The sequence below is a fragment of the Pseudomonas sp. GW821-FHT11G12 genome (assembly GCF_058808055.1).
In genome coordinates, this window is the sequence record NZ_JBXARH010000007.1 from 229,629 (window position 1) to 287,299 (window position 57,671).

36 protein-coding genes (2 of these 36 cut by a window edge) are annotated in these 57,671 nt (G+C 61.9%); 26 read left to right on the top strand and 10 right to left on the bottom strand.

Annotation, left to right across the window (positions count from 1 at the left end; all coding sequences use genetic code 11):
• From AC1RR7_RS21065 to AC1RR7_RS21075, 3 genes are all read left to right on the top strand, one after another.
• On the top strand, nt 1-3,864 hold the 3' end of the coding sequence (locus AC1RR7_RS21065) for a non-ribosomal peptide synthase/polyketide synthase (RefSeq protein WP_493158348.1). 9,642 nt of this gene lie to the left of the window's left edge; the window shows 3,864 of its 13,506 coding nt (coding positions 9,643-13,506); its start codon lies beyond the left edge, outside the window; its stop codon occupies nt 3,862-3,864.
• Nucleotides 3,861-7,073, top strand: a complete 3,213-nt coding sequence (locus AC1RR7_RS21070; RefSeq protein WP_493158349.1) for a non-ribosomal peptide synthetase — start codon at nt 3,861-3,863, stop codon at nt 7,071-7,073. The genes AC1RR7_RS21065 and AC1RR7_RS21070 overlap by 4 nt, the downstream gene beginning before the upstream one ends.
• A 346-nt stretch (nt 7,074-7,419) precedes the next feature.
• Nucleotides 7,420-9,900 carry a TonB-dependent siderophore receptor gene (locus AC1RR7_RS21075; protein WP_493158351.1) on the top strand — a complete coding sequence of 827 codons (2,481 nt, stop codon included), beginning with the start codon at nt 7,420-7,422 and terminating at the stop codon, nt 9,898-9,900.
• A 165-nt stretch (nt 9,901-10,065) separates the two neighbouring features.
• Here AC1RR7_RS21075 and AC1RR7_RS21080 read toward each other — a convergent pair whose 3' ends face one another.
• The 5 genes from AC1RR7_RS21080 to pvdM form a co-directional block, all read right to left on the bottom strand.
• A complete protein-coding gene (locus tag AC1RR7_RS21080) occupies nt 10,066-14,217 on the bottom strand; it encodes an amino acid adenylation domain-containing protein (protein ID WP_493158352.1) in 4,152 nt (1,383 codons plus the stop codon).
• Nucleotides 14,218-14,253: 36 nt separating this feature from the next.
• A complete protein-coding gene (locus AC1RR7_RS21085; protein ID WP_085732444.1) occupies nt 14,254-15,912 on the bottom strand; it encodes a cyclic peptide export ABC transporter in 1,659 nt (552 codons plus the stop codon).
• 89 nt (nt 15,913-16,001) lie between these two features.
• Nucleotides 16,002-16,910, bottom strand: a complete 909-nt coding sequence (gene pvdO, locus AC1RR7_RS21090; RefSeq protein WP_096821156.1) for a dihydropyoverdine dehydrogenase — start codon at nt 16,908-16,910, stop codon at nt 16,002-16,004.
• A gap of 39 nt (nt 16,911-16,949) precedes the next feature.
• Nucleotides 16,950-18,245, bottom strand: coding sequence for a pyoverdine-tailoring periplasmic protein PvdN (gene pvdN / locus AC1RR7_RS21095; protein WP_493158354.1), 1,296 nt, complete (start codon nt 18,243-18,245; stop codon nt 16,950-16,952).
• The gene (pvdM, locus tag AC1RR7_RS21100) at nt 18,242-19,612 is read right to left on the bottom strand and encodes a pyoverdine-tailoring dipeptidase-like protein PvdM (protein WP_102621958.1); all 1,371 of its coding nucleotides are present in this window, start codon (nt 19,610-19,612) and stop codon (nt 18,242-18,244) included. The genes pvdN and pvdM overlap by 4 nt, the downstream gene beginning before the upstream one ends.
• A 184-nt stretch (nt 19,613-19,796) precedes the next feature.
• On the opposite strand from pvdM, the gene pvdP reads away from it, so the two are divergent.
• Nucleotides 19,797-21,407 carry a pyoverdine maturation tyrosinase PvdP gene (gene pvdP / locus AC1RR7_RS21105; protein ID WP_102621959.1) on the top strand — a complete coding sequence of 537 codons (1,611 nt, stop codon included), beginning with the start codon at nt 19,797-19,799 and terminating at the stop codon, nt 21,405-21,407.
• A 33-nt stretch (nt 21,408-21,440) separates the two neighbouring features.
• Here the strand turns inward: pvdP and AC1RR7_RS21110 are convergent, their stop codons facing one another.
• Genes AC1RR7_RS21110 through AC1RR7_RS21120 form a run of 3 tightly spaced genes read right to left on the bottom strand, consistent with a single transcriptional unit; the run spans nt 21,441 to nt 25,989 of the window.
• Nucleotides 21,441-22,835 (bottom strand): efflux transporter outer membrane subunit, encoded by a 1,395-nt coding sequence (locus tag AC1RR7_RS21110; RefSeq protein ID WP_493158356.1) that lies wholly within the window; start codon nt 22,833-22,835, stop codon nt 21,441-21,443.
• Between the two features lie 7 nt (nt 22,836-22,842).
• Nucleotides 22,843-24,816, bottom strand: coding sequence for a MacB family efflux pump subunit (locus tag AC1RR7_RS21115; RefSeq protein ID WP_096821161.1), 1,974 nt, complete (start codon nt 24,814-24,816; stop codon nt 22,843-22,845).
• Nucleotides 24,817-25,989 (bottom strand): efflux RND transporter periplasmic adaptor subunit, encoded by a 1,173-nt coding sequence (locus AC1RR7_RS21120; RefSeq protein ID WP_096821162.1) that lies wholly within the window; start codon nt 25,987-25,989, stop codon nt 24,817-24,819.
• Nucleotides 25,990-26,309: 320 nt separating this feature from the next.
• Between AC1RR7_RS21120 and AC1RR7_RS21125 the strand changes: the two genes are divergently transcribed.
• From AC1RR7_RS21125 to AC1RR7_RS21210, 18 genes are all read left to right on the top strand, one after another.
• Nucleotides 26,310-26,792: a sigma-70 family RNA polymerase sigma factor gene (locus tag AC1RR7_RS21125; RefSeq protein ID WP_096821163.1), complete on the top strand. Its 483-nt coding sequence runs from the start codon at nt 26,310-26,312 to the stop codon at nt 26,790-26,792.
• A 132-nt stretch (nt 26,793-26,924) separates the two neighbouring features.
• Nucleotides 26,925-28,262 carry a lysine N(6)-hydroxylase/L-ornithine N(5)-oxygenase family protein gene (locus AC1RR7_RS21130; protein WP_096821164.1) on the top strand — a complete coding sequence of 446 codons (1,338 nt, stop codon included), beginning with the start codon at nt 26,925-26,927 and terminating at the stop codon, nt 28,260-28,262.
• A gap of 493 nt (nt 28,263-28,755) precedes the next feature.
• A complete protein-coding gene (mgtA, locus tag AC1RR7_RS21135) occupies nt 28,756-31,455 on the top strand; it encodes a magnesium-translocating P-type ATPase (protein ID WP_493158357.1) in 2,700 nt (899 codons plus the stop codon).
• 54 nt (nt 31,456-31,509) lie between these two features.
• Nucleotides 31,510-32,226, top strand: coding sequence for an MgtC/SapB family protein (locus AC1RR7_RS21140; RefSeq protein WP_493158359.1), 717 nt, complete (start codon nt 31,510-31,512; stop codon nt 32,224-32,226).
• A gap of 111 nt (nt 32,227-32,337) precedes the next feature.
• On the top strand, nt 32,338-33,525 hold the full coding sequence (locus tag AC1RR7_RS21145; RefSeq protein ID WP_493158360.1) for an EAL domain-containing response regulator: 1,188 nt from the start codon (nt 32,338-32,340) through the stop codon (nt 33,523-33,525).
• A gap of 162 nt (nt 33,526-33,687) precedes the next feature.
• Nucleotides 33,688-34,314 (top strand): response regulator, encoded by a 627-nt coding sequence (locus AC1RR7_RS21150; protein ID WP_493158362.1) that lies wholly within the window; start codon nt 33,688-33,690, stop codon nt 34,312-34,314.
• 48 nt (nt 34,315-34,362) lie between these two features.
• The gene (locus AC1RR7_RS21155) at nt 34,363-37,953 is read left to right on the top strand and encodes a transporter substrate-binding domain-containing protein (protein WP_493158398.1); all 3,591 of its coding nucleotides are present in this window, start codon (nt 34,363-34,365) and stop codon (nt 37,951-37,953) included.
• 185 nt (nt 37,954-38,138) lie between these two features.
• Nucleotides 38,139-38,684, top strand: coding sequence for a fimbrial protein (locus tag AC1RR7_RS21160; RefSeq protein ID WP_493158363.1), 546 nt, complete (start codon nt 38,139-38,141; stop codon nt 38,682-38,684).
• Between the two features lie 67 nt (nt 38,685-38,751).
• Entirely contained in the window at nt 38,752-39,492 is a 741-nt protein-coding gene (locus AC1RR7_RS21165; protein ID WP_493158365.1) for a fimbria/pilus periplasmic chaperone, read from the top strand.
• Nucleotides 39,493-39,525: 33 nt separating this feature from the next.
• A complete protein-coding gene (locus AC1RR7_RS21170; protein ID WP_493158366.1) occupies nt 39,526-42,120 on the top strand; it encodes a fimbria/pilus outer membrane usher protein in 2,595 nt (864 codons plus the stop codon).
• Nucleotides 42,120-43,220, top strand: a complete 1,101-nt coding sequence (locus tag AC1RR7_RS21175) for a fimbrial protein (RefSeq protein WP_493158368.1) — start codon at nt 42,120-42,122, stop codon at nt 43,218-43,220. The genes AC1RR7_RS21170 and AC1RR7_RS21175 overlap by 1 nt, the downstream gene beginning before the upstream one ends.
• An 83-nt stretch (nt 43,221-43,303) precedes the next feature.
• Nucleotides 43,304-43,711, top strand: coding sequence for a DUF4398 domain-containing protein (locus tag AC1RR7_RS21180; RefSeq protein ID WP_493158369.1), 408 nt, complete (start codon nt 43,304-43,306; stop codon nt 43,709-43,711).
• Nucleotides 43,712-43,720: 9 nt separating this feature from the next.
• On the top strand, nt 43,721-44,494 hold the full coding sequence (locus tag AC1RR7_RS21185) for an OmpA family protein (RefSeq protein ID WP_493158371.1): 774 nt from the start codon (nt 43,721-43,723) through the stop codon (nt 44,492-44,494).
• Nucleotides 44,495-44,717: 223 nt separating this feature from the next.
• Nucleotides 44,718-46,811 (top strand): autotransporter outer membrane beta-barrel domain-containing protein, encoded by a 2,094-nt coding sequence (locus tag AC1RR7_RS21190; protein ID WP_493158372.1) that lies wholly within the window; start codon nt 44,718-44,720, stop codon nt 46,809-46,811.
• Between the two features lie 169 nt (nt 46,812-46,980).
• A complete protein-coding gene (locus AC1RR7_RS21195; RefSeq protein WP_493158373.1) occupies nt 46,981-48,189 on the top strand; it encodes an EAL domain-containing response regulator in 1,209 nt (402 codons plus the stop codon).
• 88 nt (nt 48,190-48,277) lie between these two features.
• A complete protein-coding gene (locus tag AC1RR7_RS21200; protein WP_102621964.1) occupies nt 48,278-48,709 on the top strand; it encodes a chemotaxis protein CheY in 432 nt (143 codons plus the stop codon).
• A 143-nt stretch (nt 48,710-48,852) separates the two neighbouring features.
• Nucleotides 48,853-49,479 carry a response regulator gene (locus AC1RR7_RS21205; protein WP_493158374.1) on the top strand — a complete coding sequence of 209 codons (627 nt, stop codon included), beginning with the start codon at nt 48,853-48,855 and terminating at the stop codon, nt 49,477-49,479.
• A 13-nt stretch (nt 49,480-49,492) separates the two neighbouring features.
• Nucleotides 49,493-52,711 (top strand): ATP-binding protein, encoded by a 3,219-nt coding sequence (locus AC1RR7_RS21210; protein WP_493158375.1) that lies wholly within the window; start codon nt 49,493-49,495, stop codon nt 52,709-52,711.
• A gap of 4 nt (nt 52,712-52,715) precedes the next feature.
• Here AC1RR7_RS21210 and dkgB read toward each other — a convergent pair whose 3' ends face one another.
• Nucleotides 52,716-53,519, bottom strand: a complete 804-nt coding sequence (gene dkgB / locus AC1RR7_RS21215; protein WP_102621967.1) for a 2,5-didehydrogluconate reductase DkgB — start codon at nt 53,517-53,519, stop codon at nt 52,716-52,718.
• Nucleotides 53,520-53,635: 116 nt separating this feature from the next.
• Nucleotides 53,636-54,544: a LysR substrate-binding domain-containing protein gene (locus AC1RR7_RS21220; RefSeq protein ID WP_102621968.1), complete on the bottom strand. Its 909-nt coding sequence runs from the start codon at nt 54,542-54,544 to the stop codon at nt 53,636-53,638.
• Between the two features lie 104 nt (nt 54,545-54,648).
• Here AC1RR7_RS21220 and AC1RR7_RS21225 point away from each other — a divergent pair, with 104 nt between their 5' ends.
• The 4 genes from AC1RR7_RS21225 to AC1RR7_RS21240 form a co-directional block, all read left to right on the top strand.
• Complete coding sequence (locus tag AC1RR7_RS21225; protein WP_493158376.1) at nt 54,649-55,515, top strand: pirin family protein; 867 nt, start codon at nt 54,649-54,651, stop codon at nt 55,513-55,515.
• A 93-nt stretch (nt 55,516-55,608) separates the two neighbouring features.
• Nucleotides 55,609-56,292, top strand: a complete 684-nt coding sequence (locus AC1RR7_RS21230) for an isochorismatase family protein (RefSeq protein ID WP_096821172.1) — start codon at nt 55,609-55,611, stop codon at nt 56,290-56,292.
• Nucleotides 56,293-56,343: 51 nt separating this feature from the next.
• Entirely contained in the window at nt 56,344-56,970 is a 627-nt protein-coding gene (ycaC, locus tag AC1RR7_RS21235) for an isochorismate family cysteine hydrolase YcaC (protein ID WP_493158377.1), read from the top strand.
• Nucleotides 56,971-57,120: 150 nt separating this feature from the next.
• Nucleotides 57,121-57,671, top strand: partial view of a mechanosensitive ion channel domain-containing protein gene (locus AC1RR7_RS21240; protein WP_493158378.1) — the start only. It continues 892 nt past the right edge of the window; only the first 551 of its 1,443 coding nucleotides appear in the window; the start codon lies at nt 57,121-57,123; its stop codon lies beyond the right edge, outside the window.

Here is a 57,671-nt window from a genome sequence, read left to right on the forward strand (position 1 = left end):
GGGCAAAGCCTGGCGTACGTGATGTTCACGTCCGGCTCGACCGGGCGCCCGAAAGGCGTGGGCATCAGCCACGCCACGCTGGCGCGACATACCCGTGTGTCCGAAGCCTACAAAGGCCTGTCGGCCAGTGATCGGGTGCTGCAATTTGCGACGTTCAACTTCGACAGTTTTGTCGAGCAGGTCTACCCGGCGCTGATCTGCGGCGCGGCGGTGGTGTTGCGCGGCAACGAGGTGTGGGACAGCGAAACCCTGTATCAGCAAATTATCGACTGGGACATCAGCATCGCCGACCTGACCACGGCCTACTGGAACGTGGTGGTGCAGGACTTTGCCGACCACGGCCCGCGCGACTACGGTCGTCTGCGCCAGATGGTGGTGGGCGGTGAAGCCATGCCGCCGCAAGGCATCGCGGCGTATCAGCGAGCAGGGCTTGAGCAGGTGCAACTGATCAACGCTTATGGTCCGACCGAAGCGACGGTCACCAGCACCGTGCTCGACTGCGTCGACTACGTGCAGGGCGGCCAGCCGCTGCCGGCGGCATTGCCGATCGGTCACGGTCTGGCAGGGCGCACGATTCATATCCTCGACAGCGCCGGGCTGCCGGTGCCGCAAGGTGTGGTGGGCGAATTGCTGATCGGTGGCGAGCTGTTGGCGCGGGGTTATTTCCAGCGTCCTGACCTGACGGCCGATCGCTTCCTGCCTGACCCGTTCAGCACGGTGGGCGGGCGGCTGTATCGCACCGGCGATCTGGCGCGGGTCAATGCTGACGGTTTGATCGAATACGTCGGGCGTCTCGATCATCAGGTCAAGGTGCGTGGTTTCCGCATTGAACTGGGCGAGATCGAAACGTGCTTGCTGCGTCAGGCCGGTGTGCGTCAGGCGCTGGTGCTGGCGCAGCCGGGGGCGGGTGGTCAGCAACTGGTGGCTTACGTCGTGCCGCACGACGAATCACTGGCCAGCAACGCTGATGCAGCGCTGCTTCAAACACTGCGCGACGGGCTGAAAAGCAGCCTGCCGGACTACATGCAGCCAAGCCATGTCCTGCTGCTGGCGCAATTACCAATCGGCCCGAGCGGCAAGCTGGATCGCAAGGCCTTGCCACTGCCGGACAGCCAGGTGTCGAGCGAAGATTTCGTCGCACTACAGGGCCAACTGGAGCAACAGATCGCTCAGGTCTGGCAGGACGTGCTGGAGCGCGAGCAGATCGGGCGCAACGCGCATTTCTTCGAGGCCGGCGGTCATTCGTTGCTGGCGACCCAGGCCGTCTCGCGCTTGCGCAAGGTCACCGGTCTGACGCTGAGCCTGCGCGATCTGTTCGGTGCGCCGGTGCTCAAGGATCTGGCGGCGGTCATGCAGGCCAATGTCGGGGCCGAGCTGGCGGCGTTCGATTCACGTCAGGTCGAGCTCAAGGCGCACGGCGCCAAGCGCAGCGCGCCGTTGTCGCTGGTGCAGCGCCGCTTGTGGATCGCCGAGCAATTGTCCGGTGACACGTCCGCCTATGGCATGCCGATGGCGTTGCGTTTGCGCGGTGACTTGTCGGTGCAGCGCCTGCTGGCGAGTTTTGCCGAGGTGGTGCGTCGCCATGAGGTGTTGCGCACGGCCTATGTGCAGGACGACGAAGGCGATCCGATTGCCGTGATCGTCGATGAGGTCGAGCTGGATTTCCCGCTGATCGATCTGTCCGGCCTGTCGCGCAGCGATCAGGAAGAACAGGTGGCGCAAGCCGTCCTCGACAACGCCAACACGCCGATCGACATGGAGCAGGCGCCGCTGTTGCGCGGACGCATCCTGCACCTGAGCCCGGGCGAGCACGTGTTGCTGTATTCGATGCACCACATCATTTCCGATGGTTGGTCGATGGGTGTGTTGATCAACGAGCTGGTGGAAATCTACGACCGCGCCAGCGCCGGCGAACCGCATGCCTTGCCGGCCCTCGCCGTGCAGTATTCGGACTTTGCCCTGTGGCAACAGGCGCTGGAACAACAGGGCGTGCTCGGGCAGCAGGCGACGTTCTGGAAAGAACAACTGGCGGGCTACAACGGCCAGCTCAATCTGCCGCTGGACAACCCGCGCGGTGCGACGCCGTCCTACGCTGGCGACGCGGTGCAGTTTGCCCTCGGTGCGCAGTTGAGCCGTGACGTCCGGGCGCTGGCCTCACGGGCCGGTGTCACGCTGTACAGCACGTTGCTGGCGTCGTTCCAGATATTGCTGCACCGGGTCAGCGAAGGCGCCGACGTGTTGGTCGGTGCCGACGTGGCCGGGCGTGAGCGGGCGGAGCTGGAGCGTCTGATCGGCTTCTTCGTCAACGTGTTGCCGCTGCGTTCGCGGTTTGCGAGTGAGGCCTCGTTCAGCGGCTTCCTGACGCAGACCCAGGACACGCTGCTGCAAGCGCTGGAGCATCAGGACCTGCCGTTCGACATGATCGTCGATGCGTCGGGCGTGCCCCGTCACAAGGGCATGAACCCGCTGGTGCAGGTGCTGTTCGTGATGAACAACCTGCCGGGCCGCACCCAGGCCATGGGCGGTTTGAACGTCGAAGCGCTGCCGTCGCTGGAGACCCATTCTAAATTCGACATGGCATTGTTCGTTGACGAAGAAGAAGGGCAATTGCTGGGTAATTGGCAATTCGCCACAAGCTTGTTCGGACATGAGCGCATTCAGTACCTGGTCAAGGCCTGGATAGCCCTGTTGGAACAGATCGTCGCTGATCAGGACATTCAATTGGGAGCTATCAGAATGCCAGTCGACAATTTAGCAGCGGCCACCCGGCCGTCTGCCCCCGGACCCAAGGCCGACAAGCTGGGCAAATTCCTCAAGCGCGGCGCCGCCCCGGTGGCCAAGGCACGCCCGGCGCCGGTGCGTGAATCGTTGATGGCGGCGCCACAACCGTTCCCGCTGCTGGTGGAACCGAACGAGCCGCAACTGGACCTGATCGAATGGATCAAGAACAACCGGCCGCTGATCGAGGCGAAGCTCGCCACCCACGCCGGCATCCTGTTTCGCGGTTTTGAGCTCGATGGCATTCAGGGCTTCGAAGCCTTCGCCGAAGCGATCCAGCCCGGCTTGTACGGCCAGTACGGCGATCTGCCGAAGAAAGAGGGCGGCAAGAACACCTACCGCTCCACGCCATACCCGGAACGCAAGATGATTCTGTTCCACAACGAGAGCTCCCATCAGGACCGCTGGCCGCGCAAGCAGATGTTCTATTGCGAAGTGGCGGCACCGGTTGGCGGCGCGACGCCGGTGGTGGATTGCCGTTTGATGTACGAAAAACTGCCGGCGGATCTGCGCGACAAGTTCGAGGAAAAGGGCCTGCTGTATGTGCGCACCTTCACCGACAAACTGGATGTTTCGTGGCAGCACTTCTTCAAGACCGAAGACCGCGCCGAAGTCGAGGCCCGTTGCCGGGCCGGCGGTATCGAATGGCGCTGGCTGGACAACGACGAACTGCAAACCCGCACCCCGGGCCCGGCGATCATTCGCCACCCGGTGACCGGTGCGAAATCGTTCTTCAACCAGGTGCAACTGCACCACATCTACTGGCTGGAGCCGGATGTGCGTGAAGACCTGTTGTCGATGTTCGGTCTGGAGCGCATGCCGCGCCACGTTTACTACGGGGATGGCACGCCGATCGAAGACGAAGTGATGCAGCGCATCGGTGAGCTCTACGAAGCCTGCGCCGTGCGGTTCGACTGGCAGAAGGGCGACGCCATTCTGCTCGACAACATGTTGGTGGCGCATGCCCGCGATCCGTTCGAAGGCCCGCGCAAGATTGTCGTGGCCATGGGTGACATGTTCGACCACAGCGACTTGCAAGGCGCCCGTGGCGAGCCGGTCCGCGCAACCGAAGGAACAGAGGCATGAACGAGGTGGTGATGGAACAACAGGACGTGGGGCAGGCGTTGACCCCCGAGCAACAGATGCTCTGCGATCAACTGCCTGGCGCTGCATGCTGGGCCGATGCCGCACGTTTCCTGCGCATCGATATTTCCGGCGAGCTCGACGTGGCGCGCCTGCAAGCGGCCTTCGACCAGGTGCTGGCACAGCAACCGATGTTGCTGGCCCGGCTGGCCAAGGCCCCGGGTTTTCATGGCCTGCGCCAGTTCACCGACGTCGCCGAGCGCTTTCCGCTGACGGTGCAAAACGCACCGGCCAGCGAAGCGGAGATTCAGGCGCAATTGACCGAATGGGCGCAGCGCGCCTTTGTGCCCGGCGAGTCAGTCGGTGTGCAAGCGGTGTTGTACGCGCTGCCCGAACAGCGTTGGACGCTGCTGCTGGGCGCGGCCCGTCACAGTCTGGACGACAACGCGCTGACGCTGGTCTATCAGCAGTTGCTGCGCGCGTATGAACAGCGTGAGTGGCCTGAAGACGAAGAGGCAGGCGAGTTCGGTCAGTACCTGGAATGGCGCAGCGAAGTGATCCTCGACGAGGATGCCGCGACCGCCCGGGCGTATTGGCAGGCACAACTCAATGGCGTCGATGCGACCCTGTCGACGCCTTGGCTGGCGGCGCGCGAATCCACGGTGTCGGGCGCTGATTCGGCGAGCCTCAGCAAGCCACTCGACGCTTCATTGGTCGCGGGGCTTGAACGTCTGGCGCAGACCGTTGCACAACCGGTTGCAGTGCTGATGCAAAGTGCCTGGTGGTTGCTGCTGGCGCGTTTGAGCGGTCGCGATGAAGTGCTGATGGGTTGGCGCCACGATGGTCGTGAAGACTATGAGTATTTCTCTGGCGCAATCGGCGTGTTCGAGAAAACCCTGCCGCTGAATCTGCCTGTGGATGCCGAACAGTCATTCACGCAATGGCTGCCGACAGTCGCCGCGCGCCTGGAAGAACATCGGCTCTGGCAGGAATACTGGGCCCCTGAACTGCAACCTGCGGCTGCGCGCCCGGCCTATGGTTTTGCGTTGCATCGTCAGGCACAGCCGGTGGCGATCGGCGCGACTCGCTGCACAGCGCAACGGGTGGAGACCGGGCGTGGTGGCGTGTTCGAGTTGCTGTTGCAAGTGCAGTTGAACGCGGAAAACGTGGCCAGCGCGGTGGCGCTGGAATATGCCGCGCAGCGCTACAGTGCGGCGTCGATGCAAGTGCTGCTGGATCAATACGTCACGCTGCTGGGCCAACTCGTGGCCGACGCACACGCGCCGCTGAATGCGATCAGCCTGCTGACCGAGGCCGAGCGTCAGCGCTTGCTGTCGATCAATCCGTCGGCGCATTCCTGGGCCGATACCCCGTTGCTGCCGCAACGCATCGCCGAATGGGCGCAGTCCACGCCAGAAGCGCTGGCACTGACCGATGAGACCGGCCGCCTGAATTACGCGCAGTTGCAGGCGCAGGTCGAACGACTGGCGGCGGGGTTGCATGCCGAGGGTGTGGGCCGTGATTCGATCGTCGCGCTGGCTTTGCCGCGTTCGGCGGCGCTGGTGGTGGCGATGCTCGCGATCTGGCGAGTCGGCGCGGCGTATCTGCCGCTGGATCGCCAATGGCCGCTGGCCCGTCAGCAACTGATGCTCGAACAAGCGCGTGCCGGCCTGTTGTTGACCGATGCCGCGCAGATCGCTGAATGGCACGACAGCGTGCTGCCGGTGCGTTCTATCGATCAATTGCTGGCAGCGGATGCAGTCCCGGTTCCGGCCCATGAAACACAAGGCAGCGATCTCGCTTACGTGCTGTTCACTTCGGGTTCTACCGGTACTCCGAAAGGCGTGTTGATCGAGCACCGTCATCTGCTCAATTACACCGCCAGTGTCAGCACGGCACTGGGGCTGGACGGTCACCGGCACTTCGGTCTGACCTCCACGGTGGCGGCGGATCTGGGCAACACCACGTTGTTCGGCGCGCTGTTCAACGGGGCGGCGCTGCACGTGGCCAGTGATGAATGCATGCAGGATGCACAGGCATTCGCCGGCTATCTGCAAGAGCATGCCGTCGACTGCCTGAAAATCGTGCCGTCGCATCTGGCTGCGCTGCTCGACAGCGACACGCCGCGTTTGCCGCGAACTCTGGTGCTGGGCGGGGAGGCGATTGCCGCACCGCTGATCCAGCGCATCGCGCAGGTGCGTGGCGATTGCCAGGTGTTCAACCACTACGGCCCGACCGAAACCACGGTCGGCGTGATGGTGCACAAGGTTGCGCCGGGGCAGGGCGCCGGTCTGCTGAGCCAGGTGCTCGACAACAATCAGGTGTACGTGCTCGACGCGCAGCTGCGATTGGCGCCGGTCGGTGTCGTCGGCGAGTTGTATGTCGGCGGTGCGCAGCTGTTTCGCGGCTACGTCAATGTCGAAGCCGAGGCGGGACTGTTGATCGACAACCCGTTCATCAACGGTGAACGCCTGTATCGCACCGGCGATCTTGCGCGCTACTCGCCTGAAGGCGCGATTGTCCTGCACGGGCGGCGCGATCATCAGATCAAGGTGCGCGGTTTCCGCATCGAGCTGACGGAAGTCGAGGCGCAATTGCTGCGCCAGCCATCCGTGCAGGAAGCGGTGGTGATTGCCGGGGACAGTTCTGAGCAAGGTTTGCAGGCGTTTGTCGTGGCCCGCGAATCCCTGGCGGCGGACAGTCTGCGTGAGCAACTGGCGCAGCAACTGCCGGCGGTGATGGTGCCGCAGCAGATTCGCTTCATCGAGCGCCTGCCACGGTTGGCCAACGGCAAGATCGATCGCAAGGCCTTGCAGCAACTGGCCGATCAAGGTGTCGACGACGATTACGTCGCGCCGCGTGATGCTCTCGAAACCTTGCTGGCCGGGCGCATGGCGCAGCTGCTCGGGCAGGATCGCCTGAGCATCGAACGCGACTTTTTCGCCGCCGGTGGTCATTCGTTGCTGGTGATCAAACTGGTTGCGGGTATTCGCAAGCTGTTGCAGTGCGAAATCCACCCGGGTGTGGTTTTCGACCATCCGACCGTGGCCGGGCTTGCGCAAGCGTTGCGTGGCCAGGAAGCGAGTCCCGGGCAACTGGACAAACTGGCTCAGGCGCGGGTGCGTCTTGAGTCCATGAGCCCCGAGGAAAAAGCCCTGCTGACCGAAAAGGCCCGGCAGTTGCAAGCCGCCAAGGTGGCCCAGGACGTTTAACTGTCCGCCCAGGAAAAACCGTCGCCTCAGTGCGACGGTTTTTTTTAATTTATTTCACAAATGATAAACAAACGCATTCCGGTTTTTCCGGTCTGCTCCGTCTTACTAACGTAAGCGCGTGAAATGACTCGAAAAAGGGCCTTTTCAGTCAGGTTTTCACGCGGCAACAAACGGATTTCTTACGCAACCCATGACCGGCTCGCGCCACTGCGCGGGCGACTGCTGCCCGGGGAGGGGCCAGTCGATCGATTCACATGATTGAACGATCCCGGCACGCGGGTGTGCATTTCGAGGGGCGCTCGGCGGCCCGCAGGCTTTTCCACTTCGACCAATAATAGAGAGCACAATGTCCGCAATTCACGAATTGAAACCCCTGTTCAAGGCCCTGGTGATTTCCCGAACGTTGCGCTCGCGCTCTGTACTGGCGGGGATGGGCATGGCGTGCCTGCTGCCGCTCAGTGCTCAGGTCCAGGCCGAAGACAAAGCCTTCAATATCGCGGCACAGTCCCTGCCACAGGCGCTGCAAGCGTTTGGCGAGCAGAGCAACATGCAGGTCATCTACAGCGCCGATGATCTGGCGGGCCTCAAGAGCTTTGCAGTCAAAGGCAACATGACCCCGGAGTCGGCCATCGGCCAGCTCCTGCGCGGCACCGATGTGCGTTTCACCGTGGAAGGCAACACCCTGATGCTGGTGCGCAGTGGCAGCGCCAAAGGTCTGGAACTGGGTGCCACCACGATCAACGCCACCGCGCTGGGCACCACCACCGAAGGCACCAATTCCTACACCACCGGTGCCGTGACCATCGGCAAGGGCCAGCAAAAACTCAAGGACATCCCGCAGTCGGTCAGCGTCCTGACTCGCAAGCGCATGGATGACCAGAACATCAGCAACCTGACCCAGGCCGTCGAAGCCACCACCGGCCTGACCGCGCTGAAGTCGCCAGGCCCGGGTATCTTCATTTACTCCCGTGGTTTCGACATCGAAGCGATCCAGTACGACGGCGTGCCGATCCCGCGCAACGTGTATGCGCTGGGCAGCTACATCACCGAAAACATGGCGATCTACGACCGCATGGAAGTGATCCGTGGCGCGGCCGGTCTGCTGCAAGGCGCGAACAGCCCGGGCGGCGCGATCAACATGGTGCGCAAACGTGGCCAGGCCGAACCGACCGTGACCCTCACCGCCAAGGCGGGCAGCTGGGATCGTTATGGCTCCCAGGCTGACGTCGGTGGCCCGTTGAACGATGCCGGCACCATCCGTGGTCGTGCAGTGGTCAACTATGAAAAAGACCACTCGTTTACCGACTACGCCTGGAACTGGGAACAGACCGTGTACGGCGCCCTGGATTTCGACCTGGACGAAGACACCGTGCTCGGCATCGGTTTCAGCAACAAGAAGAGCCACGGCCGTCCGTATCTGCTGGGCCTGCCGCGCTACGCCGACGCGAGCAACATCAACCTGCCGCGCTCGACCTACACCGGTGCAACCTGGAACCGTTCGATGAACGACCAGACCGCGGTGTACGCCGACCTTGAACACCACTTCAACGACAGCTGGAAAGTCAAAGCGTCGGCCATCGCCATGAACGAATCGAACGAGGCGACTTATCAGTTCGTTGCCGGCGTGGTTCCGGTGGGCGGCAGCACCGGCCCGCGTTTCTCCGATTACTCGACTGACTTCGCCAACAAGAACCGTGCGTTCGACATCTACCTCGACGGTCAGTTTGAAGGCTTCGGCTTCAAGCAAGGCCTGACCGTGGGTGCCAACTACTCCAAGTTCACCAGCGATGACAAATACGCTCGCCAGTTCACGCCGGGCGTAGACATTTTCGACATCGATCACAACCGTCCGCAGCAGTCGTTCGACATGATCGCCGACAACGCCAACCTGGCCGTGAGCACTTACGATGTTCGCCAGAAAGGCCTCTACGGCAGTTACAGGATCAACCTGACCGACCCGCTGACCCTGATCCTCGGTGCGCGTACCAGCTGGTATGACTTCTCCTTCGACCAGGACAACTACTTCGCCCGCGAACTGCAGGAAGGCGGCGAGAAGAACTCGATCAAGAGCACCGGCCGTGTAACGCCTTACGTCGGCATGGTGTATGCGCTGAACGAACAGTGGTCGGCCTACGGCAGCGTTGCCGAAGTGTTCATTCCGCAAACCCAGCTGACCAAAGAGAAGACCGCGCTCAAGCCGATCGAAGGCACCAACTACGAGCTGGGTATCAAGGGCGAGCTGATGGATGGCCGCTTCAACACGTCCCTGGCGTTGTTCCGCTACATCCAGAAAAACCGCGCCGTGTCTGACCTGACCACCGACATCGAAGGGCCGGAGGCCTGCAACGGCTGGTACTGCTCGACAGCGTCGGGCAAGGTTCGCAGCCAGGGTCTGGAAGCGGAAATCGCCGGCGAACTGTTCGATGGCATGCAGATTTCCAGCGGCTATACCTACAACACTACCAAGTTCCTCGAAGACTCCGACCTCAAGGGCAAGCGCTTCGCCACCGGTACGCCGATGCACATGTTCCGCCTGTGGGGCGACTACACCCTGCCGGGTGATTTCCACAAGGTCAGCGTCGGTGCCGGCGTGAATGCCCAGAGCAGCACGGTCAGCTTCGACCGCAGCTTCGATCTGCCGGGCTTTGCCATTTGGGGTTCGCGCGTTGCCTACCAGGCTACCGACGAGGTCAACCTGGCCGTCAACCTGAACAACATGTTCGACAAGCGCTACATCATTCCGGCCTTCGCCCAGATCAACAGCAACAGCTACTACGGCGATCCGCGTAACGTGATGTTCAGCGTGACGTACAAACCGCAGTTCTGATCCACCGGTAATACCCGAACCCGGTCTGTCATTGCAGGCCGGGTTTTTTATTGCCCGGAAGAAATCGACGGCGCCTGGTTTCTGCGGCAGATGAACGAAAGGCCCTCCAAAGAAAAACCCCGTCAATCAAGGATTGACGGGGTTTTTGGGGCTTGCGCGGAGGGCTTAGTGCACTCGACTGTTGCTCAGGAAAGTGTCGATCAGGGGTTCGAGCAATTCATCCTGGAAGATCATGCTGCGGTGTTCCAGTGGTGACAGCTGCGAGCAGTTCAGTTCGCCCGATTGGCTGTAGCGCTGGATCAGCGCCTGGCTGAAGGCCAGTTCCTCTGCGGTTTTTTCCGGCACCGCCCACCAGCAACTCGGTTTGACCCGAAGTGACTTGTAGGTGAAGGCCTCGAAGGCTTCCACCAGACGCTCGTGGACCGAGAACGCCTGGGCGTTCATGACTTCACTCTTGATGTTCTGCACGGTGGCCAGCAAGTCACCTTGCCCCGGCTCGACCTGACCGGCCGCCCAGTCATAGAAGTCTTTGACGCTGCCATGCGGCGACGTTTGCAGGTAGGCGGTGGTGCGCAGTGCCAGGGTCGGGAACAGCAGGTTGAAGTAGTGCACGGCGTCGAGCACTTCTTCCGAGGTGACGCCGAGCGCTTCGTCATCCGCTCGCTGGAAGCGTGGCAGGTCGGCAGGGAAGGCCGAAGCCGGCACGGTACCGTCGACCAGTCCCAGAAACGCCACTTCATGACCCTGAGACTCCAGTGTCGCGGCCACGTCCATGGCCAGTGGACCACCCAGCGACCAGCCCATCAGGTGATAAGGCCCCTGCGGCTGGGTGTCGACGATTTCACGGCTGTAGTCGGCGATCATCTCCGACCAGGTTTGCGCGTTGTTGTGTTGCTGCGAGAAGCCGCGATGCATCACGCCGTAGACTTTCGCCCGGTTGTTCAAGCGTTTGGCCAGTGGCTGATAGCAGAACACGATACCGCCGCTGGGGTGCAGGCAGAACAGTGCCGGTGCGTCGGCCGGTGCGTTGTTGAGTTCGACCACGCATTGCGCGGTTGCGAAATGCTGGCGGGCGACGAAAGCGGACAGTTCGGCGATGGTCGGGTGGGCCAGCAGCTCTTGCAGACGTACTTCGATGTCGAGCTGCGCCTTCAGTTGAGCGATCAACTGGATCGCAAGAATCGAATGGCCGCCCAACTCGAAAAAGTTGTCGGTCGTCCCCACGCGCTCGATGTTCAACGATTGCTGCCAAAGACTGGCCAGCGCTTCTTCCAGCGGATTGCCCGGCGCCACGTAGGTTCGTTGCCAGAGGCTGGCATCCGGTTCCGGCAGGGCCTTGCGGTCGAGTTTGCCGTTGGCGTTCAACGGGAAGCGCTCAAGGAACAACAGGTGCGCAGGCACCATGTAATCGGGCAATTGCGCCCGCAGAGCAGCGATCAGGGTGTCGCGCAGTTCCGTCGAATCCGGTGCGATGACGTAGGCCACCAATTGCAGACCGCTCGGGCCGTCGTGGGTGAGCACCGCGCAATCCTGCACCTGCGGCTGATCGAGCAGACGCGCTTCGATCTCGCCCAGTTCGATGCGGAAACCACGGATTTTTACTTGATGGTCGATCCGTCCGACGTATTCGATGCTGCCGTCGTTGCAGTATTTCGCCAGGTCGCCGGTACGGTACAGACGCCCACCCGGAACGCTGTCGAACGGGTCGGGGATGAAACGCGTGGCGGTCAGGTCGGTGCGGTTCAGGTAACCCCGGGCCAGCCCGGCACGACCGATGTACAACTCGCCGGTGCAGCCTTTGGCGACCGGGTTGAGGCCTTCATCCAGCAGGTACCAGGACAGGTCGGCAATCGGCACGCCGATGGGGCTGGCAGACTCGATATTCAGGTCGCCCAGCGACAGCGGCCGGTAGGTGACGTGAACCGTGGTTTCGGTGATGCCGTACATGTTGATCAGTTGCGGGGCCTGATCGCCGAAGCGTTCGAACCAGGGGCGCAGGCTTTTCACCTCGATCGCCTCACCGCCGAAAATCACGTAGCGCAGCTGCTGGGTCAACGGCTGGTCGGCTTCGCAGGCGACTTTCATCAGTTGTTTGAACGCCGACGGCGTCTGGTTCAGCACGCTGACTTTTTCCTCGCAGAGCAGCGTGTAGACGTCTTGCGGCGAACGGCTGACGGCGTGGGGCACGATTACCAGGCGACCGCCGTACAGCAGCGCGCCAAAGATCTCCCAGACCGAGAAGTCGAAGGCATAGGAATGGAACAGGCTCCAGACATCGTTCTGATCGAAGCCGAACCAACCGCTGGTGGCTTCGAACAGGCGCACCACGTTGTGATGCGCGAGCAGGGCGCCCTTGGGTTTGCCGGTTGAGCCGGAGGTATAGATCACGTACGCCAGATTGTCCGGCTGCACGGCCACGTCGGGGTTGTGCTCGGCGGCGTCGCTCAGGTTCGTGGCGTCGTCGAGCAGCACGCAGCGCACGTGGGCCGGCAATGGCAATTGTTCACGCAGATGGGACTGGGTCAGCACCCAGTCGATGCGGCTGTCTTCGATCATGTAGGCCAGGCGATCAGCCGGGTAGGCCGGGTCCAGTGGCACATAGGCGCCACCGGCCTTGAGAATCGCCAGCAGGCCGATCAGCATCTGCGGCGAGCGCTCGGCGGCGATGCCCACCAGCACGTCCGGGCCGACACCGTTGGCGATCAAACGGTGGGCCAGACGGTTGGCCTGGCGGTTGAGCTCGGCGTAACTGACCTGTTGTTCGCCGAAGGTCAGGGCGATGGCGGTGCCATTGCGCGCGACCTGCGCTTCGATCAACTGGTGCAGGCACAGCGACGGGGCGATTCGGGTCTGCTGCGGGTTCCATTCGGCGAGGGTCTGCCGATGCTCTTCGGCATCAAGCAACTGCAACTCGTCCAGGCGCAAATCGGGGCGGGCGATCAGTTGCAGCAGCAATTGCTGCCAGTGCCGGGCCAAGCGCTCGATGGTGGCGGGGGTGTAGAGGTCGCGGCTGTATTCGAACGTGGCTTGCAGGTTCTGCGGGCTGAAGTCGATGTCCAGCGACAGGTCGAACTTGGCCTGGCTTTCGCCGGCATCGAGAAATTGCAGGTTCAGCCCGCCCCATTCCACGGCCGCCGGCTCGCCGCCGCCCGTGCGCCAGTTGAACAACACCTGGAACAGCGGATTGAGCGAGGTCGCACTGCCGCGTTGCAGTTGATCGAACAGCAACTCCAGCGGGTAATCGGCGTGTTCCAGTGTCGCCAGCGAGTGCGCGCGCAAGGCTTGGAGAAAATCCCGCGCTGGTTGCTGACCGTCGAGCGTCGCCTTATACACCTGGCTGCTGACAAAAAAGCCCACCAGTTCCTGGCTGTCACTGCGGTTGCGGCTGGCATTGGGCACGCCGACGGTGAATTCGCGCTGCTGGCTGTAACGGCCGAGCAGCAGTTGCCACGCGCCCATCGCCAGCACGAACGGGGTCAGGCCCTCGTGCTGGCAGAAACGGTTGAGGGCTTGCAGCGCTGTGGGCGCAAGGCTCAGGGAATGACGCCCGGCCAGGTGTTGCTGGCCTTCGGCGCGGGCATGATCGACCGGCAGCTCAAGCACCGGCAGTTCTCGACCCAGGTACTGGCGCCAGTAATGGTCGGCGCGCTTGCAGGCCACGCCGTCGAGGTACTCGCTGCGTTGCCACTGCGCGTAGTCGCTGTACTGGATCGGCAACTCGCTCAGTACCGGGCTGAGGCCGGCGCTGGCCTGCGCGTAGGCGCGCGCCAGATCCTGCATGAGGATTGCGTTGGACCAAGCGTCGGACACGATGTGGTGCATGTTCAGCAGCAACACATGTTCACGCTCGGCGGTCTTGACCAGGGTGGTGCGGATCAGCGGTGCGCGGCTCAGGTCGAACGGTTGCAGGGCCTGGGTTTGCAAGCGTTGTTCCAGGTGCAGGCGACGGGTGTCCTCATCCAGCGAGGAAAGGTCCTGGCGCTTGAGGTTCAGGCGTGTCTGGCGCTCGACCACCTGGGTCGGCACGCCGTCGATTTCGCGAAACGCACTGCGCAGGATGTCGTGGCGATCGATCACCGCGTTGAGCGCGGTTTCCAGCGCCTGCGGATCGAGGTCACCGTCCAGGCGCAGGGCGCGCGGCAAGTTGTAGGCGGCATTCGCCGGTGCCTGTTGCTGCACCAGCCACAGGCGCTGCTGGGCGTACGACAGCGGCGCCCGGTCCAGGCGCGCGCGGCGGGTGGCGACCGGGTCTGGCTCGACGGCGTCGGCATCGGCCAACAGCAGCGCCAGCAGGTCATCATCAAGAAGTTCGTTCATGGCTTTCTCTTAACACTCGACAGGGGCGGGCCCGGCTCAGCAGACGGCTGCCGGGGCTTTTTCGCTGATGACCTGGCCGCCTTGCATGCGCACCAGTTGGTCGGCGACGTCGAAATAACGGTCGTCGTGGGAGATCACGATGATGGTCTTGCCCAGGTATTTGAGTTCCGGCAGCAGCTCGGTGTAGAAAATCCGCCGGAACACCGGGTCCTGATCCGCTGCCCATTCGTCGAACACCAGCACCGGACGTTCCTCCAGCCAGGCGTTGAGCAGGGCCAGACGCTTGCGCTGGCCGGTGGACAGGTCGGTGGTGCTGAACGCGCCATCGCGAATGCTGACCTTGTGCGAAATCTCCAGGCGTTCGAGGTAGCGGTTGGCGTCCTCGGGCACTTGTTGATCGCCTTGCACCAGTTCGTCGAACAGGTAGTAGTCGGCAAAAATCGTGGTGAACAACTGACGGTAATCGTCACGGTTCTCGGCCACCACAGGCGCACCGTTGAGCAGGATTTCCCCGCCCTTTGGCGCATACAGCCCCAACAGCAATTTGATCAGGGTGGTTTTACCGCCGCCGTTCTCGCCGACGATGAACACGATTTCACCCTGACGGATCGACAGATTGACCGGGCCGAGGGTGAATGGTTTGTTGTTGTCCACGGCGGCAAAGGCGTAGTGAACGTCACGCAGTTCCAGATGCTCGACCACCGGTTTGGCGCTGGCGGTGTCGCTCAGCAGCAGGTGGGGTTCCGGGGAGGAAAACTGTTCCGCCAGATCGGCAATGCGTTTGAAGGCGATGTTGGCGCGACTGACCACCGGCAGGGTGGTCACCAGGTATTCCAGCGGGCCTTTCATGTACAGCAGCACCAGCACGAAACCGCTGAGCACCGCTTTGTCGGTGCCCAGCCAGAAGGATTGCAGGGCGAGTGCCAGGCCGATCACCACGAAGAACAGCATCGAGCCAAACGTCTTGGCGACCACGAAGGTGTTGATCGAACGGATGTGCGTGTTGCAGATGTAATCGGCGGTGCCTTCGATGCGCTGGCTGAACATGCGCTGACGGCGTGGGCGATGGATGCGCAGTTCCTTGGCACCGGCCGCGATGGCGCTGTAGTGCTTTTGCAGTTCGTCTTCGGCTTCACGGGCGGCTTCGAAACCCTTGATGCCTTTGGCCCGGGCGACGTACTGCACGACGGTGCCGATGATGATCGCCACCAGCAACAGAGCGAACATCGGCACCGAGAGGTAGGCCAGGTAACCCAGGCAACCGAGGGTGACGGTGAAGGCGATGGCCAGCGGCGCGAAGGAAAACGCGAAGTCGCTGACGGTGTCGACGTCGTGGGTCAGCACCGGGATCAGGCGATGGCTGCGGAAGCGTTCGATCTGTTCGATCGGCGCCAGCAGGACTTTTTCGCCAAGGGATTTTCGCAGTCCGGCAATGATGTGCTGGCCGACATGGTTGGTGCCGATGTCGGACAGGATCGAGCTCAACAGTGCCAGTGCACAGAGCCCGGCGAAACTGGCGAGCACGCCCAGCGACGGGCTGCCGTTGGCGTTCAGGGCGTCATTGATGGTCGCCAGCAACGCCGTGACGCTGAGGCCGCCGACCATGCCGAGCATGATCGAGATCATGACCACCAGCCAATAGGGCTTGAGCAGACTGAGAACTTCGCTGATGGCGCCACGGGATTTAGTGGTCATGGGGGGGATTCCGCTTTTGGAGGCCGCTGGGGGCGATGATTCGAGAAAAACCGGGAGGGCGTCGACCCGATGGCCGACGCCGGGGTGGATCAGAGGTCGCGGGCTACACGAAAGCCCAGCCAGTCGCCCCGCACTTTGGGGTAGACCGCGTTGCGGTTGCCGGAACGCGAGAACACCGGCGCTTCGCCCCAGTCATTGCCGCGGATGCGCTGGATGGTGCAGTCGCCGCTCCGCCACGCGCTGCCGTCACTCGGGGCACCGACGTAGTTTTCGTTGTAGCAGTCGGCCGTCCATTCGTAGACGTTGCCGTGCATGTCATAGACGCCGAAGGCGTTGGCCGGAAAGCTGCCGGCCGGTGCGGTGAAGTTGTAGCCATCGGCCGCGCCGTAGGTGTTGGCGTGTTTGGCGATGCTGTATTCCTTGCCCTCATCGAACGGGAACGGGAAGGGTCCGGTGCTGCCGGCACGCGCGGCGTATTCGCGCAGAGACTCACTGACCAGACGGTATTGTTTGCCGGTCTTTTTCGAGAGCCACGCCACGTACGCGTTGACCTCGGCGAAGTCCATGCACACGGCCGGATGCCTGTCGGTGTACTGCTTGCGCGGGTCGCTGCCCGCATAATCCGGAATCCCGGCCTTGCACGCGCGGCCCTCGCGATCATCACCGTCGGGCATCTGATAACCGGTGTCCTTGAGGTAGGCGTCCCACTGGCCCCGAAGGACCTGGAAGCGGCTGATGGCCAGCGGTTTGGCGAACGTCACCGGGTGCATCGGGCCTTCGTCCGGTTCGCGGCCGACTTCGTCTTCCGGGGTGCCCATGGTGAACGTGCCGGTGGGCAGCACGACCATTTCCGGGCAGTCCTTGCAGTCTTTGAACACCTTGCCCGGCTGCAGCGGTTCAGCCGCCTGCGCCAGCCCCGGCAACAGGCTGGCGAGCAGCGCGGCCAGGGTCAGCGCGGGGAGCGACTTGATGGAAAAACTACGTAGCTCACTGTTCATCATTTCTCTCGATAACAGGTTTAAAGGAGTTCGCGGTGCTCAGATCTGGCTGACGAGCACGGTCATGAAGCGGTCGATTTCTTGTTCGTTGTTCAGCAGGCCCGGCGCGCTGCGAATGACCGGGCCGACGTCGCGGTCGACGGCATCGGCGATCACCTTGTTCTGCATCAGGTAGGCGGCGATCTTGTCGCAGTCCTTGCCCTTGACCCGGAAGAAGGTGAAGCCGGCGGACAGTTCGGGGCTCAGCGGCGTGACCAGTTCGATCTGCGGGTGTTCCTGCAGGCGTTTTTTCAGGTAGCTGTTCAAGGCGTGAATGCGCGCCTGGACCTCGGCCTTGCCCAGTTGCAGGTGTAACTTGAACGCTTCGTTCAGGGCCCAGCGGTGCTCGAAGGCGTGGTAGCCGCCGGGGGTCATGGTGGTGGAAAACGCGGTGGCTTCGGAGAAGGTCGGAATGATCGGCGTGACGTACCTGACCTGATCGAAACGGCTGCAGACGATGCCGGTCCCGCGCGGGCCGAACATCCACTTGTGGGTGCCGGCGATAAAGAAGTCGCAGTTCATCGCCGGGAAGCTCAGATCGTCGACGCCGAAGCCGTGCACGCCGTCCACCAGATAAATGATCCGGTTGTCGTCCGAACGGCCCTTGTTGTGCTTGTCGACCAACGCGCCGATTTCGGCGATCGGCAGTTTCACGCCGCTGCCCGAATGCACCCAGCACATGCCCAGCACGCGGGTTTCGGGGCGGATGTTGCTGTCGATGGCCGCGAGGATTTCGGCCTTGCTCGCCGTGTGTGGATCCTTGAACAGACGGATCTTGCGCACCTTGGTGCCTTCACGCTGTGTGCGCAGCGCGAGGATGGTGTGGGTGGCGTAGTGTTCGTGTTGAGTGGTGAGGATTTCCTGATCGGCACGCACATGGGCGCCGCCGTAAATCATCGCCAGGCCCTCGGTGGTGCTGCCGGTCAGGGCGATCTGTCTGGCGTCGGCTTGCAGATAGCGTCCGGCCCAGACCCGCACCTCTTCCTCGCGCTGCTCGATCACGCCCAGGTCCCAGTCCATCGCCAGCCCTGGATTTTTGTCGAGGGCGGCGCGGTGCAGGGCGATGGCGTCACGCACCGGTTTGGGGTGCGAGGTGATCAGGAAGTTGGAGAAGTGCAGGCAGTCCGGATCCTGCTCGAACAGCGTGCGCAGTTGCGCCCATTTGTCCTGTGCCGGCGCTGCTGGCGCAACGTTCGCGGTGTTGGCGGGGCTGGCGCCCTGGACGATGCCCGAGGCCAGCGGCAGGCCGGCGGCGAGAATCCCCGCCTGCTTGAGAAACGTACGACGATCACTCATGGCTTGATCTTGTCCTGCTGTGAAATCAGCGCAGGTCGGGCGGCTTTCTGCACCTGATCCCAGACCCGCAGGAAGTTGCCGCCCCAGAGCTTGGCGATGTCGGCTTCGGAGTAGCCGCGCGAAATCAGTTCGGCGGTGACGTTGGGGATGTCGCCGACGTTCTCCCAGCCTTTGACGCCGCCGCCTTCGTTGAAGTCGGAGCTGATGCCGACATGGTCGATGCCGATCTTGCGCACGGTGTAATCGATGGCGTCGCCGTAGTCCTTGAGCGTGGCTTTGGGTTCTTCATCGAGGATCGCGTAGAGGCGGCTGGCGTACTGGCCGAACTTGGCCTCGGGCCACGCGGCGATGATCGGGTCGCCCGGCATCAGCGCCATCGCGAGGTTGGGCAGTGGCGGCAGGTCAAAGCTCTTGCGCAGTTCGTTGAGTTTGTCCTGAGTGGTCTGGGTCAGCGGGCGCAGGTACTGCGAGAAACCCACCACCTGCACCACGCCGCCGCTGTTCTTGATCAGTTGCAGTTCTTTGTCGCTGAGGTTGCGGGGGATGTCGACCATAGCCCGAGGCGCCGAGTGCGAGGCCACCATTGGTGTACGGCTCAGTTGTGCGACTTGCTCCAGGGCTTTGGTCGACATCTGCGACACGTCGATGATCACGCCCAGATCGTTAAGGCGCTTGACCGCTTGCTTGCCGATGTCGGAGAGGCCATCGAGCGCGTCCGGCGAATCATTGAAGAACGGCAGTGGCCGGGACGAGTCGGCCCAATCGTTGTTGCCGATGTAGCTGAAGCCGAACATGCGCATGCCGCGCGCCGTCCACAGGTCCAGCAGGTTCAGGTCGTGGCCCAGCGGGTAGGCGTTGAGCATGCTGATGAAAATCGCGAACTTGCCTTCGCCGTGCAGGCGGCGGAAATCATCGGGCGTGTAGGCAATCCCGACCTGATTGGGGAAGTCGCGGACCATGCCGGAGATGATTTTGTAGCGGATCTCCTGCTGGTTGCGCGCCTCTTCAACGAAACCCGCCGTCGGCTTGTGCGGCGCATTGGCGCCGTTCCACAGTTCCGGCCAGCCGAAAATCGTCAGCGCCGCACCGGACAATTGCCCGCGATTGGCCTTGATCAGGTCGAATTGCCCGGGCCCGTCCTTGTCGGCTTCATTGCCGTGGGTACCGAAGTCTTGGAGGACGGTGATGTGGCTGTCGAACGACAGCAGGTGCTGGTGCATCTCGCGGGCCTGGTCCATCACCTTGGCCGGATAGCCGGGGTTGTCGTTGAGCCAGTAATCCCAGGCTGCGAAGCCTGCTGCGGCACTGATCGCCAGGGCCAGTGGCAGGCCAATGAAAAGAGCCTTTTTCGAACGTGGTTTTGTCATTGCCATCTCAGTCAGGTTCGCCGTCGAGGTACTGGCGCAGGGGCCATTGCTATCTGGAAAGAACGAGTGATTGGCAACGAAATTTAGTCGCATCGCCCTGTGGCGGGGGCGCCCTTAAATTTGTCGGGGCAGCGTACGTTCTAGCTTGGATAAAGCCTGCTTCATGGCTGACACAGGTAGGGCAATGAAGATTTCTCGACGATGGTTCATGGCAGGCCTGGCGCTGACTGGCGCTGCGGTGCCTGCGGCTTATTTTGGTCATCGTGAATGGACCAGACCGGACCCCACGATCACCCCCGGCGAGGCGTCGTTCGACGTGGCCGACATGGCCGGTCAGCGTTTGGCGAACAAGTTGCGCGGGGTCTGGGACATCCGTTTCGAGGGCCGCGACGCTGGTGTCGAAGGGCTGCCGGCAAACGGTCTGCAAGTGTTCCTCGACATCGGCCAGAAGGGGCGCGGTGTCTGCGGTTTTCTGGATACGCCCGAGCGTCTGCGCTCTGGCGAAACACCGCGTTACCGAATAATCGGTGATCTGGCCGAGGGCGACGCGGCGAAGTTGAGCTGGCGGCTGATCAGTGCCAACGGTCACATCGACTACGAACTGCAAATGATCCTCGACGAAGTCTGGGCCGATTTCGGCAACGCCGGCAGCGGCAGCCTCAGCGGTCGGGTGTCGCGTCTGGATCGGCCGTTGGCGCTGCCGATGCAGGACAACCGCTTCATTGCTGTCAAACATCTGTTCCCCGAAGCCCGGCAGCGCACGCCGCTGAATCCGACGCTGCTGGCGTGGCTGATCTCTCCCGAGCATCGGTTGTTTCACCAGGTCTGGCATGCGACGCGGGACAAGTGGCACACCCTGGCCGAAGACAAGCGCAACGCGTTGCGCGGTCTCGGCTGGCAGCCCGGCCCGCGTGACAACGAGCGCGATGCCCGTGGCGACCGCAAGGATCGCAACGGTTCGGGCGTCGACTTCTTCTTCATGCACCGGCACATGCTGGGCACGGCGCGTTCGATGCAGGATCTGCCGTCGTGGGAGTATTTCCCGCTGCCGCAACCCGAACTGATCCGCGACCGGGTCGGTTTCGCCCGCTACTTCGACAACCACGACGGCACGGCACTGCCGCCGACGTGGCTGGCCGATGGCGACAATGAGTACAGCCAGTGGGTCAGCGACCTGAAAACTGCCGAGACCTATGAAAGCAACTTTCAGGTCTGGGAGTCGCAGTACCGCGATCCGGCCTATCTGGCCAAGCTCACGTTGGGCCAGTTCGGTTCAGAAGTGGAGCTGGGGCTGCACGACTGGCTGCACATGCGCTGGGCCTCGGTGCCGCGCGATCCGTCCAACGGCCAACCGGTGCCGTTTGCCCGGGATCCGGCGGATTTCGCCGCACGCTGGTTTGCGGCGGAAAACGACTTCCTCGGCGATCCGTTTTCATCCCACGTCAACCCGGTGTTCTGGCATTTCCACGGCTGGATCGATGACCGCATCGAGGACTGGTTCCGCGCTCACGAGCGTTTCCATCCGGGCGAAGTCACGCGGCAAGTGGTCAACGGTGTGCAGTGGTTTGCGCCGGGGCGCTGGAACGAGGTCGCGGACCCGTGGCTGGGGCCGACCACCCACGGTTGCAGCACCACGCCGGGTTTGCAGGTGGGCAAGTCAGTGGAGATGGACCCCGAGACCATGAAGCTGGCGCTGCGCATCACTTTCATCGGCGACGAGAAGAAACTCGCTGCGCTGTTCCGCCGCGTGCCGCAACGGCCGTGGTATGCGCGTCATTTGAAAGCCAAGGTTTGAAGCAAAAGATCGCCGCTGGCGATCTTTTGTTTTTCAGCGCGTCTCCCAACCCCCGCCCAACGCTTTGTACAACGCAATGCTCGCCTGCATCCGCGCCAGTCGCAGTTGCACGTTGAGATCCTGCGCGGCGTACAGCGTGCGCTGGGTTTCCAGCACGGTCAGCAGGTCTTCGGCGCCGGCCTGGTAGCGGCTTTGGGAAAGGTTGAACGCAGTCTGTGCCTGGTTCAGTTCTTCGGTCTGCCATTGCCGCTGCTGATCCAGACCCTGAATGCTGTTCAGGGCTTTTTCCACGTCGGCGAAGCCATTGATGATCGCGCCGCGATAGGTTTCCAGCAATTCTTCCTGGCGGGCGGTCGCCTTGTCACGTTCTGCAGACAGACGACCGTTATTGAAGATCGGTGCGATCAGCCCGGCGGTGAAGTTGTAGAACGGGCTGCGCATTACATCGTCGAAGCGGTTGGCGCCGGAACCCAGCTGCGCGCTCAGGGTGACCTTGGGCAGCATGGCGGCGCGGGCGACTTTGACGTCCGCCTGGGCGGCTGCCAGTTGCGCTTCGGCGCGGGCGATGTCCGGGCGACGGGTCAGCAGATCGCTGGGCAATCCGGCAGCGATTTGCGGCCATTGCAGTTGATCGAACGATTCGAGGCTCGGTGGCAATTCCTGCACTGGTCGCCCGAGCAGAGCCGCAAGACCGATTCGCGCGTCCTCGGCCTGTTGCTGCACCGTGGGCAGTTGTCGCTGTTGCGCGGCCACCAGACTTTTCTGCTGGGCCAGTTCCAGCGCGGTGGCAGAGCCGGCATTGAAACGGGTCTGCACCAGTTGCAGAACACTCTGCGCGTTGGCCAGGTTCAGCGCGGCAATGCGGCTTTGTTCCTGCAATGACAGCGCCTGGGTGTAACGGTTGGCGACGTCGCTGAGCAGGGTCAGTTCCACGGTGGCCTGATCGAACTCACTGGCGCGCAAGCCCTGGCGGGCGCTTTCGCGGGTGGCGGCCTGGCCGCCCCAGAAGTCGATTTCATAACTGGCGCTGAGGTTGGCGTCGAAGTAGTCCACAGCCTTGTTGCTGCTGTCGGCATCCAGTTGGCTGTAGCCGTTGCCGCGCAGCAGTTTCTGGCGGTTGGCATTCAGGCCTGCGGTTATTTCCGGCAATTGCGAACCGCCGGCGATCACCGTGCTGGCGCGGGCCTGACGCACGCGGGCAATGGCGGCGGCCAGGTCGTGGCTGCCGCTTTGCGCCTGTCCGATCAACTGGTTCAGGTGCGGGCTGGCGAAATGCGTCCACCATTGCTGGTTGGTCTGCGCCACCGATTGCCCGGTCGGCGACTGCCACGCGGCGGGGGCGGTCACGCCGCTTTCCGGGCGTGGGGCGGGGCTGCCGCAGGCACTCAGCATCAGGCAAAGGGTCAACAGGCTCAGTTGCGGTTTCATAGATCGATCATTCACTGGTGAGGGCCGTGACCGGGTCGAGCCGGGCAGCTTTGCGGGCGGGCATGAAGCCGAAAACGACCCCGGTGATCAGTGCGCAGGCGAAGGCGCCGGCGATGGCCACCAAGGAAAATGCGACGGCGACTTCGCTGAGTATCAACACGCCGCCCACGAGCAGCGCCAGGCCGATGCCGGCAATGCCGCCGACTACCGAGAGCATCACCGCCTCGGTCAGGAACTGACGCAGGATGTCGCGTTGACGGGCACCGGTGGCCATACGGATACCGATTTCGCGAGTACGTTCGCGCACGGTCATCAGCATGATGTTCATCACGCCGATGCCGCCGACCAGCAGCGAAATCGCGGCAATCGAACCGAGCATCAGCGACAGGGTGTTTTGCGTACGCGCTTCGGCCTGAATCATCGCGGCGTTGTTGGTCAGCTCGAAATCCTTCTTGCCGTTGTGCAACTGCAACATCAATTGCTCGATGGCCATTTCGGTTTCGTGGACCTTGCGCGCATCGGCGGCGGCGATCACCACGTACTCGGGGTTGTGCGTGCCGAACAGTCGAACGCTGGCCGCGGAGTAGGGGATGGCGATGCGATTGTCGCTGTCCTGGTCACCGGAGCTGGCGCCCTTGCCGGCCAGTACGCCGACCACCTGGAACGGCACGTTCTCGATCAGGATGTATTGGCCGATGGGATTGCTCACGTTCTTGAGCAACTTGTCGCGGACTTTCTTGCCGATCACCGCGACGGCCGCACCGTTGCGCTCATCGGCCTCGGTGAAGTAGCTGCCTTCGACCACTGGCCAGTTGAAGATGTCCGGGAAATTGGTGTCGTTGCCGCCGATGTAACTCATGTGGTCGAGATTGCCGAAGCGCACCCCGGCTTCGGCACCGTTGACCGGCATGATGCGAGTGATCTGCGGCAGGCTGGCCAGTGCGGCGACTTCATCCAGGGTGACGATGCCCGGCGGCGTGCGCGGGTTCGGCGCGGCGCCGCTGAGGTAAATGATGTTGGAACCGAAGGCACCCATCTGCGCCATGACCTGGCGTTTGCTGCCTTCACCGACGGCGAGCATGACCACCACCGACGCCACGCCGATGATGATGCCCAGCAGCGTCAGCGCGGTCCGGAAGCGGTTGATCCACATGACGCGCCACGCCGCTTGCACCGCATCGACCAGTTCGCCTTTCCAGGCGCCGCTCGCTTCGCTGCCCTCGCTCAGGCGCTTGCGCAGATCCACGGCCTGCAAGGCGCCGGGGTTGGCGCTGGCCTGCACGGTGGGGTCTTCCGTGGCGCTGTCGCGGATGATCAGGCCGTCGCTGATTTCAATGATGCGCTTGGCCCGGGCTGCCACTTCACGGTCGTGGGTGATGAGGATGACCACATGGCCCTGGCTCGCCAGCTCGTCGAGCAGCGCCATGACTTCCTTGCCGCTGTGGCTGTCGAGCGCGCCGGTCGGTTCGTCCGCAAGGATGATGTGACCGCCGTTCATCAAGGCGCGGGCGATCGACACCCGTTGTTGCTGACCACCGGACAGTTGATGGGGACGGTTGCCGGTGCGCGAGGCCAGACCGAGGCGTTCGAGCAGGGCGGCGGCCCGTGCATGGCGCTCGGCGGCGGGAATGCCGGCATAGATGGCCGGCATCTCGACGTTTTCCTGGGCGGAGCCGGACGGAATCAGGTGGTATCCCTGAAACACAAAACCGAAGGCTTCGCGACGCAGCCAGGCCAGTTCATCGGTGTCCAGGCCGGCGACGTTTTCCCCGGCAAAGCGGTATTCGCCGGACGTGGGCCGGTCGAGGCAGCCGAGGATGTTCATCAGCGTCGATTTGCCGGAGCCGGACGCACCGACGATCGCCACGAACTCGCCGGCATGGATCGACAGGTCGATGCCGCGCAGCACGTGAACTTCGGGCGCGTCACCGCCGCCGTAGGATTTGCGGATGTCCTGCAGGTCGATCAGGGGCGTTTGCATTCAGCCTCCGTTGCCGTCGGCCGGGCCGATCAACAGATGATCGCCTTCGCTGAGGCCGTCGAGGATCTGCACTTTCAAGCGATCGCTGATGCCGGTGCGCACGGTGCGTTGCTCGATGTCGCCGTTCTGTGCCACGACCCGGGCAATCTGGCTGTCAGGTTTGGTGCTGCCATGCAGGGCGGCAATCGGTGCGGTGAGGACGTCTTTCGCCTGATTCGAGACAAAGAACACTTGGGTGGTCATCTCCGCCATCAGCGCGTTGTCGGCGTTGTCGACGTCCAGCAACACGGTGTACAGCACCACGCGACCGGCACCGCTTTTGCTGGTGCTGGTCGGGCTGCCGCCGCCCTGGCTGGTCTGGTCCAGCGGTTTGGGCGGCACTGGCAGGATCTGCCGCACGGTGCTGCTCCAGCGCCGGTTGCCACCGCTGAGGGTGGTGAAATAAGCGCTCATGCCCGGTTTGACGTGGCCGATGTCGGCCTCGGAAACTTCCGCCCAGACCGTCATTGGCGACAGCTTGGCGATCCGCAGGATCAGTGGCGTCTGTTGCTGGGCGTTGAGTGTCTGGCCTTCGCGAGCGTCCAGCGCAACCACGGTGCCGGCCATCGGCGCGAAGATCCGGGTGTAGCCGAGTTCGGCCTGATCGCTGCGCAGGCTTGCCTGTGCCTGACGGATCTGCGCCTGGAACATGTCGATGCGCGCCTGTGTGGCTTTGAGTTCGGCGCGGGCGGTTTGCACGTCTTCTTCACGGGTGGCGCCGCCGGCGGCCAGGTTCTGCTGGCGCTGGTACTTCTGGCGCGCCAGTTCGTGTTGAGCCTGTTGTTCCTGCAACTGTGCCTTGAGGTTTTCGATGGAAAACTGGCTGGCGTCGAGTTTGGCCTTTTGCGTGGCCGGGTCGATTTCCACCAGCAGTTGGCCTTCCTTGACCACGTCGCCGACTTCCACGTGGATCTTGCGAATCTGCCCTGAAGCCTGGGCGCCGACGTCCACATAGCGGCGAGGCTGGAGGGTGCCGAGTGCGGTCACGCTGCTTTCTATATCGCCACGGGAGACTTGCACGGTGGCGAATTTGTCCCGGCCGGGCGGCAAGACTTGCCAGGCGGCAACAGCAATAACGGGGATCAGACAAAGGGCGATGAGCAGGGCGCGTCGGGCGGGGCGGGGACGTTTCATGCAGGGTTCCGGCCAGTGGAAATCGGCCCGTCGTTCAGCAGGCACCGCGAACGGGCCACGGTCGAACGCTGTCGCAGGGCGCGACAGATACGGGGGGCTGTCCTTTAAACGAGAGACGGGGTGGGGAATTTAAGCGCTGAAAAACGCGGTAACAGGTATAGCTGGCAACAATTTGTCGGGCAAATGGAAACAGCGCTTTAAATCTATATGAGAATTACTATAAATTACGCGTCTGAATTTGCCACCATCGTGCCACTGCCTGTTTTGGCAGATCGCCGGTCTGGCTCAAGGATCGAAACCGCACCCTGCGGCCGGGAGTCATGTTGGAAAACTACTATCGCGAGCTGGTGTGTTTCCTGAACGCCAAGCTAGGCAACCGCCAGGTGGCCGAAGATGTGGTGCATGACGCTTATCTGCGGGTACTGGAGCGTTCCAGCGATACGCCGATCGAGCAGCCCCGCGCATTTCTCTACCGCACGGCGCTCAATCTGGTGATCGATGACCACCGGCGCAATGCTTCGCGCCAGGTCGAATCCCTTGATGTGCTCGACAGCGAAGAGCGCTATTTCAGTCCTTCTCCTCATCACAGTCTCGATCATGGCCAGCGCCTGGCGCTGTTGCAGCGTGCACTGGCCGAGCTGCCGGCGTTGTGCCGCGAGAGCTTTTTGCTGCGCAAGATCGAAGGGCTGTCGCACCCGGAGATCGCCGAGTGCCTGGGTATTTCCAAGGCCTTGGTCGAAAAACACATCGTCAACGCCATGAAACATTGCCGGGTGCGCATCAAGCAATGGGATGGGCATTGATCGTTCCCGGTTAAATTTTTTTTCACCGTCCTCGTTCCTACTCAACAGACGATCTGCTGTCCTGCACAAGGCCGGTCAGGTCACCCAGGCTTCATCCCCGCTGTTGAGGGGTACATCCAGAGGACACTGGAAATGACACAGGCAATTGCATCGCCCATCGTTCACGACCTGATCGGCGTCGGTTTCGGCCCTTCGAACCTGGCGCTGGCCATCGCTCTGCAAGAGCGTGGCCCGACCCAGGGCGAACTGGATGTGCTGTTTCTCGACAAGCAACCGACCTACAGCTGGCACGGCAACACGCTCTCGACCCAGAGCGAGTTGCAGATTTCCTTCCTGAAGGATCTGGTGACCCTGCGCAATCCGACGAGCCCGTACTCGTTCGTCAATTACCTCAAGCAGCACGGTCGTCTGGTGGACTTCATCAACCTCGGCACCTTCTATCCGTGCCGCATGGAGTACAACGACTACCTGCGCTGGGTGGCCGCGCAGTTCACTGAACAGAGCCGCTACGGCGAAGAAGTGCTGACCATCGAACCGGTGCTGCACAACCATCAGGTTGAAGCGCTGCGGGTGATTTCCCGTGGTGTGGACGGCCAGCAATTCGTTCGCACCGCACGTTCGGTAGTGGTCAGTGCCGGCGGCACACCGCGCATTCCCGAAGCCTTCAAGGCACTGAAGGGCGATGCGCGAGTATTCCACCACTCGCAGTACCTGGCGGAGATGGCCAAGCAGCCGTGCGTCAATAATCAGCCAATGAGCATCGCGATCATCGGTGGCGGCCAGAGCGCGGCGGAAGCCTTCATTGATCTGAACGATTCGTTCCCGTCGGTGCAGGTCGACATGATTCTGCGTGGCTCTGCGTTGAAGCCGGCGGACGACAGCCCGTTCGTCAACGAAGTGTTCTCGCCGGAGTTCACCGACCTGATCTTCCAGCAGAAGAGCAGCGAGCGTGAGCGTCTGGTCAACGAGTACCACAACACCAACTACTCGGTGGTCGACATCGACCTGATCGAGCGCATCTACGGCATTTTCTATCGGCAGAAAGTCTCGGGCGTGGCGCGCCATGCGTTCCGCACCCTGACCACTGTCGAGAAAGCTACCGCCACCGAACACGGTATCGAACTGACCGTGCGCAACAACGCTACCGGCGAAGTCACCGTGCGTGCCTACGACGCGGTGGTGCTGGCCACCGGTTACGAGCGTCAGATGCATCGCAAACTACTGGCGCCGCTGGAAGAGTACCTGGGCGACTTCGAGGTCGATCGCAACTACAAGCTGATCACCGACGAGCGCTGCAAGGCCGGTCTGTACATGCAGGGCTTCTGCCAGGCTAGCCACGGCCTGAGTGATACGCTGCTGTCGATCCTGCCGATTCGTGCGGACGAGATTGCCGGCTCGCTGTATGAGCATGGCAAGCACCGCGGGCACAGCCGTTCGGTGATGGATTTGTTGTTGGCCACGGCCAGCTGATGACGTCCTGACGACTCCTGCGCCGAGCGCGGGAGTCGTTTCGAAGTCAATCCTGAACCCTTCCTGAATGACCTCCACATCTCCCGACCTCATTCCCTTTACGGGTTTACTCTCCAGGCATCGGGGCGTAAGCTTCGCGCGTTTTCATCAATAGCGGAGACCCACAGTGGGTACTTGTTCGAGTGACAGTTGTCGGCCGGTCCTTGTAACCGGCAGATTCTCGGCAAGATAACGCGCATTCCTTTGTGCCGTTGTCTCGCCGAACAGCGAGCAGCGGCATCCCGATCATGGTCAGTTGAGACCATGTCCCGACGTCCTTCTCATCGACGCTGAAAAGAGCGTGGTTTCGACTTTTTCGTCGCAATCGCAGCCCTATCGACACGCCTGTCTTTTTTGACTGGCGCGCCAACCCTTGCCGTGCCGAATTTTTCGGTGCAAGAGGGCTGGACGTACCTGCTTGACGGTTTCCCGGCTGACCATAGGGGCAACAGCCATGAAACTTACGCTCAAGGAATTTTTCGCAGGCTTCCTGCGGACCCGTCACATCGCCCGGCACTTCCGTCGTCTGGCCGTGCTGGAAAGTCTTCGCGACACCACGGTCAGCCGTGAAGTGCCGCCCACCCTGGCCAACACGTTGGTGGACGCCGCCCATTGCGACAGCGGCGTGTTGCTGTCGAACCTCGGTACCCACACCGACGGCCTCACCGATTTCGAAGTCGATGTGCTGCGTGCGCAGCATGGCCTCAACGAAGTCGAGCATGAGCAACCGCTGCCGTGGTGGACCCACCTGTGGCACTGCTACAAAAACCCGTTCAACCTGCTGCTGACCCTGTTGGCGGTGATCTCGTGGCTGACGGACGACCTCAAGGCCGCCACCGTGATTTTCTCGATGGTGGTGCTCTCGACCCTGCTGCGCTTCTGGCAGGAAAGCAAATCCAACCGGGCGGCCGACGCGCTCAAGGCGATGGTCAGCAACACCGCCACCGTGCTGCGCCGGGATGCGCCGCGCACTGAACTGCCGATCAAGCAACTGGTGCCCGGCGATCTGATCGTGCTCTCGGCCGGTGACATGATTCCTGCCGATTGCCGGGTGCTCAGCGCCAAGGATCTGTTCGTCAGCCAGGCCGCGATGACCGGCGAATCGATGCCGGTGGAGAAATTCCCCCGTCAGGCGGATCGCGATACGCGTAACCCGCTGGAGCTCGACAACATCCTGTTCATGGGCACCAACGTGGTGTCCGGGACAGCGGTCGCGGTGATTCTCACTACCGGCAACAGCACCTATTTCGGTGCGCTGGCGCTGCGGGTCGGGGCAACCGATCGCGGGGTGACGTCGTTCCAGCAAGGCGTGAACAAAGTCAGCTGGCTGTTGATCCGTTTCATGTTCGTCATGGCGCCGCTGGTGCTGTTCATCAACGGTTTCACCAAGGGTGACTGGACCGAAGCCCTGCTGTTCGCGCTGTCGATCGCCGTGGGCCTGACCCCGGAAATGCTGCCGATGATCGTCACCTCGACCCTGGCCAAGGGCGCGGTGTTCCTGTCGCGCAAGAAGGTCATCGTCAAACGCCTGGATGCGATCCAGAACTTCGGCGCCATGGACGTGCTGTGCACCGACAAGACCGGCACGTTGACCCAGGACAAGATCTTCCTGGCGCGCAATGTCGACGTCTGGGGTGAAGACTCCGACGATGTGCTGGAAATGGCCTATCTGAACAGCTACTACCAGACCGGCCTGAAAAACCTGCTCGACGTGGCGGTCCTGGAACACGTGGAAGTCCACCGTGAACTGAAGGTCGGCACGGCGTTTCGCAAGGTCGACGAGATCCCGTTCGACTTCAATCGCCGGCGCATGTCGGTGGTGGTCGAAGGGCACGGCCAACCGCATCAGTTGATCTGCAAAGGCGCGGTGGAAGAAGTGTTGTCGGTGTGCACCCGGGTTCGTCACGGTGAAGTCGACGAAGCCTTGAGCGATGAATTGCTGGCGAGAATTCGTCAGGTAACAGCAGCATTCAACGCTGAAGGCTTGCGCGTGGTAGCGGTGGCGGCACGGTCGATGCCTGAAGGTCGCGACACTTACAGCCTGGGCGACGAGCAGGAACTGACGCTGATCGGTTACGTGGCATTCCTCGATCCGCCGAAGGAAAGCACCGCACCGGCACTCAAGGCTCTGGCCGAACACGGCGTGGCCGTGAAAGTGCTCACCGGCGACAACGAGCTGGTGACCGCCAAGATCTGCCGCGAAGTGGGCCTCGCGCAACAAGGCCTGTTGATGGGTAACGACATCGAACGCATGAGCGACGCGGAACTGGCGGTGGCGGTAGAGACCACCAACGTGTTCGCCAAGCTGACGCCATCGCACAAGGAGCGCATCGTGCGCATCCTCAAGGGCAACGGCCACGTGGTCGGGTTCATGGGCGACGGCATCAACGACGCACCGGCGCTGCGCGCCGCAGACATCGGTATTTCCGTGGACAGCGCGGTGGATATCGCCAAGGAAGCGGCCGACATCATCCTGCTGGAAAAGAGCCTGATGGTGCTGGAGGAGGGCGTGCTGGAAGGGCGCCGGACCTTCGCCAACATGCTCAAGTACATCAAGATGACCGCCAGCTCGAACTTCGGCAACGTGTTCTCGGTGTTGGTGGCCAGTGCGTTCATTCCGTTCCTGCCGATGCTGCCGATGCACCTGCTGGTGCAGAACCTGCTGTATGACATTTCGCAGATCGCGATCCCGTTCGACAACGTCGACGACGAAATGCTGAAACAGCCGCAACGCTGGCAGCCCGGGGATGTCGGACGCTTCATGCTGTTCTTCGGCCCGATCAGTTCGATCTTCGACATCACAACGTTCGCCTTGATGTGGTACGTGTTTGATGCCAACACCCCGGATCACCAGACGTTGTTCCAGTCCGGCTGGTTTGTGGTGGGATTGCTGACCCAGACGCTGATCGTGCACATGATCCGCACGCCGAAGATTCCGTTCCTGCAGAGCCGCGCGGCCATGCCGCTGCTGGTGATGACCGGAATCATCATGGCCGTGGGCATCTTCCTGCCGATGGGACCGCTGGCGCACTACTTCAAATTGCAGGCGCTGCCGTCGATGTACTTTGTGTTCCTGCCGGTGATCCTGCTGGCGTACATGGCACTGACCCAGGCCGTAAAAGGCTTCTACATCCGCCGGTTCGGCTGGCAGTAACAGGAAAGATTCCCCCCTTGTGGGAGCAAGGGGGGCGGTTTCAAGGAGTTCAACATGCAAGCCATCAACAATATCAACCTCGATTCGCTGCTCGATACTTTGGTCAGCCTCAGCGCGGCCTTCATCCTCGGTGGCCTGATCGGCTTCGAACGCCAGTACCGCCAACGTACGGCGGGCTTGCGCACCAATGTGCTGGTGGCGGTCGGCGCGGCGATTTTCGTCGACATGGCCAACCGGCTCGGCGGGGCTGAAGGCGCGGTGCGGGTGGTCGCCTACGTGGTGTCCGGGATCGGTTTCCTCGGCGCCGGTGTAATCATGCGCGAGGAGGGTAACGTGCGCGGTCTCAACACCGCCGCCACACTCTGGACTTCGGCAGCGGTCGGCGCCTGTTCCGGTGCCGACCTGCTGGCCGAAGCCGTGCTCGGCACCTTGTTCGTGCTCGCCGCGAATACCTTGCTACGACCGATCGTCAACAACATCAACCGCCAGCCACTGGATGTGGTCTCGGCGGAAGTCACCAACATCGTCTACGTCATCGCCCGGCGCTCGCAGCAGACGGCTGTGTTCGCCTTGCTTGAAGCCGAGCTCGAACGCAGCAACTACCCGGCCAGTGACGTCGATGTGCACGCCTTCGGTGCTGATGAAATCGAGATCGAAGCCACACTCGCAACCACCTCGGTGGACGGCGATGAGCTGGACGCCCTGGTGAAGCGGATTTCAACGTCGAACCTGGTGGTGCAGGCGTTCTGGAGCCCGAGCACTACGGAATAACCGCTTTCGTTAGGAAATTTCCTACACGATGGTCGGATTTATCTGTCGATCCCGTTCATTTTCCAACGCCACTATGCAGGTCTTCGGATCCTGCGCGGCGACAGATGGAAAATGACCTCACTCCGTATTCTGGTACTGGAAAAGCATGACTTCGCACGCAGCGTGATGGTCAAGATGCTTCAGCGTCTGGGCGCACGTGAGGTTGTGCAAGCCCGCGACAACGAGCAGGCGCTGGTGCAGATGCACCTGTGCGGCGGTGTCGATGTGGTGGTGTGCGAGTTGCTCGGTTCGGGAACCGATTGCCTGGAGTTTCTGCGCTGCGCTCATCAGGCTGGCATGGCCGGTGCGGTCATTCTGAGCGGTGATCTGCGCCCCGAATTGCAGCGGGCCATCGGTCAAATGGACGCGCTGTGCGGCCTGCAACTGCTCGGTGTGATTCGTCATCCGGTGCAACTGCGTGTATTGCACCGGGCGCTGCACCGGTTTCGCACGGCTCATTCGTCCCTGGAAACACCGCCGTTGCCCAGGGATTTGCCCAGCGAAGACGATGTGCGCCGTGGCCTGGCCCTGGGTGAATTTCGCGCCTGGTTCCAACCCAAGTTTTTCTTGCAGTCGGGCGAGTTCGCCGGTGCGGAGGCGCTGGTGCGCTGGGAGCATCCTGCCAAGGGCCTGTTGTTGCCCGGGGATTTTCTGGGGGCCGTGCTTGCCTATGACCTGATCGACACGATGTTCAAACAGTTGCTGGAACAAGGTTTGTGCCTGTTGGGCATCTTGCGTCGGCAGGGTCTTGAACTGGAGTTGTCGTTCAATCTTCACGCTTCGCAATTGGCCTCCGACGGGTTGGTTACCCACATCCAGGGCGCATTGCAACGGCATGGATTCGCCGGGTCGGTCTTGCAGTTCGAGCTGAGTGAAAACGGCCTGCTGGAGATTGCCCCGGCCACCCGCGAGAACCTGCTTCGCCTGCGCATGCTCGGCTGCGGGTTGGCGATCGACGATTTCGGCAGTGGTTTTTCATCTCTGAAACTGCTGTGCCAACTGCCTTTCAACCAACTCAAACTCGATGGTCAGCGGGTTCGGCATCTTTATGAGCCGTGCTGGAAAACGATGGTCGAGACCACGCTGGCCCTGGCTCGATCACTGGACATGCAACTGGTCATTGAAGGTGTCAGCAGCGGCTCGATGCACAAAGCGTTGGTCGTGTTGGGGTGTGAGGTGGGGCAAGGCTTTTATCTGGCCCGCCCCATGACCGGCCATGACTTGTTGCAGTGGCTGAGGCCCGCGCCTGATCAGCTTTGATCGCCGTCACAAGGCTGGCGGAAAAGCTCTGGAAAGTTCCTACAATGATGTTCACGCTGATGTATGTTCTGGCGGTTCGTCTTGTTCAATCCTTTGAATGCTTTTACAGACTATGGATTATCGCGTTCCGGGTGCACGCCGGCATGCCTTATAGAGGTTTCTATGTTTAAAGCGTTGGTTGTAGACGATCACCCGTTTATTCGTTCGTCGGTCAAGATGCTGCTCAAACAAGAAGGGTTCGAGGTCGTCGCTGAAGCGGACAACGGCGCGGATGCCGTACAGATGGCCCGCGAGCATGCGCCGGACCTGATCATCCTCGACATCGGGATGCCCAAGCTTGACGGCCTCGAAGTGCTTGCACGCATCAGCGCGCTGAACCTCAAGAGCCGGATCCTGGTGCTGACGTCGCAATCGGCGCTGTTCTATTCCATGCGCTGCATGAAGGCTGGCGCGGCCGGTTTCATCTCCAAGACCAACGAGCTCGATGAATTGATCAAGGCGATCAAGGCGGTCATGGACGGCTACACGTTCTTCCCGAATCTGGCGACCAGTTCGGTCCGCCGCAGTGACGTCGAGGCGACCGATCTCGAGCTGATCCAGAGTCTGTCCGACCGTGAACTGACCATTCTGCAGCAGTTGTCCAACGGCTTGAGCAACAAGGAAATCGGCGATGCCATGTTGCTGAGCAACAAAACCGTCAGCACCTACAAAACCCGGCTGATCGAGAAACTCAATGTGAAGTCGGTGGTGTACCTCGCCGATTTCGCCAAACGCAACAACCTGATCTGAATGCGCCCTCACTTGCGAGCCCGACTGCTGGCGCTGGCCTGCGCCTTGATGTCTGCGCTGATCGTGCCTGCACACGTAACCGCCGCCCCGGTGGAAACCCTGCACGTCCTTGGTCGCTCGACGGTCGATGACTACAGCGTCTCGCTCGATGAACCGGACTGGAGCTGGTTGCGCGCCAAAGGCACCTTGCGCCTGGGCTCGTCGGCGCCGGATTATGCGCCGTTCGCGATCACCAGCAATGGCGAAGACTACGAAGGCCTGACCGCCGATTACGCACAGTTGCTCGGCGAGTTGCTGCATGTGCGCATCGAAGTACGCCGTTATGCCTCGCGCTCGGAAGTGGTGGACGCGCTCAAGCAGGGTGAAGTAGATCTGCTGGGCACCTCCAACGGCTATGAAGGCGCCGACGCTGATCTGGTGATGTCGCGCGCCTATGCCGACGATCAGCCGACGCTGGTGACCCGGGTCGGCGACAGTCAGAACCTGACGCCTGACCTGGCCGGTAAACAGGTGGCGATGCTCTATCACTACCTGCCGCCCGATGCGGTCAGGGCGTTTTATCCCAAGGCGAACGTACAACTTTATCCCTCGACCCTGAGTGCCATCGGCGCCGTGGCCTTCGGCAGTGCCGATGTGTATCTGGGCGATTCGATCAGTGCCAATTACCTGATCAACAAGAACTACCTGAACAACGTGCAACTGGCCGACTTCTCGCAGATGGAAGTGCAGAACTTCGCCTTCGCAATGCCGCGTAGCAACGAGCGTCTGTTGCGCATCGTCAACGAAGCGCTCGCGAGCATTCCGGTGGGCGAACGCATGACCATCCTGCGGCGCTGGAGCGCTGGCGGGGCGAGCATGCCCGGTCAGCAGAAACTGCATTTCAGCGCCGCCGAGCAACGCTGGATGGCGCGCAATCCACGTTTGCGGGTGGCGATCGACGACAGTTTTCTGCCGTTGTCCTTTTACGGTCAGGATGGCGAGTTCCGTGGCATCAGTGCCGATGTGCTGGCCAAGGTTGCATTGCGTACGGGATTGAAATTCGATGTGGAGCGCGCCGCCTCCGTGCCGGAGTTGCTCGAACGAATCCGTAGCAATCAGGCGGATCTGCTGATCACCCTGACCCCGAGCGCCGAACGGGAAAACGTCCTGCGCTTCACCCGGCCGTACCTGAGCACGCCGTTTGTGCTGGTCACCCGCACCAGCACCACCAGTCCCAACACTCTGGACGATATGGCCGGCAAACGGCTGGCGCTGATTCGCGGCAATCCGGTGCGCGACATGTTGGTCGAGCAATATCCGAAAGTCATTCTGGTGGATGCCGAAAACGCGCAGCAGGCCATGGCCATGGTTGCCAACGGTCAGGCCGATGCGGCGGTCAACTCGCTGATCACCGCGCGCTACATGATTTCCCGGCAGTATCGCGACCGGTTGCGTATCACCAGCACGGTCGGCACCCAGTCCGCACGCGTCGCCTTTGCCACGGCGCGTGGTTCACTGGAGCTGTATTCGATCCTCGACAAGGCGCTGCTGAGCATCCCGCCGGAAGAGATGGACGAGGTGACCAATCGCTGGCGCAGCGAGGTGGTGGTCGACGACAGTTACTGGCTGCGCAACCGCAGCGCGATCATTCAAGGCTTTGCGCTGGCGGCCGTTCTGCTGTTGCTGGCGCTGGGCTGGATCGCCTATCTGCGCTGGCTGATGCGCAAGCGTCGACAGGCGGAAATCGCCCTCAACGACCAGCTGGAGTTCATGCGGGTCTTGATCGACGGAACACCGCATCCGATTTACGTGCGCGATCGGGAAGGCCGGCTGCTGGTCTGCAACGAGGGCTACTTGCAGGTGTTTGCGGTCGAGCGCGAAGCGGTAATCGGCAAGACCGTGATCGAAGGTGTGTTGCCGGATCGGGCCGAGGCCCAGGCGTACCACGACGACTATCTGCAAGTGATGAGCGAAGGCGTGCCACGGGTGCAGGATCGACACCTGAGCCTGGGCGACAAGATGTTGACCATTTATCACTGGATGCTGCCGTACCGCGGCAGCAACGGCGAGGTCAGCGGAATGATCGGCGGCTGGATCGACGTCAGCGAACGCCAGCGCCTGCTCGAAGCGTTGCGCGAAGCGAAGGAGGGCGCCGACGACGCGAACCGGGCGAAGACCACGTTCCTGGCGACCATGAGCCATGAAATCCGTACGCCGATGAACGCGGTGATCGGCATGCTCGAACTCGCCATGAAGCAAGCTGATCAAGGCGTGACGGACCGCTTCGCCATCGAAGTCGCATCCGGGGCCGCTCGTGGTTTGCTGGACTTGATCGGCGACATTCTGGATATCGCGCGGATCGAATCCGGGCGCCTGTCGCTGGCCCCCGAACGGGCCAACCTACGCGAACTGGTGGAATCGGTGGCGCGCATCTTTGAAGGCCTGGCCCGGCAGAAACAACTGCGGCTGGTGCTTGATCTGGACGTGGGCACGCATCGCGATGTGCTGATCGATCCATTGCGCTTCAAGCAAGTGGTGTCGAACCTGCTGAGCAATGCGATCAAGTTCACCGAGCAGGGGCAGGTGCGCCTGAGCCTGAAATCGCTGCCGACGGCCGACGACGAGCGTCTGGCGATCAGCCTGCGAGTTGAAGATACCGGCGTCGGCATCTCCGAGCAGGACCAGCAGCGGCTGTTCAGTCCGTTCACTCAAGCGGACAACCAACAGCAATCACGCAGCGGTTCCGGCCTGGGGCTGGTGATCAGCCGCACGCTGTGCGAAATGATGGGCGGCCAGCTCAACCTCAGCAGCACGCCGGGGCAGGGCACACAGATCGACGTGCAACTGACGCTGTCCACGCTGCCGGCACTCGCCGAGGTCCCCGCCGAAGAGATCGAGCCGACGCTGCCCGGCCGCTCGCTGAATATTCTGGTGATCGATGATTACCCGGCCAACCGCGTGCTGCTGTCCCGGCAACTGAGTTATCTCGGTCACCGGGTTACCGATGCCGAAGACGGTGCGCACGGCTTGCGTGCCTGGCGGGCGCAGTCGTTCGACGTGGTGATCACCGACTGCAACATGCCGATCATGAACGGCTACGAACTGGCCCGGGCGATTCGTGACGACGAAACGGCGCGAGGGCTGAAAGCGGGGTTGATCCTTGGTTTCACCGCCAACGCCCAACCTGAGGAAATTGCCCGCTGCCGCATGGCGGGCATGGACGATTGTCTGTTCAAGCCGATCAGCCTGAAGGACCTTAATGCACGCCTGGCGGGGGTGGTTCCGGAGCAGATCGCGATTGCACCCGAACCTGCGCCAGCTTCGGATGATGAATTCGATCTGGCGAGTCTGGAGCAACTGACCCGCGGCGATCCCGTCTCGATCGCCAGCCTGCTGGGCGATCTGGCTAGCAGCAACGATGAAGACATGGCGCGCCTGATGCGCTTGTTCTCGGCGCATGATCTGCCGGGGCTGGCGGACCTGGCGCACCGGGTCAAGGGCGGGGCGCGGATCATCAAGGCCCAGCGTCTGCTGCAAGCCTGCGAAGCACTGGAAACGGCCTGCAACGGGCTGGATTCCGCACGGTTGACCGAGGCTGTCGATGACCTGCAACAAGCCATGGAACGCTTGTCTGGGCAGTTGCAGCCTTACCTTGTCTGAATGTTTCAATCGCTAGGAATTTTCCTACATGGCGCAGGGAATGCGCCTACACGAACGCCTCCTCCAGAAGATCAAGATGACTGCGTCGCCCAGGCAGATGGCTTGTAGTTCAAGACGCATCCCGCGTCTGACAACCCATCCAGGCTTTCGCGACAGGTTGGTCTCTTTCTATTGGAGTTGTCCTGATGAATCGCAAAGTTCTCGCCCTCGCCGTATTGGTCGCTGCCACTGGCGCCCAGGTTGCCAATGCCGCTGACGGCACCATCAATTTCAACGGTGAACTGGTCAACCAGACCTGCACCATCGCCGTTGACGGCGTCGTCTCCCCAGCCATCGCCACCGTGACCCTGCCGACCATTTCCACCGGTCTGTTGACCGCTGCCGGCCAGTCCGAAGGCCGCACCGGTTTCAACATCCAGCTGAGCAACTGCGTCGGCACCGCCACCACCGCCGCCGCGTTCTTCAACGCAGGTTCCACCGTCGACCCGGTCAGCGGCAACCTGAACAACATGACCGGCACCGCGACCAACGTGCAACTGCAACTGGTGGATCAGCAGGGCGGCGCAGTGATCAAGGCCGGCAGCACCGGCCAGATCACCAGCACCACCCGCAACACCATCGACGGCACTGGCGCGGCCAACATGCCTTACGCCGTGCAGTACTTCGCCACCGGCGCCACCACCCCGGGCACCGTGGTCAGCTCCGTGACTTACAACGTCGACTATCAGTAAGCCGTGTCTGCCGTGGCGCGTGCGGTCCTGAGGGACTTGCGCGCCATGGCGACCGAAGAGGTGTGTCATGCGATATGCAAACGTTCTTCGTATCAGCGTATTAGTGATGTTTTCCCTGCTGATGTATTCGCAAGCCAAGGCCGGTGTGGTGATCACCGGGACGCGTCTGGTGTACCCGGCGAGTCAGAAGGAAGTCACCGTCAAATTGAACAACAACGGCGCCCGTCCGGTGTTGGTGCAGTCCTGGGTCGACGATGGCGATATCAAGTCCAGTCCGACCAGTTCCAAGGCGCCGTTCGTACTGTCGCCGCCTGTGTCGCGGATCGATCCGGACAAAGGCCAGAGCCTGCGGTTGATGTTCACCGGCAGCGGTTTGCCGACCAGTAAGGAATCGGTGTTCTGGCTCAATGTGCTGGAAGTCCCGCCCAAGGCTGAAGGTCCGGTGGATCTTAACGTGCTGCAAATGGCTTTCCGTTCACGGATCAAGATCTTCTATCGCCCCGACGGTTTGCCCGGCAACGCCAGCGATGCGCCGCAACAGGTGCAATGGAAAGTCGTCACGGCCGACAAGGGTTTTGCCCTCCAGGCCTTCAACCCGACGGCCTATCACGTGTCCCAGGTAGCCCTGACATTGAGTGTCGGCAACCAACGGTACGAGAGCGAAAACGGCATGGTCGGGCCCGGAGAAACCAAGGTTTTTGCGTTGCCCACCCTCAAATCGGCGCCCGGTGCGGCTGCGCAGGTCGAGTACAACGCGATCAACGATTACGGCGCTCTGCTGCCGATCAAGCAACCGCTCAAACCCTGAACTCTCTGCCACTGACATAGCGCGCGAGCAACCATGAAAACGTATCCACGCCTGGGGGGCTTCCCGCAGGCTCGACCTCGCTTTGCCCTGAATCCGTTGACAGCTCTGGTGATCCAGGCGCTGGCCGGTGTTTCAGCCGCACTGGCAACCCCGGCGGTTCTGGCCGAAGACGTGCAGTTCAACGACGCTTTCCTGCCCGAGGATTCGCAAAGTCTCGACCTGAGCGCCTACCAGCAGGGCAACCCGGTGTTGCCCGGCGAGTACCGCGCCGACGTGGCGGTCAACGGCAAACTCATGACCCGCCAGGATATCCGCATCAATGCCGAGGCCGATGGCAGCCACCCGACCGTGTGCTTCAGTCAGGGTCTGCTTGAGTTGATCGGCGTCGATGTGCGTCGCTTGTCGCCCGAGGCCACCGCGAGCCTGGAAAGCGGCGCCACGTGCCTGGACATCGCGCAATTGATCAGCGGCGCGAGTGCAACGTTTTCGCCGTCCAGCCAACAACTGGACATCAGCATTCCGCAGGCCGCCTTGCGCCGTGACGCTCGTGGTTATGTCAGCCCCGAACTGTGGGATCGCGGCGTGACCGCCGGCACCCTGAGCTACAACTTCAACGCCAACCACAACAAGACCGATGGCGGCAATTACGACACCGCTTACCTGGGCCTCAACGCCGGGCTGAACGTTGGTGACTGGCGTCTGCGCCACAACGGTTCGGTGAGTTGGGACAAGACCAGCGGCCAGAACTATCAGGTGCTGAACACGTTCGCCCAGCGCGACATCACCTCGCTCAAGAGTCAGTTGACCGTGGGCGAGGCCAATACCAGTGGCGAGATTTTCGACACGCTGGCCTATCGCGGTGTGCAACTGGGTACTGACGATCGCATGTTGCCCGAGTCCCAGCGCGGTTATGCGCCGGTGATCCGTGGCATTGCCCGCACCAGTGCGCGGGTGGCGGTACGTCAGGCCGGCAATCTGCTCTATGAAACCACGGTGGCGCCGGGCGCCTTCGTGATCGATGACCTGTACTCCACCGGCTACGGCGGCGATCTCGACGTGACGGTGTATGAAGCCGACGGCAGCGAACAGTCGTTTATCGTGCCGTTCGCCTCGACGGCGCAGTTGCTGCGTCCAGGTACTTCGCGCTTCAGCGTGACCGCCGGCCAGACTCGCAACAACTACATCGACAGCCAGGCGAGCCTGTTGCAGGGCACCTATCAACGTGGTTTGAACAACACGTTCACCGGTTACAGCGGCGGCCAGCTCAGTGACGACTATCGCTCGGCTTTGGCCGGTCTGGCCTTCAGCACACCGATCGGCGCGCTGGCGGTGGATGTGACCCAGGCGCAGACCGAACTCAAGAGCGGCACCGCCAGTGGTCAGAGTGCGCGCCTGAGCTACAGCAAAAACATTCTCAGCACCGGCAGTAACTTCGCTGTGGCCGCTACGCGGTTTTCCACCCGCGATTACCTGGACTTCAACAATGCCGTGCAACTGCTCGATGCCGAACGCAATGGCCTGGACACCAGCCAGTTCGGCCGGCCACGCAGTCGCTTGTCGTTGACCGCCAACCAGAGCCTGGGCGATTGGGGGCAGGTCGCGTTCAGTGGGTTTACCCAGAATTACTGGAACCTGCCGGGCAGCGATCTGCAGTACCAGTTCAGCTACAACAAGCAGGTCGGCTCGGTCAGCTATGGCGTGAGTGCCAACCGTGCGCGCATTGGTATGGGCGAGATGGACAACAGCCTGTTGTTCACCGTGAGCATGCCGCTGGAATTCGGCTCGTCGACCAATCGCCCGCAACTGTCGGCGCGGGTGATGCGTGACACCCAGGGCAATGTCAGCGAGCAAGCGACCCTCAGCGGCACTGCCGGGGTTGATCGCCAATACAACTACGGGATCACCGCCGGGCATGAAGGCGCCAGCCGTACCAACAGCACCTCGGTCAACGGCCAGTACATCGGGCCCAAAGCCATGGTGGGCGCCACGGTCAGTCGGGGTGAGGGCTACGACAGCCTGTCGCTCAATGCCAGCGGCAGTGTGGTCGCGCACCCCAACGGTGTGACGTTCACCCCGTACCGCGGTGAAACCATGGCGGTGATCAGTGCCGAAGGTGCCGAAGGCGCGAAAGTCGTCGGCTTCCCCGGACTGAAGCTCGATAAGCGCGGCAACGCCGTGGTGCCGTACCTGCGTCCTTACGAATTGAACGAAGTGGCGATCGATCCGCTGGGCACTTCCCTGGACGTCGAGCTGAGCGAAACCAGCCAGCAAGTCGCCCCACGGGCCGGGGCGGTGGTCGCGCTCAAGTACGGCACCAGCAACGGCCAGGCGCTGTTGCTCAACGTGACCCTGGACGACGGCGCTGCGTTGCCGTTCGGCGCCAGCGTGGTCGATGACCGTGGCGTGTCGGTGGGCGTGGTCGGGCAGGGCGGTCAGCTCTATGCACGGGTCAAGGACGATGCACGCCGGCTGTTGATCAGTTGGGGAACCCAGGCTGGCCAGCAATGCGCGTTGCCATTGCCACCGGGCAAAAGCGATGGCAAGCAACTGCGCCAGGTCGATGTGCGCTGCGCACTCGTTCAACCCGATAACCGCTTGGCCGCGAATGGCGCGGCGGGAGACCAGTAATGAAGATGATGACGTTGATCAAGCCGAGTGTTGCAGTGGCCGGGCTGTCGTTGATAGCGGGTATGGCGATGGCCGATTGCAATTATGTGGATGCTGGCGGGCCGGTCGTTCGCACCATGCCGTTACTGGGCGGCAACATCACGGTCGGACGTGATGTGCCTCTGGGCGCCGAAATCTACCGTCAGACTTTCAACATTGCCACACCGTCTCTGTTGAGCTGTTCCCCCGGTCTGTATAACGTCCAGACGCGTCGCGAACTGCCTGTCAGACCTCTGCCGCTGTCATCGTGGTCAGGCTCCCCCTGGGGTGGAAATGTCTATCAGACCGGCGTCCCGGGAATCGGTGTAGCGATCTGGTACGCGGGAACGGCGTTGCCTTTCAACACGAATGACATCAATTGCGGAGCGGGCACCGCGTACTGTGTGTACACCTTGCAGCACACCCTGGCGTTCGACGTCTCGCTGATCAAGATCGGTGCGGTATCGCCTGGCACCATCCAGGGTGCGCAATTGCCGACGACCACTCAGACTCGCGCTTCCAGTAACTCGGTTGAAGTGATGCGGGTCAACCTGTCCGGCAGCATCAACATCGTCTCGCGCACCTGCCAGACCCCGGATGTCCCGGTGGCGATGGGTTCGCACATGCTCAAGGAATTCTCCGGCAAGAACACCTTCACCGCGTGGAAGGATTTCTCCATCGAGCTGAACAATTGCCCGGCGTTCAACGGTTACTACCAGAACACCGGCCCGCGCTGGTTGAGCGACGGTTCGAGCAACAACCTCGACTCGCGCAAGAACAACGTGCTGCAGGTTCGGCTCGACCCGACCCGCGCGGCGATCACGCCGAACCTCGGGATCCTGAGCCTGAACCCCAGCGCCCCTGGCCAGCCGCCGGCCGCCACTGGCATCGGCCTGCAAGTCGCTGACAGCCATGGCACGCCGTTGCCGCTGGCGACTTTGCGCGCCAGTGGCATTACCCCGACGGCGGTCGAGGGCAACAGTTACCGCATCCCTTTGAAAGCGCGCTACATCCAGACCGCCGACAGCATCACGGCCGGCCCGGCCAATGCCACCGCGACTTTCACGATCAATTACTACTGATTTTCCGGACTTGTCTGAGCGCAATCCGTTCGGGCCCACAGATCAATAACGACGGGCTCGGACTTCACAGTTAGGAGTGTTGAATGACGATTGAACGTGTGTCTTCCCGCGCGCGGGCTTCTGCCTGCCTGCTGATCATGGCCGGAGTCATGAGCGCCTGTGCCGGCGTGCCGATTCCGCAACAGCAGATCACGTTGTCCAGGGATGCGGTCAACCGTGCGGTATCAGCCGATGCCACGCAGTACGCGCCCCTGGAAATGAAAGCCGCCCAGGACAAAATGTTCCTGATGGAGCGCGCACTCGGCGAGAAGGACTATCCACAGGCCCGACTGCTGGCCGAGCAGATCGAGGCCGACGCCAACCTCGCCGAGCGCAAGGCCCGTGCCGTCAAATGGCAGAAACAACTCACCGATGCCCGCAGCGGTATTCAGGTGCTCAAGCAGGAAATGCTGCAAGACCCCGGTTTCAGCCCGCCCGCCAGCGCCCAATAAGGAGTGGCCATGACTGCTTTCAAATTACTGCCAGCCGTTTCGCTGTTCGCCCTGATGCTCGCCGGTTGCGCTACGCCACCGGAAAATCCTCAATTGCTGGAAGCCCGCGCGCAGTTTGCGGCGTTGCAGCACAAGCCCGAGGCCAGCACGCTGGCGGCGATCGAAACCCGGGACGCGTTCAACGCCTTGAACACGGCCGGTCAGGCATCGCTCAAGGATCGCCAGTCGCCGGAGGTCGATCAACTGGCCTACCTGGCCCGGCAGAAAATCGCCCTGGCCGAACAGACCATCGAGCTGCGTCAGGCCGAGTCGGCCTTGAAGAAGATCGACGCCGAGCGCACTCAGGTGCAACTCGACGTGCGCACGCAACAGCTCAAGGCCCTGCAAGCGATGAAGGCGCAAAAGACTCCGCGCGGCGAAGTCGTGACCTTCGGCGACGTGCTGTTCGACACCGGCAAGGCCGATCTCAAGTACGGCAGCCAGCGCAATTTCGATCAATTGGCGCAGTACCTCGCGGACAACCCGGAGCGCAAGGTGCGCATCGAAGGGTTTACCGATGACGTGGGCGGCGACGATTTCAACCAGCGCCTGTCCGAGCGTCGGGCTGAGGCGGTGGCGGTTGCGCTCCAGCGCATGGGGATCAGCGCGGACCGTCTGTTCACCAAGGGTTACGGCAAGCAATTTCCGATTGCCGACAATGGCAACGCCGCTTCACGGCAGATGAATCGCCGGGTGGAAGTGATCATTTCCCATGGTGCTTCGATGGTAGGTGCTCGCGGCTGACCCGGTACAAGCGAGCCTGCAACGGGCTCGCTTTCCCTGATCCGTTTTCAGTCCCTCTGAACGCCTTGGGAAATTTCCTACAAGTGAAAGGAATTGTCCTACTCAGAAAATCTTCCCCGATCTCTAAATTGCCGGCTTGCCTGAGTGCGAGCCCATTCCTTGCGTTGTTCGACCTCAGCCCGAAAACGTCAGCGTGACTGACGACACCGTTGAGATTCCACCCATGATAAAACGCCTTCCTTCATTCAATCGCTCACCCGTTGCCATGGCCATCGCATTGCTGCTTCCGTTGCAGGCGAGTGCCTACACCGCCGTGGTCAAGGACGGCGCCGTCACTTACGACGAGCAGGTTTCCAGCGGCACGCAAACGATCGGCAGCAACGGCACAACTCACCGCACCACGGTCAGCGGAACCGGGACGCAAACGGTATTTTCCAACGGTGTGAGCCATGACACCCAGGTCGATGGTGCCACCCAGCGCGTCGACAGTGGCGTCAGTCATGGCACGGTGGTCAGCGCCGGAGGGCTGCAAAGCGTCACCACCGGCGGTGTGGCGAATGACACCGTGCTCAATGCGGGCCAGCAAAGCGTTACGCGATCCACCGCCAACCGTACCGTCATCAATGCCGGGAGCGTGCAGACTCTGGATGTCATGTCCATCGCCAATGACACGCGGATCAACGATGGCGGTGTGCAGAACCTGATCAACATGGCCCAGGCCAACGGCAGCATCATCGAGACCGGCGGCGAGCAAACCCTGCGTCGTGGCGTGCTGGGCAGTGCAGTGGCCAATGACACGCGGGTGCAGGGTGGCTCCCAGAGTGTCTACGACACCGGCACCGCCAACCGCAGCGTTGTCAGCAATGGCGGCCAGGTCAATCTGTACAGCGGCGCCCAGGCCAATGGTCTGGTGGCGCAGGCGGGTGGCACGGTCAATGTGATGGAAAACGGCGTGAAGACCGTGGACTCGCTGACCCTCAACGGCGGTCGCCTGGCGTTTGTGCCCAGTACCGACGGCAGCTTCAAGACCTTCACCGTCAATGCCCTGTCCGGTAGTGGCACGATTGCGCTGAACAGCGATATCGCCAGCGTACACAACGACGTGCTGCAAGTGCAGGGCGCGGGCCTGGCCAGCGGCGACCACACGCTGATCGTCGGTGATTCGGGGCATGAACCGGCGACCTCGGACGGTCGCTTGTTGTTGTTGGGTACTCAGGGCGGCGACGCCAGATTCGGCCTGCTCGGGGGGCACGTCGATGCGGGTGCCTTTCGCTATACCTTGCGCCACGAAGGTGATGACTGGGTACTGGCCAGCACGGGTGAAGTCCCGCCGGCACCGGTGGATCCCGATGAACCCGAAGCGCCGCTGAAACCCACGCGCCCGGTCGATCCGCCTGCTGCTGGACTGTCCAAGGGCGCCAACGCCGCGATTGCCGCGCACACCGCTGGGGCGAGTTTGTGGAGCGCGCAGATGAACGCGCTGGTCAAACGCCTGGGCGAACTGCGCATGGGGCAGGACGACGGTGGCGTCTGGACGCGTGCGATTGGCAAGCGCTTTGACGTCAGCGAGCATTCGAGCCGCGCTTATCGCCAGGACATCACCGGTCTGGAAGTGGGTGCCGACAAGGCCGTTGCGGTGGACAGCGGCAAGGTCTACCTCGGTGGCATGGTCGGCACGGCGCGTTCGGATCTGGATTTTGGTGAAGGTGCCTCGGGCATGATCGACAGTCGGATGTTCGGTGTCTATGCCACGTATTTGCATGACAGCGGCGTGTATGTCGACAGCGTGTTGAAGTACAGCCACTTCGACCACGACATCAAGACCCCGACCAATCTGGGCGCCTCAGTCAAAGGTGACTACAGCACCCACGGTGTCGGCGCCGACATCGAAGTCGGCAAGCACATCGCTCTCAAGGACGGCTGGTTCGTCGAGCCGCAGCTGGAAATCACGGCGACACGTACCCAGGGCGCCAGCTACACCGCCAGCAACGGGTTGCGGGTCAAGTCCGACGATCTCGACGCGCTGCAAAGTCGGGTCGGATCATTGTTCGGTCGCAGCCTGACACTGAGCAACGGCATGCAGGCACAGCCGTACGTGAAGGCGTCCTACGTCACCGAACACGCCGGCACGAGCAAGGTCAGCGTCAACGGCAACCGGTTCGACGCCCAGCTGCCGGGTAATCGCGTGGAAGTGGGTTTCGGCGGGGTGTTACAGGTCAGCGAGAAGAGCAAGATCTCCCTGGATGCCGAGTACGCCAAAGGCAACGGCATTGAACAGCCGTTTGGCTTGAACCTGGGTTATCGCTATCTCTGGTAGGAAAACAAAGCCGTATCGGGTCGTCCCGGTACGTCTTCTTTGTATGAATTCGAGACGCGTTTATTGGATTTTCGGAAATTTCCCACAAAAGTCGGGACTTTTCCCAACGCGCTGATCTCCCTGATTTATCCACAATCAGCTCCGCCCAACCGTCAACGAGTCGATCCCCATGCGCTGTCTGCCCCTTCGTGTCCTGGTCCTTGAAGATCATGCGTTTCAACGCTCCGTCGCGGTGAACCTGTTGAAAACCCTCGGCTGCCACGAAGTCTACGAGGCCGGCGACGGCGCTCAGGCGTTGGCGGTATTGCAGCAGGTCGGGGCGGTCGACATCGCGTTGTGCGACTTGCAGATGGAGGGCATGGACGGGCTTGAGTTTCTGCACCGCGTGGGCGCTTCGGGGCAGGTCCGGTCGATCATCATCAGCAGTTCGCTGCCGGCGGATCTGCGTCGAGCGGTGCATCAAATGGTGGCGTTGCTCGGGCTTGAGCTGCTGGGCGATGTGGGCAAGCCGTTGCATGCGCAGGTGCTGGGTGATCTGCTGAGAAAGTCCCTCGACCGGCCCTCGATCCAGCGACCACCGGGTGCGGAAATCACCCTCGCCAGTGAAGAAACGGTGCGTCAGGCACTCAACGCGCAGCAGTTGCAGGCCTGGTATCAACCCAAGTTCAATTTGCTCACGGGGCAGGTGTGCGGGGTCGAAGTGCTTTGCCGCTGGTTACACCCGACGCTGGGGGTGATTGCACCGGGGCATTTTCTGCCGGTGCTGGAGCGTTGCGGGTTGCTCGATGAGTTGCTGTTTGCTCAGCTCGATCAGGCCCTGGGCGTGCAGCGCAGCGCCCGGGCATCCGGCATTGGCTTGAACCTGGCGTTCAACCTGCAAGCCGTGCAATTGGCCGGCAGTGACCTGACGACGACCATCAAGCGCATTCTGGCGCAGCATGGCGCCTGCGGTTCGGGACTGACGTTCGAGCTGACCGAAAGCGGTTTGCTGGAGGCACCGGCCACTAGTCTGGAAAGACTGATCCGCCTGCGGATGATGGGTTGCCGGTTGTCGATCGACGACTTCGGCGCGGGTTTTTCGTCGTTGCAGCGGTTGTGCCAGTTGCCGTTCAACGAAATCAAACTTGATGCCGAGTTCGTTCGCAGTCTTGAGCACGAGCCCCGTTGCCGGGCGGTGATCAGTAGCACTCTGGCGCTGGGCGAGACCCTCGGCATGAGCGTGGTGATCGAAGGGATCGAAAGCGCTGCGCAGCGTCGTGAGCTGATGGCGCTGGGTTGCACGCAAGGGCAGGGCTACTGGTACGCACGGCCCATGGCCGGGCCGGACTTGTTGAAATGGCTGGATTTGCATGGCGACGCGTTTAATCCGGATCAGTGACGGGTTTTTTCGGAAAAGTCCTACAGAGCTCGTCCCGATGCTTGGGTAGTCTTTGCCGCCACTTGAAGCGACTACCGGGACTCCCACGATGACCGACAAAACCTTGCGTATCCTGATCGCCGACCCGCAGCATTTTCACCGGATGAAAATCGAGCGGATGTTCAATGGCCTCGATTACTACCGCATCGCACCGGTGCAGAACCTCGCCGAACTGTTGACGCTGGTCGATTACGGCTGCCAGCCGTTCGATGTGCTGGTGATCAACGCCGCGCTTGCGGCCGGGATGCCGGATCTGCGTGGCTTCCTGTTCGACCATCCGCAAGTCCGGCATGCGCTGGTCTATGGCGAGCCGGCGAACTCATCGGCTGTTTCCGGGCTTTTTCAGGCGAAAATCACTTCCAGCCACGCCGCGTTGCCATCAATGAATGCAATCACGCAGTTGATGGCGTCGGTCGAGGCTTCCCTGGAGCGCTCGACGCGCAGTGGCCAGACAAAATCGCTGGCGCAAATGCGCGCCTGATCACAGATCGGTCGGTGGCGCAACTGTCAGGTCTGACAGGTGCTTCGCCGTGCGTCCCGTGTAACAGTCGTAGCGCAGCTACCAATAGTCCCGTTCATGCAAGATCGGTGGCGCCATCGTCATGTACTCGCCCGGGAGTGGTCATGGATTCAGCATTGATCGTCGACGATCACCCGGTGGTCGTCGGTGCCGTCAGAATGGTTCTGGAATCACTGGGCTATAAACCGGTTCATGTCGCTTCGAGCGGCGTCGACGTGGTGCCGATGATCCGTGCACACGCGCCGAAACTGATCGTGCTCGACTTGAAGCTCACAGGCATGGGCGGTCTTGAAGTGCTGGACCGGATCAATGTCCTCGGGCTGGTCTGTCAAATCGTGATTTTTTCATCGGCCGACCCGGCCAGCTACCTGGTGCGTTGCCGACGTGCAGGTGCGATGGCTTTTGTGGCCAAGTCTGCCGAGCTGCAGCAGTTGCAGAACGCGATCAAGGCTGTCCGTTCGGGTTATAGCTATTTCCAGGAATTGCCTGAGATCGACGCAGGGCACTCCGATGTGCACAGTGATGAGCGGCAGCTGATCGAACGATTGTCCAATCGCGAATTGCACATCCTCGTGCAACTGGCGCACGGCAAAGCCAACAAGCGCATCGCCGAGGAGATGAACCTGAGTCACAAGACCATCAGCACCTACAAGACCCGTTTGATGCTCAAGCTCGGGATGAATTCGCTGGTGTTGTTGCGAGAGTTGGTCAAGCGCAACGGTCTGTTCTGAACGGTTGCGCACGATGAGGCCGCTACGTTTTGCCTTCCTGTTGCTGTTGATGCTCGCCAACGGGGTGCAGGCAGGCGAGGCCGCACAAAGACTGGAAATTGTCTCTCGCACCCGGTTGGAGGGTGTGCAGCTTCGCCTCGATGAACAGGATCGACAGTGGCTCAGTGCACATCCGGTGCTGCGTATCGGTGCCTCCTGGCCGGATTACCCACCCTTTGAATTGACTCGCAAACGATACGAACTGGAAGGCCTCACAGCCGATTACGCCGACGCGATCGCCCAGTTGCTGAGCATCGGTGTCGAGGTCTGGTGCTACCCCGATCGCGAAGCCGCCATGGCGGCACTCAAGGCCGGGGAGGTGGACCTGCTGGGCACGTCGAACAACTTCGAAATCGCTGATCCCGACCTGATGCTGTCCCGCGCCTACGCCGAGGATCAGCCGATGTGGGTGACCCGGCTTGACGAGCCATTGCCGGAAGATCTGGCAGGAAAGCGCATCGCCATGGTGGACGACTACCTGCCAGCCGCGATGATCGAGAAGGCTTACCCGCAAGCCTCCCTGCAGCGTTACCGCTCGATTCTCGATGCCCTCGGCGCCGTGGCGTTCGGTCGGGATGCTCTGTACCTCGGCGATTTCATCAGCGCCAGTTATCTGATCAACACCAATTTTCACAACGACCTGCAACTGGCCGGGCCTTCCGGCCTTGATGCCAACCCGTTCGGCTTCGCCCTGACTCGCAGCAACACGCGTTTGAAGCGTCTGGTCGACAAGGCGCTGCTGGCCATTCCCATGGAGCAGCGCCTGGCCATTGAACTGCGCTGGAGCGCCGGTCGTGCCGACATGGCGGCCCAATCGCGAGTGAGTCTGAGCGCCAGCGAGCAGCAATGGCTGGATCAACATCCGGTGGTGCGCGTCGGCGCTGTCGACGACTTTGCGCCGTTGACGTTCTTTAACGCTGACGGCCGTTTCACTGGGCTGACCGCCCAACTGCTCAACCTGATCAGTCAGCGCAGCGGCCTGAGGTTCGAAGTGGTACGCGGGCAGTCCCTGGATCGCCAGGTCGAGCAATTGAAGACCGGGGAGCTCGACCTGTTACCGGTGCTGACCCCGAGCCGCGAGCGCGAACTTGAAATGCTGTTCACCCGGGCGTACGCCAACAGCCCCTTTGTGCTGATCGCCGATTCAAAGGCGCCCGGGCCTCGCAGCCTGGACGAGATGGCGGGCAAGCGTCTGGCGCTGTATCGCGGCAATCCATTGCGTGCCTATCTGTTGGAACATGTGCCGCAGATCCGTCTGGTCGAATTGCCAAGCCCCGCGGCGGGCACGCAGGCACTGCTCGACGGTCAGGCCGAAGCGACATTGAGTTCATTGCTGGTGGCGCGTTATCAGATCGATCACCAGTACCGTGATCGCCTGCGTATTGTCTCCACGCTGGGCGATCAGCCGGCCCGGATCGCGATGGCCACGGCACTTGATGCTCCGCAGCTGCAATCAATTCTGAACAAGGCACTGCTGAGCATCGCTCCGCAGGAAATGGACGATCTGGTCGCGCGCTGGAGTCGTAACGTAGTGCTGCAGGACAGTTACTGGCAGCGTCATCGGGAGCAAATCCTGCGCGGGTTTGCCGTTGCGGCGGGGTTGTTGTTGCTGGCATTGGGCTGGATCGGTTTTCAACGCCGGCAGATTCGCCAGCGTCAGCAATGGCTGCGTCAATTGCAGGAGGCCAAGGAGGTGGCGGATGACGCCAACCGTGCCAAAAGCACGTTTCTCGCGGTCATGAGCCACGAAATCCGCACGCCCATGAACGCGTTGCTGGGCATGCTCGAGCTGGCACTCAAGCGTGCCGACGAAGGCGTAACCGATCGCCCGGCGATTGAAGTGGCGTCCCATGCGGGGCAGCAGTTATTGGCATTGATCGGCGATATTCTCGACATCGCGCGGATCGAGTCCGGGCATCTGTCGCTGGCCCCTGAGCGGGCCAATCTGCGCGAGGTGGTGGCGTCGGTGTGTCGGGTGTTCGAAGGCCTGGCACGACAGAAGTCATTGTCCTGGCGGGTGGAGCTGGATGAGCGTAGCGACGTCGACGTGATGCTCGACCCCGTACGCTTCAAACAGGTGCTGTCGAACCTGTTGAGCAACGGGATCAAGTTCACCGACGAAGGTGAGGTCAGCCTGCGCTTGCAAGTGTTCACCGAGCAGGACGGACAGTTGGAAGCGGGCGTGATCGTCGAAGACAGTGGCCGGGGGATCAGCGCCGAGGATCAGCAACGGTTGTTCAACCCGTTTGTGCAGGTTGGTAGTCATCAACCGTCGGCGCCCAGCGGTTCCGGTCTGGGGCTGGTGATCAGCCGCAATCTGTGTCGACTCATGGGCGGCGACTTGTGGATCAGCAGCGAGCCGGGGCGTGGCACGCAGGTCATGCTGCGGCTGGAGCTGCGTGTGCTGGAGCCGCTCGTGCAGGAGGCCGCAACGACGTCAGCGGTGACGGCGGTAAAGTCGCTGAAGGTGCTGGTGGTGGATGATCATCCGGTCAATCGCTTGTTGCTGTGCCGGCAGTTGAGCGAACTCGGGCACCGCGCCGTCGACACCGGGAACGGTGAGCAGGGGCTGGTGCTGTGGCGGGGGCAACCTTTCGATGCGCTGATCACCGATATCAACATGCCCGGGATTGACGGTCATGAACTGGCGCGGGCGATTCGTGAAGAAGAGACGGCGACGGGCAGGGCGCGTTGCCTGATTCTGGGTTTTACCGCCAATGCACGGATCGAAGAAAAACAGCGATGCCTGGCGGCCGGCATGGACGATTGTCTGTTCAAGCCGATTCTGCTGCGCGAACTGAGCGAGGCCTTGCTGGCCGCAGAGGCCGGCGAAACGCAGGTAGAGAGTGTGGATGATCAGGGGTCGACTGAATTCGACCTGAGTGCGCTGTTGAAGGTGGCGGGTGCGGACAACCCGCTCATCGGCCAATTGCGTGAAGAGGTACTGAGCAGCCTGCGCGCCGACCTCGAACGGCTGGACGTGTCAGGCCGTAAAGGGGACCGCGCAGGCTTGCGTGACCTGGCGCATCACGTCACGGGTGGGGCGCACATGATCGGTGCCGAGCGCGTGGTCTCGGCCTGCCGGGTACTCGAACGGGCCTGCCGCGACGACGAGCCCGAGGCTGCGCTGACGGTCGCCATCGATTCGCTGCGCGAGGCCATGCACGACCTCGCGCAGCATCTTCAGGCCTGATCGATCAATCCCACTGCGGCGCGATGCCTTTGGGGCTGGTCAGGCGATGGCCGCGCTCCAGTGTGGCGATCAGTGCCATGTCGGCGTCGCTCAGGGTCAGCGCGGTGGCGCCGAGATTGCCTTGCAGGTTGGCACGCTTGGTCGACGACGGAATCACCGCGTAGCCCGACTGCATCGCCCACGCCAGCGTGACTTGCGCCGGGGTGGCTTGCAGTCGTTCGGCGATCTGCACGATCAGCGGATCCTTCAGCACTTCGCCATAGGCCAGGGTCATGTACGACGTGACCTGGATGCCCTGGCTCTGTGCGAACTCGACGACCTGGCGGTTCTGCAGGTACGGGTGCAGCTCGATCTGGTTGGTGGCGATGTTTTCCGCGCCGACCGCTGCGATGGCCTGTTTCATCAAATCGATGGTGAAGTTGGACACACCGATCTGCCGGGTCAGGCCCAGGCGCTTGGCCTCCAGCAGGGCGCCCATGAATTCCTCCACCGGCACCTGATCTTCCGGCGACGGCCAGTGGATCAGCGTCAGGTCGAGGTAGTCGGTCTGCAGCTTTTGCAGGCTCTCCTTGAGGCTCTCGATCAATCGGTCGCTGGCGAAGTTGGCGATCCAGATCTTGCTGGTGATGAACAGTTCGTCGCGAGGGATGCCGCTGGCGGCGATGGCCTGGCCGACCTCGGCTTCGTTTTCATAGATTTGTGCGGTGTCGATGACCCGGTAACCGAGTTCAAGGGCGGTGCTCACCGAATCGATGACCACCTGACCTTGCAGGCGAAACGTACCAAGACCGAAAGCGGGAACAGACATGCAGGACTCCAGGGTTGCAGTGGGAATGGGCGGGAGTATCCGCGTCTGATTCCTCTGGAAAAACCGCTGTCGGGGCAAAGTACTGTTGACCAGAAGTCACGAATCAATCGCAGGTCTCAAGCGATGTCGCTGTGAGCAAATTCCTCACCCAGAAAATCGATCAACGTGCGCACCGACGGCAGCAGTCCCCGGCGCGACGGAAAGATCGCGTGCACGATCCCGCATTTCGGCGCCCAGCCCGGAATCAACTCCACCACGCGTCCTGCGGCGATGTCTTCGCGCACGACCACGCTCGGCAGATGCGCGACGCCGACTCCGGCAATCACCGCCTGACGCAGGGCGATCAGGTCATCGGTGACCAGCCTTGGCGTGTGCCGGACCTGCGCCGAAGCGCCGTTCGGCCCGAGCAGCTCCCATTGATACTCACGTTGCGCCGCTCCCCAATGCAGGCTCGGCAAACCATTGAGATCGGCCGGCGAGGGCGGTGATGACAGGCGCTCGGCAAACATCGGGCTGCCGACCACCGATTGGGTGCTGTTGCCCAGCACCTTCATCACCATGTCGGTGTTTTCCAGTGGCGGAAAGCGCACGCGCAGCGCAATGTCGAAACCTTCGTGCAGCAGGTCGACCCGGCGGTTGGTGCTCTCGATGAACACTTCCACCAGCGGGTACTTGAGCATGTAGCGGGTGAGCATCGGCCCGACCCAGGAATTGAGCAGCGCCGTCGGGCAGCTCAGGCGTACCAGCCCCTGAGGCTCGGAGCGATTGCGCTCGATCAGCTCGGCGGCACTCTCGGCCTCGACCCGCATCGCCAGGCAACGCTGGTAGTAGGCCTGGCCGATCTCGGTCAGTGAACAATGCCGGCTGGTGCGGTGCAGCAGGCGTACGCCAAGGCGTTCTTCGAGCTGCGAGATGCGTCGGCTGAGTTTCGACTTGGGGATGTCCAGCGCACGACCAGCGGCGGCAAAGCCGTGATGCTCCACCACTTGAGTGAAGTAATAGAGGGTGTTGAGGTCTTCCACCATCGTTCTCCATATAGAACGCTAAAGCTGATTTTTGCAGTCTAGTCCATCAATGGTCATGGATTTAAGCTTAATCCATCGCGTCATTCACCCGATTGGAGGCAACCATGAAAAACATCATCGGTATCTACACCAGCCCTCGCGGCCATTGGGTCGGCGATGGTTTCCCGGTTCGCACGCTGTTTTCCTACGACAACCTGGGCAAGCACATCAGCCCGTTCCTGTTGCTGGATCACGCCGGGCCTGCGCAATTCACCCCGACCACCGAACGACGTGGCGTTGGTCAGCATCCGCACCGTGGGTTCGAAACCGTGACTATCGTTTACGAGGGCGAAGTGCAGCACCGCGACTCCACCGGCGCCGGCGGCACAATCGGCCCGGGCGATGTGCAATGGATGACCGCTGCGTCCGGGATCCTGCATGAGGAGTTTCACTCGGACAACTTCGCCAGAACCGGCGGCAATCTGGAAATGGTGCAACTGTGGGTCAACCTGCCGGCCAAGGACAAAATGGCGGCGCCCGGTTACCAGACCATTCTGGACGGCGACATCCCGAGCATCCCGCTCAAGGACGGCGCGGGCAGCCTGCGCCTGATCGCCGGTGAGTTCGACGGCCACAAAGGCCCGTCCCGCACCTTCACGCCTATCGACGTGTGGGATCTGCGCCTGAACGCCGGCAAGTTGCTGACGTTGGATCTGCACGAGGGCCGCAACACCGCGTTGGTGCTGTTGCGCGGTTCGGTGCAGGTCAACGGTCTGGAATCGGTGCGCCAGGGCCAGTTGGCGCTGTTCAAGCGTGACGGCCGGCAACTGACGCTTGAGGCCAGCGAGGATGCGGTGGTGTTGCTGCTCAGCGGCGAGCCGATCGACGAACCCATCGTCGGCCACGGTCCGTTCGTGATGAACACCGAGCAGGAAATCCACCAGGCATTCGCCGACTTCCAGTCCGGCCGCTTCGGCCGCATGCACGGCTGACACGCCGCGCTTCCACACCCCGCTCTACACAGGACGCGTAGGCCGGTTCGAAGGCCAGGGATGGCTGCTGCCCAAAAGAAAGAGGAAACGCACATGAACACTGTCAATGCGGCCAACTTCAATGGCCAAAAACCGACTATCGACCCAAACGACAGCGCCATGCTGTTGATCGATCATCAAAGCGGTCTGTTCCAGATCGTCAAGGACATGGATGTACCGCAACTGCGCGCCAATGCCATCGCGCTGGCCAAGGCGGCGACCCTGTTGAAGATGCCGGTCATTACCACGGCCTCTGTGCCGCAGGGGCCGAACGGGCCGTTGATTCCCGAGATTCACGAAGCCGCGCCCCATGCGCAGTACGTGGCGCGCAAAGGTGAAATCAATGCCTGGGACAACCCGCAGTTTCACGCGGCCGTCAAAGCCACCGGCAAGAAAACCCTGGTGATCGCCGGGACCCTGACCAGCGTGTGCCTGGCATTCCCGTCCATCGCCGCAGTGCACGAAGGCTACAAGGTCTTCGCGGTGGTCGATGCTTCCGGCAATCACTCGAAACTGGCCACTGATCTGACCATCGCCCGCCTGGCCCAGGCCGGGGTGGTGCCGATCGACATCATGGCCACGCTTTCCGAGCTGCAGGGTTCGTGGAACCGTCCCGATGCCGAGCAATGGGCAGCCGTCTACGCCCAGGCCATGCCGCATTACCAACTGCTGATCGAGAGTTACCTCAAGGCCCAGCAAGTCGCGAACGAACACGAAACGCTGGATTCCCAGCGCTGACCCGAGACCTCGACATTCCGCCGAGGTCGACAACACGCGAGGATTACTGCAATGAGCACTCAATACAAACGCCTAGACAAGAACAACGCCGCCGTTCTGCTGGTCGACCATCAGGCCGGGCTGCTGTCGCTGGTGCGCGACATCGAGCCTGACCGGTTCAAGAATAACGTGCTGGCGCTGGCCGACCTGGCCAAGTACTTCAAGCTGCCGACGATCCTGACCACCAGTTTCGAAACCGGCCCCAACGGCCCGCTGGTGCCCGAGCTCAAGGCGTTGTTCCCCGAGGCTCCGTACATTGCCCGTCCCGGCCAGATCAATGCCTGGGACAACGACGACTTCGTCAAGGCGATCAAGGCTACCGGCAAGAAACAGCTGATCATTGCCGGCGTGGTGACGGAGGTGTGTGTGGCATTTCCGGCGCTGTCGGCCCTTGAAGAAGGGTTTGATGTATTCGTGGTGACCGACGCCTCCGGCACGTTCAATGAACTGACCCGTGAATCGGCATGGAACCGCATGTCCAGCGCCGGCGCGCAATTGATGACCTGGTTCGGTCTGGCCTGCGAGTTGCACCGTGACTGGCGCAACGATATCGAAGGGTTGGGCACGTTGTTCTCCAACCACATCCCGGACTACCGCAACCTGATGACCAGTTACAGCACGCTGACCAGCGGCAAGTAACCAGCCCCATGAAAACCTGTGGGAACAAGGTGTCTCCCACAGGTTTTTTCGGCGCCTGCCAAATAGCACGCATCCCGCCAAATCAATTGCTCCTACACTAAGCCCAATCTGTGCGATCTTCTCGCGATTGACCTCTGTCGGAGTTGTTTGATGCTGTCTCTGCTGACTGAACATCCGTTGTTCTGCGCGTTGATCCTGATCCTGCTCGACCTGGGCCTGTGGCGCCTGATCAGCTCCCGGGGCAGCGAATGGAAGCTGCTGGTGCGGGTGCTGATTTTCAGCCTGTTCAGCGTGCTGCTGTTCAACGAAGGCCTCAATCCGATGGAGCCGGCGCCGTGGGCCGACAACGTGCCGCTGCACCTGGCGGCGACCGGGTTGCAGATCGGCTGGTGGCTGTTCGGGGCGCGCACGCTGACGGTGCTGATCGGCGCGGTAATGATGCAACGGGTCGGTCATACCGGACGGCTGTTGCAGGATCTGCTCGGCGCAGTGATTTTCCTGATCGCCATTATTGCGGCACTGGCCTATGTGCTGGATCTGCCGGTCAAAGGCGTGCTGGCCACGTCCGGGGCACTGGCGATCATTGTCGGTCTGGCGCTGCAAAGCACCCTGAGCGATGTGTTCTCCGGCATCGTCTTGAACACCACCAAACCCTATCAACTCGATGACTGGATCTCCATCGACGGCACGGAAGGGCGGGT

Excerpts from the sequence above, each read along its gene's own strand:
- AC1RR7_RS21070 (WP_493158349.1), top strand. The coding sequence starts at position 3,861 with ATGAACGAGGTGGTGATGGAACAACAGGACGTGGGGCAGGCGTTGACC.
- AC1RR7_RS21075 (WP_493158351.1), top strand. The coding sequence starts at position 7,420 with ATGTCCGCAATTCACGAATTGAAACCCCTGTTCAAGGCCCTGGTGATT.
- AC1RR7_RS21080 (WP_493158352.1), bottom strand. The coding sequence starts at position 14,217 with ATGAACGAACTTCTTGATGATGACCTGCTGGCGCTGCTGTTGGCCGAT.
- AC1RR7_RS21085 (WP_085732444.1), bottom strand. The coding sequence starts at position 15,912 with ATGACCACTAAATCCCGTGGCGCCATCAGCGAAGTTCTCAGTCTGCTC.
- pvdO (WP_096821156.1), bottom strand. The coding sequence starts at position 16,910 with ATGAACAGTGAGCTACGTAGTTTTTCCATCAAGTCGCTCCCCGCGCTG.
- pvdN (WP_493158354.1), bottom strand. The coding sequence starts at position 18,245 with ATGAGTGATCGTCGTACGTTTCTCAAGCAGGCGGGGATTCTCGCCGCC.
- pvdM (WP_102621958.1), bottom strand. The coding sequence starts at position 19,612 with ATGACAAAACCACGTTCGAAAAAGGCTCTTTTCATTGGCCTGCCACTG.
- pvdP (WP_102621959.1), top strand. The coding sequence starts at position 19,797 with ATGAAGATTTCTCGACGATGGTTCATGGCAGGCCTGGCGCTGACTGGC.
- AC1RR7_RS21110 (WP_493158356.1), bottom strand. The coding sequence starts at position 22,835 with ATGAAACCGCAACTGAGCCTGTTGACCCTTTGCCTGATGCTGAGTGCC.
- AC1RR7_RS21115 (WP_096821161.1), bottom strand. The coding sequence starts at position 24,816 with ATGCAAACGCCCCTGATCGACCTGCAGGACATCCGCAAATCCTACGGC.
- AC1RR7_RS21120 (WP_096821162.1), bottom strand. The coding sequence starts at position 25,989 with ATGAAACGTCCCCGCCCCGCCCGACGCGCCCTGCTCATCGCCCTTTGT.
- AC1RR7_RS21125 (WP_096821163.1), top strand. The coding sequence starts at position 26,310 with ATGTTGGAAAACTACTATCGCGAGCTGGTGTGTTTCCTGAACGCCAAG.
- AC1RR7_RS21130 (WP_096821164.1), top strand. The coding sequence starts at position 26,925 with ATGACACAGGCAATTGCATCGCCCATCGTTCACGACCTGATCGGCGTC.
- mgtA (WP_493158357.1), top strand. The coding sequence starts at position 28,756 with ATGAAACTTACGCTCAAGGAATTTTTCGCAGGCTTCCTGCGGACCCGT.
- AC1RR7_RS21140 (WP_493158359.1), top strand. The coding sequence starts at position 31,510 with ATGCAAGCCATCAACAATATCAACCTCGATTCGCTGCTCGATACTTTG.
- AC1RR7_RS21145 (WP_493158360.1), top strand. The coding sequence starts at position 32,338 with ATGACCTCACTCCGTATTCTGGTACTGGAAAAGCATGACTTCGCACGC.
- AC1RR7_RS21150 (WP_493158362.1), top strand. The coding sequence starts at position 33,688 with ATGTTTAAAGCGTTGGTTGTAGACGATCACCCGTTTATTCGTTCGTCG.
- AC1RR7_RS21155 (WP_493158398.1), top strand. The coding sequence starts at position 34,363 with ATGTCTGCGCTGATCGTGCCTGCACACGTAACCGCCGCCCCGGTGGAA.
- AC1RR7_RS21160 (WP_493158363.1), top strand. The coding sequence starts at position 38,139 with ATGAATCGCAAAGTTCTCGCCCTCGCCGTATTGGTCGCTGCCACTGGC.
- AC1RR7_RS21165 (WP_493158365.1), top strand. The coding sequence starts at position 38,752 with ATGCGATATGCAAACGTTCTTCGTATCAGCGTATTAGTGATGTTTTCC.
- AC1RR7_RS21170 (WP_493158366.1), top strand. The coding sequence starts at position 39,526 with ATGAAAACGTATCCACGCCTGGGGGGCTTCCCGCAGGCTCGACCTCGC.
- AC1RR7_RS21175 (WP_493158368.1), top strand. The coding sequence starts at position 42,120 with ATGAAGATGATGACGTTGATCAAGCCGAGTGTTGCAGTGGCCGGGCTG.
- AC1RR7_RS21180 (WP_493158369.1), top strand. The coding sequence starts at position 43,304 with ATGACGATTGAACGTGTGTCTTCCCGCGCGCGGGCTTCTGCCTGCCTG.
- AC1RR7_RS21185 (WP_493158371.1), top strand. The coding sequence starts at position 43,721 with ATGACTGCTTTCAAATTACTGCCAGCCGTTTCGCTGTTCGCCCTGATG.
- AC1RR7_RS21190 (WP_493158372.1), top strand. The coding sequence starts at position 44,718 with ATGATAAAACGCCTTCCTTCATTCAATCGCTCACCCGTTGCCATGGCC.
- AC1RR7_RS21195 (WP_493158373.1), top strand. The coding sequence starts at position 46,981 with ATGCGCTGTCTGCCCCTTCGTGTCCTGGTCCTTGAAGATCATGCGTTT.
- AC1RR7_RS21200 (WP_102621964.1), top strand. The coding sequence starts at position 48,278 with ATGACCGACAAAACCTTGCGTATCCTGATCGCCGACCCGCAGCATTTT.
- AC1RR7_RS21205 (WP_493158374.1), top strand. The coding sequence starts at position 48,853 with ATGGATTCAGCATTGATCGTCGACGATCACCCGGTGGTCGTCGGTGCC.
- AC1RR7_RS21210 (WP_493158375.1), top strand. The coding sequence starts at position 49,493 with ATGAGGCCGCTACGTTTTGCCTTCCTGTTGCTGTTGATGCTCGCCAAC.
- dkgB (WP_102621967.1), bottom strand. The coding sequence starts at position 53,519 with ATGTCTGTTCCCGCTTTCGGTCTTGGTACGTTTCGCCTGCAAGGTCAG.
- AC1RR7_RS21220 (WP_102621968.1), bottom strand. The coding sequence starts at position 54,544 with ATGGTGGAAGACCTCAACACCCTCTATTACTTCACTCAAGTGGTGGAG.
- AC1RR7_RS21225 (WP_493158376.1), top strand. The coding sequence starts at position 54,649 with ATGAAAAACATCATCGGTATCTACACCAGCCCTCGCGGCCATTGGGTC.
- AC1RR7_RS21230 (WP_096821172.1), top strand. The coding sequence starts at position 55,609 with ATGAACACTGTCAATGCGGCCAACTTCAATGGCCAAAAACCGACTATC.
- ycaC (WP_493158377.1), top strand. The coding sequence starts at position 56,344 with ATGAGCACTCAATACAAACGCCTAGACAAGAACAACGCCGCCGTTCTG.